We start from the raw sequence: 55,076 nt of genomic DNA on the forward strand, positions 1-55,076 counted from the left end.
GGCCCGGCGGTGATGCCGCGTGCCGTGGGCTGGGACGTGCTGCTCGGCGCGTCCGGCGGCCGGGTGGTCCGGGCGCTGCCCGCAGCGCTCACCGTCGCCGCGCACACCTGGACGGTGACCGCGCTGTCCCGCCGCGAGGTGACCGGCGCGGACCGGCGTCTGCCGGGCCTCACGCTGGCCGGCACCGCGCTGATCGCGTTCACCACCCCGGCCCGGCCCACCGTGTTAAGCGGGGCCCCCTCCTCTACCGGATGCGTTAAGAGGGGGCCCTTCCTTCGGCTCGGGGAGCTGGTGCCGGCGGTGCTCGCGGCCGGGTACGCCGTCCGGTACGGCCGGGCGCAGGCCCGGGTGCTCGCCGATCCGTCACCGGCCCGGGTGCGCGCCGCCGTCGGGGCCGGGATCACCGGGCTGCCCGCCTTGCAGGGTTCGCTCACCGCCCGCGCCGGGGCCCGGCTGCTCGGCCTCGCCGTGGCCGGCGCCGCCCCGCTCGGCCGCCGCCTGGCCCGACTGATCTCCCCGACATGACCGCCGCCGACCCGCTGCCCGGCCCGGGCGCGCTGCGTTTCGGGTACGGCACCAACGGCTTCGCCAACCACCGCCTCGGCGACGCGCTGGCGGTCCTCGCCGACCTCGGCTACCAGGGTGTCGCGCTCACCCTGGACCACGACCACCTGGACCCGTTCGCCCCCGGCCTGGCCCGCCGGGTCGCCGCCGTGCGCCGCCGGCTGGACGCGCTCGGGCTGGCGGTGGTGGTCGAGACCGGCGCCCGCTACCTGCTCGACCCCTGGCACAAGCACGCGCCGACGCTGCTGCACGACGACCCGTCCCGGCGGGTGGAGCTCCTGCGCCGGGCCGTGCGGATCGGCGCCGACCTGGGCGCGGAGGCGGTCTCCTTCTGGGCCGGCGTACGCCCGCCCGGCGTACCGCCCGACGTCGCCGCCGACCGCCTCGTAGCGGGCTGCGCGGTGGTCTGCGCCGAGGCGGCCGAGGCGGGCGTGCCGCTGGGCTTCGAACCGGAGCCGGGCATGTTCGTCGAGGACGTCGCCGGGTGGCGGCGGCTGCGCGAGGCGCTCGGCGCGCCGCCCGGCTTCGGCATCACGCTCGACATCGGGCACTGCCGGTGCCTGGAGCCGCTGCCGGTGCCGCGGTGCGTGTCCGAGGTCGCCGCGCACCTGGTCAACGTGCAGATCGACGACATGCGCCGGGGCGTGCACGAGCACCTGGAGTTCGGCGCCGGCGAGATCGACTTCCCGCCGGTGCTGCGTGCCCTGGCCGACGCCGGCTACCGCGGGCTGGTGGCGGTGGAGCTGCCCCGGCACTCGCACGCGGCACCGGCCGTCGCCGCCCGCTCACTGGACTTCCTGCGCGCCGCCGCCTCGCGCGGCGAGGGGCGGTGACCCACCACCTTCCACCCGGCAGAGGGGAGACGGCATGACACCCGACCGACTGCGCGCCGCGTTCGGGGCGTACCCGATTCGCAGTGGCTGGACGCGGCGCTGCGCCGCGTCGCGACCGAACCCACGGCGATCGAACGGTTCTTCGCCACCGCCGCCCGGCGGTGCGGTCGCGGGCCGCTGCCCGACCCGCCCGGCTGGACGGCCGACGAGGCGGCCCGCGCGCTGCTGCTGACCACGCTGCCGAACGGCCACGCCGCCGCGGCCGAGACGCTCTACCGGCAGGGCGACGCCGCCGAGAAACGCGCCGTGCTGCGCGCGCTGCCGCTGCTGCCCATCGGCGCGGAGTGCGTGCCGCTGCTGCACGACGCGATCCGCACAAACGACACCCGGCTGGTCGCCGCCGCGCTCGGCCCGTACGCCCGGCACCTGGAGCAGCCGGCCTGGCGGCAGGCGGTGCTCAAGTGCGTGTTCACCGGCGTGCCCCTGGCGGTCGTCGACGACCTGCCGGAGCGGGCCGACGGCGAGCTGGCCCGGATGCTCGCCGCGTACGCCGCCGAGCGGCACGCCGCCGGCCGGACCATGCCCGACGACGCGGCCGACCTGCTGCGCCGGCTGACCATCCCCACCCCGGAGGCGTGACATGCGCATCTTCGACCCGCACATCCACATGACGTCCCGCACCACCGACGACTACGAGCGGATGGCCGCCGCCGGGGTCCGCGCGCTGGTCGAGCCGGCGTTCTGGCTGGGCCAGCCGCGCACCAGCGTGGACAGCTTCGTGGACTACTTCGACTCGCTGATCGGCTGGGAGCCGTTCCGGGCCGGGCAGTTCGGCATCCGGCACCACGCCACAGTGGCGCTCAACCCGAAGGAGGCGAACGACCCGCGCTGCCGCCCGGTGCTCGACCTGCTGCCCCGCTACCTGGACAAGGACGGCGTGGTGGCCGTCGGTGAGATCGGCTACGACGCGATGACGCCGCCCGAGGACGCCGCGCTGGCCGGGCAGCTCGCCCTGGCCGTCGCGTACGACCTGCCCGCGCTGGTGCACACGCCGCACCGGGACAAGGCACGCGGCGTACGGCGCACGCTCGACGTGGTCGCCGAGTCGGACATCGCGCCGGAACGGGTGCTCGTCGACCACCTCAACGAGGTGACTGTGGGGCTGGTCCGGGACACCGGCTGCTGGCTGGGCTTCTCCATCTACCCGGAGACGAAGATGTCGCCGCCGCGCATGGTCGAGCTGCTGAAGCGGTACGGGACCGAGCGGATGCTGGTCAACTCGGCCGCCGACTGGGGGCGGTCGGACCCGCTGCTGACACGGGCCACCGGGGAGGCGATGCAGCTGGCCGGGTTCAGCGCCGACGACGTGGACCGGGTGCTGTGGCGCAACCCGGTCGAGTTCTACGGCCAGTCCGGCCGGCTCGACCTGACCGCCCTGGAGGCGAGCGACCCCACCTTCGCCGGCAACTCGATCCTGCGCGGAGGCGAATGATGCGGCTGCGCCACGCCGACGGCACGACCGTCCATCTCGGCTACTGCACGAACGTCCACCCGGCCGAGGACCTGCCCGGCATCGTCGCCCAGCTCGACACGTACGCGGTAGCGGTGCGCCGGGCGCTCGGCGCCGACCTGCTCGGGCTCGGGCTCTGGCTGGCCGCGCCGGTGGCCGCCGCGCTCGCCGCCGACCCGGCGGCCCGCCGCCGGCTGCGTCACGAGCTGACCGTGCGGGGCCTGGAGGTGGTCACGCTCAACGGCTTCCCGTACGCCGCGTTCCAGGCCCCGGTGGTCAAGGGCGCGGTGTACCACCCGGACTGGACCACGCCGCAGCGCTCGGCGTACACGTTGGACCTGGCCCGGGTGCTGGCCGACCTGCTGCCCGACGACGCGGTCCACGGGTCGGTCTCGACGCTGCCGCTGGCCTGGCGTACGCCGTGGGACACCGCGCGCGCCGCGACCGCCCGGCGCCGGCTCGACGCGCTGGCCGACGGGCTGGCCGCGGTGCAGCGGGAGACCGGCCGGGTGATCCGGGTCGGCTTCGAGCCGGAACCCGGCTGCCTGGTGGAGTCGACGGGACAAGCACGCGAGGTATTCTCAGCCATGGATACCGACCGGCTCGGGATCTGCCTGGACCTCGCACACCTGGCGTGCGCCTGGGAGCAGCCGGCGGATGCCCTGGCCGGGCTGCGTGCCGCCGGTCTCCCCGTGGTGAAGGTCCAGGTGTCCGCCGCCGTCGAGGCGCCCGATCCGGCCGGGGCGGCCGCGGCGTTGCGCCGCTTCGTCGAGCCGAGGTTCCTGCACCAGACCCGCGCGGCCGGTTGCGCCGGCGCCGCCGATCCGGCCGATCCGGCGTACGCGGCCGACGACCTCGACGCCGCGCTCGACGCGCGGCTGCCCGGTGCCTGGCGGGTGCACTACCACGTGCCGCTGCACGCCCCGCCCGAACCGCCGCTGCGCTCCACGGTGCCGGTGCTGCGGGAGGCGCTCGCCGCGCTGTTCGCCGGTCCGGCCGCCGGCTGCGACCACCTCGACGTCGAGACGTACACCTGGGGGGTGCTGCCGGAGGCGCGGCGGCCGCGCGGCGACGCGGAGCTGGCCGCCGGCATCGCCGCCGAGCTGGCCTTCGCCCGCGACGAGCTGACCGCGCTCGGGCTGGCGCCGACGGCGGTGATGTCCTCGTGAGCGCGAGGAGTGAGCCGGTCCTGCGAGCCCCGCAGTCGCGAACGAAGGCCGGCACCGCATGAGCCGGCGGCTGGTGGTGCTCGACGTGGTCGGGCTGACCCCGCGGCTGCTGGCGCACATGCCCCGGCTGCGCGCGGTGGCCGACGCCGGGTTCGCCGCCGAGCTGGGCACCGTGCTGCCGGCGGTGACCTGCTCGGCGCAGTCCACGTTCCTCACCGGCGAGCTGCCCGCCGGGCACGGCGTGGTGGGCAACGGCTGGTACTTCCGCGACCTGGGCGAGGTGCTGCTCTGGCGGCAGCACAACGCGCTGGTCGGCGGCGAGAAGGTGTGGCAGGCGGCCCGCCGCGTCGAGCCGGGCTACCGGGTCGCGAACGTCTGCTGGTGGTACGCGATGGGCGCGGACGTGGACTGGACGGTCACGCCGCGCCCGGTCTACCACGCCGACGGGCGCAAGGAGCCGGACTGCTGGACCGACCCGCCGCGGCTGCGGGACACGCTCACCGACGCGCTCGGCACGTTCCCGCTGTTCAGCTACTGGGGGCCGGGCGCGGGGCTGCCGTCCTCGGCGTGGATCAGCCGGGCGGCGCAGCGCATCCTCGCCGACCACGCCCCCGACCTGACCCTTGTCTACCTGCCGCATCTGGACTACGACCTGCAACGCTTCGGTCCGTCCGGGCCGGAGGCCGCCGCCGCGGCGGCGGAGCTGGACACCGTGCTCGGCCCGCTGCTGGACGCGGCCCGTGATCGGGACGCTACTGTGGTGGCATTGTCCGAGTACGGCATCACCGACGTGTCCCGCCCGGTGGACGTGAACCGGCTGCTGCGCGCCGAAGGATTGCTGCGGGTCTACACCCAGGCCGGGATGGAATACCTCGACCCGTGGACGTCACGGGCGTTCGCGGTGGCCGACCACCAGGTGGCGCACGTCTACGTCCGGGATCCGGCGGACGTGCCGGCGGTGGCGAAGCTCTGCGCGGCGCTGCCCGGCGTGGCCGAGGTGCTGGACGCCGCCGGGCAGGCCGGGTACGGCCTGGACCATCCCCGCTCGGGCGAGTTGGTGCTGGTGGCCGAGCCGGACTCCTGGTTCACCTACTACTACTGGCTGGACGACGCGCGGGCACCCGACTTCGCGCGGCTGGTGGAGATCCACCGTAAGCCGGGCTACGACCCGGCCGAGCTGTTCTTCGATCCGGCCGCTCCGGGCGCGGCGAAACGTCGTGCGGCGGTGGCGCTGGCGCGCAAGAAGCTCGGCCTGCGCTATCTGATGAACGTGGTCGGGCTGGACGCCGGGGCGCGCGCGGTGCGTGGTTCGCACGGGCGCCTGCCGGCCGATCCGGCGGACGGCCCGGTGCTGCTCTGCTCCGACCCGGCCGCGATCCGGCCCCGGGTGGAGGCGACCGATGTGAAGGCGTTGTTGCTGGAACTCGCCGGATTGGCCTGGGAGGCACCATGACCGTGACCGTCGCACCGACCGACCCGGCCCTGCTTCGGGGCCGTTTCGACGCCGAGCTCGCCGCGTTCCTGGACGCGAGAGGGCCGGGTCGGCCGGACGACGGTACGGGGACTGTTCACTCCGCTTTGCGCCGGTTCGTGCTGGCCGGCGGGAAGCGGCTGCGGCCGCTGTTCTGCTACTGGGGCTGGCGGGGCTTCGGCGGCCCGGACGAGCGGCCGATCGTGGTGGCCGCGGCGTCGCTGGAGCTGTTCCACGCGTTCGCGCTGATCCACGACGACATCGTGGACCGCAGTGACCGCCGCCGGGGCGCGCCCACTCTGCACCGCTTCTTCGCCGACCTGCACGAGCGGTCCGGCTGGCGCGGCGACCCGGCGGCGTACGGCCGGCAGGCGGCGGTGCTCTGCGGGGACCTCTGCGCCACCTGGTCGGCGCAGATGTTCCACGGCTGCGGGTTGCCGCCCGAGCGGCTGCGCGGCGGGCAGGTCCTGCTGGCCCGGATGCGCTCGGAGGTGATCGCGGGGGAGTACCTGGACGTGGTCGCGGCGGCCGGGGACGGTTCGGTGGCGAGCGCGCTCGCCGTGGTGCGGCTGAAGACGGCCCGTTACACGGTGACCCGTCCGGTGCAGATCGGGGCCGCGCTGGCCGGCGCGACGCCGGCGGAGGTGGCGGCGCTGGCCGGGTTCGGCGATCCGCTCGGGGACGCGTTCCAGCTCCGCGACGACGTCCTCGGCGTCTTCGGCGATCCGGCGGTGACCGGCAAGTCCAATCTGGACGACCTGCGCGAGGGCAAGCCGACGGTGCTGCTGGCGCTGGCCCGGGCGTCCGCCTCCCCGGCCGGGGTGGCCCGGCTGCGCGAGCTGGTCGGCGATCCGGCGCTGGATCAGGCGGGCGCCGCCGAGGTGCGGGGCATCGTCGAGGAGTCCGGCGCCCGGGAGGCGGTGGAGCGGATGATCCGTACCCGGGCCGACGCGGCAGTGGTCGCGCTGGACGCGGCGGGGCTCGCGGAGCCGGCCCGGCGGGTGCTCGCCGCGCTCGTGGAGCGGGCTGTCGACCGCCGCGAGTGACACCTACTTTTGTCGCGTGGCGGCGAAAGTGTAAGCCGATCGATCAGAAGCTATGGACAGGCTGATCGAAAGGTTTTAATGTCGTGCACAGTACCTAGCTGACCCGACGAGGCGATCCGCCCCCCCGTACCGCCCGCCTCGCCGAGGCGCAGCATCCCCCGCTCGGCATCCGGCGCGACGCGCGCCCGGTCCTGGCTGCGCGCGTCAGGAAGGGACAGCACAGCATGTCCAGCCACCACCACCCCCGTGCCCGACGACCGTTCGCCGCTGCCGCAGCGCTGCTGCTCGCGGCCACCGCCGGCACCGTCACAGCGGCCGCGGCGCCCGTCCCGGCGTCCGCCCACCCGATCACGGCGAGCGACTTCCAGCAGGTCGAACTCGCCCGCGGCGTCGCCGAGACCGGCGAACCGATGTCCCTGGCGGTGCTGCCCGACCGGTCGGTCCTGCACACCGCCCGCAACGGCACGCTGCGCCGCACCGACGCGGCCGGCGCCACCACAGTCATCGGCACCCTGCCGGTCTACACCCACGACGAGGAGGGGCTGCAGGGCGTCGGCGTCGACCCCGGCTTCGCCTCCAACCGGCACATCTACCTCTACTACGCGCCGCCGCTGTCCACCCCCGCCGGCGACGCGCCCGCCACCGGCACCGACTTCTCCGCCTGGCAGGGCGTCAACCGGCTGTCCCGGTTCACGCTCAACGCCGACTTCACGCTCAACCAGGCCAGCAAGGTCGACGTGCTCGACGTACCGGCCGACCGGGGGCTGTGCTGCCACGTCGGCGGTGACATCGACTTCGACGCCGCCGGCAACCTCTACCTGTCCACCGGCGACGACACCAACCCGTTCGACTCGGCCGGATACGCGCCGATCGACGAGCGCACCAACCGCAACCCCGGGTACGACGCGCAGCGCAGCGCCGGCAACACCAACGACCTGCGGGGCAAGATCCTGCGGATCAAGGTGAACGCCAACGGCACGTACTCGATCCCGGCCGGCAACCTCTTCGCGCCCGGCACCGCGCGGACCCGCCCGGAGATCTACGCGATGGGCTTCCGCAACCCGTTCCGGATCAGCGTCGACAAGGCCACCGGCATCGTCTACGTGGGCGACTACGGGCCGGACGCCGGCACCACCACCGCGCGCGGCCCGTCCGGGCAGGTCGAGTTCAACCGGGTCACCGGGCCCGGCAACTACGGCTGGCCGTACTGCACCGGCACCAACACGGCCGCCGAGACGTACGCCGAATGGGACTTCGCCACCGGCACCGCCGGACCGAAGTACAACTGCACGGGCGGGCCGACGAACAACTCGTTCCGCAACACCGGCCTTACCACGCTGCCGGCGGCGAAGCCGTCCTGGATCCGCTACGCCGGTGACGCGGGCAGCCCGCCCGAGTTCGGCGGCGGCTCCGAGTCGCCGATGGGCGGCCCGGTCTACCGGTACGACGCGGCGAACCCGTCCACCACCAAGTTCCCGCAGTCCTTCGACGGGCAGTTCTTCGCCACCGAGTTCGGCCGGGGCTGGATCAAGCCGATCCACGTCAACGCCGACGGCTCACCCGGCACCATCGACAGCTTCCCGTGGACCGGCAAGCAGGTGATGGACTCCGCGTTCGGCCCCGACGGCGCGTACTACGTGCTCGACTACGGCACCGGCTACTTCAACGGCGACGCCAACTCGGCGCTCTACCGCTTCGACTACCTGGGCGGCGCCAACCGCGCCCCGGTGGCCCGCGCCGCCGCCGACCGGACCTCCGGCGCCGCGCCGCTCGCGGTGGCCTTCTCCTCGGCCGGCTCGTCCGACCCGGAGGGCGGCGCGCTCACGTACGCCTGGACGTTCGGCGACGGCGGCACCTCCACCGCGGCGAACCCCTCGCACACCTACACCGCCAACGGCAGGTACACCGCCACGCTCACCGTGCGCGACCCGCAGGGCGCCACCGGCACCGCCAGCGTGACGATCACCGTCGGCAACACCGCCCCGACTGTGGTCATCGAGACACCCGGCAACGGCAAGCTGTTCTCCTTCGGCGACACCGTGCCGTTCCGGATCACCGTCACCGACCCGGAGGACGCGACCATCGACTGCACGAAAGTCAAGATGACCTACGTGCTCGGCCACGACCAGCACGGCCACCAGATCACCTCGGCGACCGGCTGCACCGGCTCGATCGCCGTACCCGTCGACGGTGAGCACGACGACGCGGCGAACATCTTCGCGGTCTTCGACGCCGAGTACACCGACTCCGGCGGCCTCACCACGCACACCCAGCACACACTCCAGCCCCGGCACCGGCAGGCCGAGCACTTCAAGACCTCGTCCGGGATCAACACGTTCGACAAGGCCACCGCCGAGGGCGGCAAGACCGTCGGCGACATCCACAACGGAGACTGGATCGCGTTCCAGCCGTACCTGCTCGCCGACGCCACCGGGTTCACCGCCCGGGTGTCGTCCGCCGGGGCCGGCGGCACGCTCCAGGTACGGGCCGGCTCGGCCACCGGCGCCGTGCTCGGCTCGGCCACCGTCCCGGTCACCGGCGCCTGGGACACGTTCACCACAGTCACCGGCACGATCGCCAATCCGCCGGCCGGCACCACCACGCTCTATCTGACGTTCGCCGGTGGCACCGGGGCGCTCTACGACCTGGACGCGTTCACGCTCACCACGTCGGCCGTGCGCACCGGCCCGGTGAAGGGCCTGGCCGGCAAGTGCCTGGACGTGCGCAACGCCGCCACCGCCGACGGCACCCAGATCCAGCTCTACACCTGCAACGGCACGACGGCGCAGTCGTGGACCGTGACGCCGAACGCCACGGTGAAGGCGCTCGGCAAGTGCCTGGACGTGTCCGGCGGGGCCAGCGCGGACGGCACGAAGATCCAGCTCTACGCGTGCAACGGCACCGGCGCGCAGAACTGGTCGGCGCAGGCCGACGGGACGCTGCGCAACCCGCAGTCGGGCAAGTGCCTGGACGTGTCCGGCAACAACTCGGCCGACGGCACGGCGGTGCACCTGTGGACCTGCACGGGTGCGGCCAACCAGAAGTGGACGCTGCCGTGAGGTGGGAAGGAAGAACGCCGATGAGACTCCTCCGTATCGCGCTGGTCGCGGTGACCGCCGTGGCCGCCACCAGCGCCGGCACCCCGGCGAGCGCCGCCGACGCCCCCTACGACGTGCTCGTCTTCTCCAAGACCGCCGGCTTCCGCCACGACTCCATCGCGGTCGGCACGCAGGCCGTACGGGAGCTTGGCGCGGCGAACAACTTCACGGTCACCGCGACCGAGGACGCTGCCCAGTTCACCACCGCCAACCTGGCCCGTTTCGAGGCGGTGATCTTCCTCAACACCACCGGGGACGTCCTGAACGCCACCCAGCAGTCGGCGTTCGAGGCGTACATCGGCGCCGGCGGCGGGTACGTCGGCGTGCACTCCGCCGCCGACACCGAGTACGACTGGCCGTTCTACGGCAACCTCGTCGGCGCGTGGTTCGCGTCCCACCCGGCCATCCAGCCGGCCACCGTCAAGGTGGAGGACCGGGCGCACGCGGCCACCGCGCACCTGCCGCAGCAGTGGAACCGCACCGACGAGTGGTACGACTACCGCTCCAACGCCCGCTCCACCGCGCACGTGCTGGCCAGTCTCGACGAGTCCTCGTACTCGGGAGGCTCGATGGGCGGCGACCACCCGCACGCCTGGTGCAAGACGTACAGCGGTGGCCGGTCCTTCTACACCGGCGGCGGCCACACCCAGGCCTCCTACGCCGACGCGGCGTTCCGCAACCACCTGCTCGGCGGCATCCGCTACGCGGCCGGGCGCACGAAGGCCGACTGCCGGCCGGAGACCGGCTACACCACGCTCTACAACGGCGGCACCACCGGCTGGTCGCAGGCCGGGCCGGGCAGCTTCACCAACACCGACGCCACGCTCACCTCGGTCGGCGGCATGGGCCTGTACTGGTACAGCGCGAAGCAGTTCACCAACTACTCGCTGAAGCTGGACTGGCGGCTGGCCGGTGACGACAACTCGGGCGTGTTCGTCGGCTTCCCGCCGTCGAGCGACCCGAACTCGGCGGTGGACAACGGCTACGAGATCCAGATCGACCCCACCGACGCCGCCGACCGGACCACCGGCGCGATCTACGGCTTCAAGTCCGCCGACCTGGCGGCCCGGGACGCGGCGCTGAACCCGGCGGGGGAGTGGAACACCTACGAGATCCTGGTCGAAGGGGAACGGCTGCAGGTGTTCCTCAACGGCGTACGCATCAACGACTTCACAAACACCGATCCGGTGCGGTCGCTCGCCGGGCACGTCGGCATTCAGAACCACGGCACCGGCGACGACGTGTCGTTCCGCAACATCCGGATCAAGGAACTGGGCGGGACGCCGCCGCCGACCGGCAACACCACGGTCCAGGCCGAGGCGTTCGGTTCGGCCAGCGGCGTCAGCGCGTACCCCAAGGCCGGCGCCAACGGCGGCCAGACCCTGGGGTACGTGGATCCGGGCGACTGGGCCGCGTACCCGGGGCTGGACCTGACCGGTGTGACGTCGCTGCGCGCCCGGGTGGTCTCCGGCGGGCCCGGCGGCACGCTCCAGGTGCGGACCGGCTCGCCGACCGGACCGCTGCTCGGCCAGGTGGCGGTGCCGAACACCGGCAGCTGGACCACGTTCGCCGACGTGTCCACCGCGCTCACCGGCGTGCCGTCCGGTACGCAGACCGTGCACCTGACGTTCGCCGGCAGCGGCACCGGCCTGTTCGACGTGGACGACTTCACGCTGGTCCGCGGCACCGCAAGCGGCGGCACCGGCCCGATCAAGGGGCTGGCCGGCAAGTGCCTGGACGTGCGGAACGCCTCGTCGGCCGACGGCACCCAGATCCAGCTCTACACCTGCAACGGCTCGACGGCGCAGACGTGGACGGTGACGCCGAACGGGCCGGTGAAGGCGCTGGGCAAGTGCCTGGACGTCTCCGGCGGCGGCAACGCGAACGGCACGAAGATCCAGTTGTGGTCGTGCAACGGCACCGGGGCGCAGACCTGGTCGGCGCAGGCGGACGGGACGCTGCGCAACCCGTCGTCGGGCAAGTGCCTGGACGTGTCCGGCAACAACTCGGCCGACGGCACGGCGGTGCACCTGTGGACGTGCACGGGCGCGGCGAACCAGCGCTGGACCCTGCCCTGAGGTAGGCCATAGAGTGGAGGCGGCGACCGCGAGGTGGCCGGTGACCCGGCGGGAGGCGCAACCCGCCCGGGAGGCAGACGCTCCGGCGTCCACCGGTGCCCTCAGGCCGCCGCCTCCGGTCGTCCTCGCCCCGGTCCGCGACGGAATCCCCCATCACCACAGGGGAGAAGGACAATGGCGCGACCCATCACGCTCTTCACCGGCCAGTGGGCCGACCTTCCGTTCGACGAGGTCTGCCGGCTCGCCGCCGAGTGGGGCTACGACGGACTGGAGATCGCCTGCTGGGGCGACCACTTCGAGGTGGACAAGGCGCTCGCCGACGACTCGTACGTCGAGCGCAAGCGGGCCACCCTGGCCAAGCACAACCTTCAGGTGTTCGCCATCTCCAACCACCTGGTCGGGCAGGCCGTCTGCGACCACCCGATCGACGAGCGGCACCAGGACATCCTGCCGGCCCGGATCTGGGGCGACGGCGAGCCGGAAGGGGTGCGGCAGCGGGCCGCCGAGGAGATCAAGGACACCGCGCGGGCGGCGGCGAAACTCGGCGTACGCACCGTCGTCGGCTTCACCGGCTCGTCCATCTGGCACACGGTGGCCATGTTCCCGCCGGTGCCACCGGCCATGATCGAGCGCGGCTACCAGGACTTCGCCGACAGGTGGAACCCGATCCTGGACGTGTTCGACGAGGTGGGCGTGCGGTTCGCGCACGAGGTGCACCCCAGCGAGATCGCGTACGACTACTGGACCACCAAGCGGACGCTGGAGGCGATCGGGCACCGGGAGGCGTTCGGGCTCAACTGGGACCCGTCGCACTTCGTCTGGCAGGAGCTGGACCCGGTGAACTTCATCTTCGACTTCGCCGACCGGATCTACCACGTCGACTGCAAGGACGCGAAGGTCCGTACCGGGGACGGGCGGCGTGGCCGGCTCTCCTCCCACCTGCCCTGGGCCGACCTGCGGCGCGGCTGGGACTTCGTCTCCACCGGCCACGGTGACGTGCCGTGGGAAGACTGCTTCCGGGCGCTGAACGCGATCGGCTACGACGGCCCGATCTCGGTCGAGTGGGAGGACGCCGGCATGGACCGCCTGGTCGGCGCGCCGGAGGCGCTCCAGTTCGTCCGCCGCCTGGCCTTCGACGCCCCGAGCGCCGCCTTCGACGCCGCCTTCAGCAGCCGCGACTGACCCTCCTCCTGCGCTCGCGATCTTGCACTTGCGGCCCACGTGATGCCGCTTATGCCCGTCTCGGGAGGGCCGCAAGTGCAAGATCGACGGGGTGAGGTGAGGGCGGGGGTCAGCGGGCGGCGTAGGTCTGGGTGCTGACCAGGTGGGCCGCGCCGATCAGGGCGGCGGTGTCGCCGAGGTCGGACAGGACGATCGGCAGGCTGCCGGTGGCCAGCGGCGTGGAGCGCCGGTAGACCACGCCCCGGATCTCGGCGAGCAGGACCGGCCCGATCCCGGCCGGCGCGCCCCCGATGATGACGATGGCCGGGTTGACGAAGCTGACCAGCCCGACCAGCACCTGCCCGAGCCGGCGGGCGGCGTCGCGGACGATGGTCTGCGCCGCCGGGTCGCCCTCGGTGGCCGCCGCCGCCACGTCGTCCACCGCCAGCGTCCCGGCCGCGGCCAGCCGGTCCGCGAGCACCGTCGAGCGCCCGGCCCGCGCGGCCGTCACCGCCTCCCGCACCAGCGCGGCATCCCCGCAGTACGCCTCGACGCACCCGTTGTTGCCGCAGCCGCAGAGCGGCCCGTCCTCGCTGAGCTGGAGGTGGCCGATGTCGCCGGCCCCGCTGGCCGCGCCCCGGTAGAGCGAACCGGCGAGCACCAGCCCGCAGCCGACCGCGTCGCCCAGCTTGACGGCGAGGAAGTCGTCGAACGGGCGGCCGGTGCCGGCGTGCCGTTCACCGAGGGCCATCGCGTTGGCGTCGTTGTCGACCTGCACCGGGCAGCCCAGCTCGGCGGCGAGCGTGTCGCGTACCGGGAAGCGGTGCCAGCCGGGCAGGGCCGGCGGGGAGACCAGCGTGCCGTCGCGGACCTCGACCGGCGCGGGCAGCGCGACACCGACGCCGGTCAGCGACGTCAGACCCGCCTCGACGCGAAGCTTGCCGAGCAGCTCGACCATGCGTCCGACCACCACGTCCGGGCCGAGCCGGACGTCCACCGGCTCGTCGTGCCGGGCCAGCGGGTTCAGCTCGCCGTCGGTGAGCGCGACCCGCAGCGTGCCGCCGCCGACGAGCACCGCGCCGAACCGGACCTGCGCGCCGATGCGCAGCAGCGACGACCGTCGCCCGCCCCGCGAGGCAGCCGGGCCGGCGCTCTCCACCAGGCCCAGCGCGGTCAACCGGTCCACCTCGGCGGCGAACCGGGCCCGCGGCAGGCCGAGGAGGTCGGTCAGCTCGACCCGGGACCGCGGGCCGTCGTCGCGCAGCAGGCGCAGCAGCCGCGCCTGATCCGCCGTTTCCGGTCCGACCATCGGCATGTGGTCACCTCCCCACGGAGAATGTGCCACATCGGCGCCCGAGCACACGGGAGCGGGCCGGTCACCCGGAGGTGACCGGCCCGCTGTCCGCTTGCGTCAGAGCGTGTTGCCGGTGGACGGCTTGGTGCTCGTGCCGGTCGTGGTCGAGCCGGACGCGCTGGTCGAACTGGTCGAGCCCGTGCCGTTGGCGCTGCGGCTGCCGACCGCGGCCGGCGTGCCCGCGAACGGCTTGTCGGCCTCGGTCATGCCCGGCTTGCCACCGTTGCCGGTGGCGAGCTTCTCACCCAGCTTGGTCTGCCCCAGCTTGTCCTTGCCCTCGGAGTAGAGCCGGGTCGCCTGGGCCTGCGCGACCCCGGCCGCCTCCTGGACGGTCGGGTGGTCGAGCACCTTGCGCCCCCGGACCACCAGCTCCTCGTACTTCTCCCGGCCGGCACGGGCGCCCAGGACGAATCCCGCAGCCAGCCCGCCAAGAAACATGATCTTTCCGCGCATGGCGGCTCCTTCCGTACCTGACGCTCTTGCCGATTTCCGCCGGCTCGGCGGAACGACCATCTTGCGCCTGCGTTCTCTGTCGACGGCTAACTACCCATCCTGCTCTCCGCTCATGCCTCCCTGTGCCGAGATGACGATTTGTCCGTAATCCTGGCGCGTCCGCCGGTCCGGTCCTCCTCCGGTAACCCCCTGGCGCACAACCCCCCGATGTCCTGTACTCTTGTCCCCGTCGCACGGAGCGGAGAGATCCGATCCGAGCGGTGCACGGTCCCCTGTAGCTCAATTGGCAGAGCAGCCGGCTGTTAACCGGCAGGTTATTGGTTCGAGTCCAATCGGGGGAGCTTCGCTCCACGTCACGCCCGTCGGCCCTGCCGGCGGGCGTTTCCCGTTCCGGCCCCTCGCGTGTCCCGGCTGCCCGGTTTCCGCCCGCGAGTCGTCACTCGCCCGGCAGGATGGTCGGCGTCGACCTAGACTCCCGCTGCGTCGATTGTTGCGTCGATTCGAGGACGGTGGAGATGGCCGCAGGACGCAGCCGCTGGACCGCGACGCTGATCGCGGTAGCCGTGGTGCTCGGCTGGCTGATCATCGGCGGCGTCGCCGGGCCGTACTCGGGCAAGCTCGGCGAGGTCTCCACCAACGACAACGCCTCCTTCCTGCCGGCCGACGCCGAGGCCACCCGCGCGCAGGACCTGGCCGCCGGATTCGTCGACCGGGAGACCACGCCGGCGCTCGTGGTCTACGAACGCGCCGGTGGCCTCACCCCGGCCGACCAGCAACGGATCCAGGCCGACGCGGCCCGCTTCGCCGACGTACCGGGCGTGGTCGGCCCGCTGCCGCCACCGGTCGTCAGCCAGGACCGGCAGGCCGCCCAGGTGATCGTGCCGATCGACAGCGGCGAGGGCGAACAGATCCGCGCGGTGGTGGAACGCCTGCGCGACATCGCCGGCCCGGACCGCGACGGGCTCACCGTCGACGTCGCCGGACCCGCCGGGCTGCTCGGCGACCTGATCGAGGTGTTCGGCGCGATCGATGGACCGCTGCTGCTCGTCACCCTCACCGTGGTCCTGGTCATCCTCCTCGTCGTCTACCGCAGCCCGGTGCTGTGGATCTTCCCGCTGCTGGCCGCCGGGATGTCGTACTCGCTGGCGGCCGTCTTCGTCTACCTGCTCGCCGACCACGACATCGTCAAGCTCAACGGGCAGGCACAGGGCATCCTCACCGTGCTCGTGTTCGGCGCCGGCACCGACTACGCGCTGCTGCTCATCGCCCGCTACCGGGAGGAACTGCACCGGCACGAGCGGCCCTGGGACGCGATGAAGACCGCCTGGAAGGGCGCCGCGCCGGCCATCGTCGCCTCCGGCGCCACAGTCATCGTCAGCCTGCTCTGCCTGCTGCTGTCCAGTCTCAACTCCAACCGGGCGCTCGGCCCGGTGAGCGCCGTCGGCATCGCCGCCACGCTGCTGGTGATGCTCACGTTCCTGCCCGCGCTGCTGGTCCTCGGCGGCAGGTGGGCGTTCTGGCCCCGGCGGCCCCGGCACGACGAGGCCGACCCGCGCGCCGAGCACGGCATCTGGGCGCGGATCGCCGGCTTCGTGGCGCGCCGCTCCCGTACCGTCTGGGTCGTCACCGCCGTGGCGCTCGCCGTGCTCGCGATCGGGGTGACCCAGCTCGGCGCCACCACGCTCGGCCAGTCCCAGCTGTTCACCCAGCGCACCGACTCGGTGGCCGGGCAGGAGGTCATCGACAGGCACTTCCCGGCCGGCACCGGCAGCCCCGCCACCATCTTCACCACCCAGGACACCGCGCGGCAGGTCGCCCAGGTGGCGCAGGGCGTCCCCGGGGTGGCCGCGGTCGCGCCGCTCGGCCAGCGCGGCGAGAGCGCGCCGCCCGACCCGGCCGCGGCGCCGAAGGTGGTCGACGGGCGGGTGCAGCTCAACGTCACGCTCGCCGACGCGCCGGACAGCAACGGCGCCGAACAGGCCATCCGCGACCTGCGCGAGGCGGTGCACCGGGTGCCCGGCGCGGACGCCGTCGTCGGCGGCTTCACCGCCATCAACGTGGACACCGCCGACGCCTCCGTCCGCGACCGCAACGTCATCATCCCGGTGGTGCTGCTGGTCATCGCGATCATCCTGGCCGTGCTGCTGCGCGCCCTGGTCGCCCCGGTGCTGCTGATCGCCACGGTGGTGCTGTCATTCCTGGCCACGCTCGGCCTCTGCGCGCTGCTGTTCCGGTACGTCTTCGACTTCCCCGGCGTCGACCAGTCGTTCCCGCTGTTCGCGTTCGTCTTCCTGGTCGCGCTCGGCATCGACTACAACATCTTCCTGATGAGCCGGGTCCGGGAGGAATCGGTACGCCGCGGCACCCGCGCCGGTGTGCTCGTCGGCCTGGCCGTCACCGGCGGCGTGATCACCTCCGCCGGCATCGTCCTCGCCGCCACGTTCTCCGCGCTCGCCGTGCTGCCGCTCGTGGTGCTCGTCGAGCTGGGCGTGGCCGTCGCCGTCGGCGTCCTGCTCGACACCATAGTGGTCCGCTCGCTGCTGGTGCCCGCGCTCGCGTACGACATCGGGCCGAAGGTCTGGTGGCCGGGCCGATTGTCGCGGTCGCACCGCGAGGGCGACCGGACCGGCGCGGGGGTGGACCGTGCCTGACACCGACGTCGTGGTCGTCGGCGGCGGCCTGGCCGGGCTCGCCGCCGCCCGGCGGCTGCACCGGGCCGGCGTGCCCTGGCGACTGCTGGAGGCCGGCGACCGGCTCGGCGGGCGGGTCGCCACCGACCGCGTCGACGGGTTCCTGCTGGACCGCGGCTTCCAGGTGCTGAACACCGCGTACCCACGGCTGGCCGGCCTGGTCGACGTCGGCGCCCTCGGAATAGGCTGGTTCACACCCGGCGTCCTGGTGCGCCGCGGCGACCGGCTGGAACGACTCGTCAACCCGCTGCGCGAGCCCGCCGGCGCGCCCGCCACGCTCACCGCCGGCATCGGGACACTGACCGACCGGCTGCGCTTCGGCGCGCTCGCCGCCGGCTACGCGACGCTGCCGGTCGGGCGGCTGCTCAACACACCCGAGACCAGCGCCGAGAAGGCGCTGCGCCGGGCCGGGCTCTCCGACGCGATCATCGAGGAACTGCTCCGGCCGTTCCTGTCCGGCGTGCTGCTCGACCGCGAGCTGGCCACCTCCAGCCACGTCCTCGCGGTCATCATGCGCTCCTTCGCCCGGGGCCGCATCGGCCTGCCCGCCGACGGCATGGCGGCGCTGCCCCGGGCGCTCGCCGCGCCGCTGCCCGCCGAGCTGATCGACCTGAACACCCCGGTCACCGAGGTCGCGCCCGGCCGCGTCCGCACCCCGTCCGGCGAGATCACCTGCCGCGCCGTCGTGGTCGCGGCCGACCCGCCGGCGGCGGCCACGCTGCTGCCCGGGCTGCCGAGGGTACGCATGCACGCCTACACCACCTATTACCACCGCACCGAGACGGCGCCACTGGACGAGCCGATCCTGCTGCTTGACGGCGACCGGCGGGAAACGATCGCCAACACGGTGGTGGTGAGCCGGGCCGCGCCCACGTACGCCCCGGATGGCCAGCACCTGGTCGCCACCTCGGTGGTCGGCCCGCAGACCCCACCCGAACCGGTGATCCGCCGCGAACTGGACCGCCTCTACGGCCGCTCCACCGCCGACTGGACCCACCTCACCACCGTCACCGTGCCGGACGCGCTGCCCGCCGCCCCGCCGCCGCAGGGCCGCCTGCGCAAGCCGGTCGCGCTCGGCGGCGGCCTGTACGTGGCCGGGGACCACCGGGACAGCCCGTCCATCCAGGGCGCGCTCGCCAGCGGCTGGCGCACGGTCGGCGCCGTCCTCGCCGATCTGCGGCGCGCGTAGAGCCGTTGGCCGGTGGGTTGCGCGTTGTTATCCTCGCGTAGCCCATCGTGCTGTCGCGGTAGTCTTTCCGCCCGGCCGGTGGTGGTCCGCGAAACGATCGGCGGGTTACGATCCGGCGCGGTGACGGGGCGGTAGCTCAGCCGGTTAGAGCAGGGGACTCATAATCCCTCGGTCGCGGGTTCGAACCCCGCCCGCCCCACCAAGCCGTTTCTCCAGCTCAGCCATGGTGCCGACGGCTCGGGTGCACTGCGTCGAGGTCATGGCTGCCTTCACATTGGCCCCTCCGCCACCGCGACACTGGCCGCCGTTGTGCCGCAGCTCGTGCGGCGTCCGGTTCGCAAGCTCGATCGACGCCGAAGCCCGGTCGAAGACCCGGCGACGGAAGTTGTTGTTACGCAACACCTCGCCCGTTGGGGATGTGAACACCAGCTCGTCACCGGGGCACATCAGTGGGCGTCGGGACGTGCGGTCTGCCGATGGGTGGTTGGTTCGGAATCCTTGGTGTCAGGGGACCGACGGTGGCCAGCGATGCCTGCGCCAGTCCTCCCACGTCGCGAATTCTTCCGGCGGGCAGTCGACGGGTTCACTGCCGTCGAGTTCCCCTTCGGTCGGGATGCTGATGAGGGCAGCCCACCTGTCGAGTTCCTCGTCGGACATGTGCCACGTCGTGTGCGGCTCTTCGGCTTGGCGTTGGTCGAGTCGTCTCCGTTGCTCGGCCGGTGGGAGTTCGAAGTAGCGCATCTCCACCGCCGCGCCGAGGTCGGCAGCTGCCTGCCGTAGCGCGGAGCGCTCATCTCGACCCCAGAGGCCGAAGTCGATGACGACGTTGATGCCGAGATTGAGGGCGCGCAGCCCAATCTCGATGAGCCGTCCTTCGATCACGTCCGAGGCCGACGGCGGGTTCGCGAGGCCGTACAGGGCCTTTACCCACTCGTCCTTCGTGAGGCGAAGAGCCTGCTCCTCGACTTCTATGCGCCGCGCTTCTGTGGTCTTCCCGGTGCCTGGCAGTCCTACCGTCAGGAACAGAGTCGGTCGTGTCGTCATCGTTTCCCCATCTGAACGGTCGCGCCATCATCGCTGACGCTCGCTCATGCCGCGACCAGCGCGTAGGTGTCGCCGATCAGTTGGCGGACGGGTGTCGCGCATCAGCCGACGGAAGACAAGAGTTCTACACCGCGAACTGCCGAATTGGCCTCTTTAGGATCAAGGCGGCCTGCTGGCGGCGCAAGCGCCGGCATCGGCCGGGCCGGCCGGCCACGCTGACGGGGCCTACCAAGGGCTTGAAGGGCTGTGAGGCGGGACGATCGGCGTAGGCGTCGCTCCCAGTTGAGGTTGGGGCGATCGGCTGCCGCGCAGCGGAACTGCTTGCCCCCGGCCTCTCGTAGGTCGCCGAATGCGGTTTGACGACGATGAGGGCCAGGGCGTGAACCGTCCCCGGGTGCCCGATCCTCTACGCCACCCGCCCGGCGTCAAGGGCGCTGCGCGTCGGTATGCCGATGGCCTACAGCCATCCTTGACCCCCACCGGGCACCGCAGTTCTTGGCACCTATCCGGGGGACGGGGGCAGACTGGCGGCTATCCGTCGAGGATCTGGACGGTCTGCGACGGCATCTTGATCCAGAGGGGCAGCCTTGGATGTCAACCGCGACGAATCAACGGTGACCGTCCCACTTGACCGGGCGATCGAGGTAGCTCGCTTCCTTGAGTGCCTCACCCGCTCGATTGACCGGATCGGTTCAAGGATGGCAGGCGGCCATGCAGACGCCGGGACCGTCGACCGCTTCATCGACGAGTGGCTGATCGGCCCTCAAGCGTCTCGGGCGCGAAGGGTCCTATGGGATGCCATCAGTCAGGTGATCGGTGAGGAGGCGGTGGAGGGAATCGCTGAAGCAGTGCCCAGATTCCCGGACGCCCCACCTGATGAGGTGGGACGGCTTCGACAGGAGCTGTCGGCGTGGCAGAAGGCGCTCGATGGGTAGCCGCCTCTTGCGGGACGAGAGGCTTGCGGGCAGTTCGCACCCAGTCCGCAAGAGGCCGACCGCCGCTGGGGGAGTGGTGAGAGATATCGAAAGGTGTTTCCGCTGGTGAGAGCCCATTCAGGCAGGTCGCTGGGTCGCCCATCTTGATCTCATGATTCCTCGGTGGCGAGGGCGAACCCCGCCCGACCCACCAGCCGTTTTCCCAGCTCAACCACGATCAGGACGTCATCGCGGTGCGACGCCGGGGCGCGACCACTGCGCGGTGGGGCGGCCGTCGAGACGCCACGGGTGCCCGGCGACCCGCGGCCAGCCTTCAGGCGAGTTCTCCCAGTTCTCCTGCCGGCCGTACACCGTGAGATCCAGGGCGTGGTAGGTGGTCATCAACGCCTCCACGCCCCGCCCGGTGGTCCAGTAGGTCTCGTAGACCTTGTCGCCGTCGCGCAGGTAGCACGCGATGAACCCGAAGTGACGACCGTCGGCCAGAGCCGGGTCGGAGTCCTTCGCCGAATACCAGGGGAACCTGTAGCCCATGAACTCCGCGAACGGGGCGCTTTCGTCGTAGGGACCCTCGCAGAAGACGGCGTAGGTGACGTCCCGAGCATGCAGGTAGTCCAGCGTCTGCATGTGACAGGTCGAGAAGGTGCACCCCTCACACTGATGCTCGTACGGATTGCCGTCGTGCCACATATGGAAGTAGGCGATGAGCATCCGGCGGCCCTCGAACACCTCCACCAGCGGGGTGTCGCCGCCAGGGCCCCGCACCGTCACCGTCGGCATCAAGGTCATCGGTAGCTGACGACGAGCGGCGGCGATCGCGTCTCCTTCGCGGGTGTGGGCCTTCTCCCGTACGAGCAGTTCGTCGCGCTTGCGCAGCCAGGTCTCCCGGTCGACGACCGGGGGCGCGGCGGCGCTGGACGCGGGGGTTGCCGTCATGGCTGTCTCCTTCGTGGAGTGGGGATCGGTCACAGGTACAGACGACCGAGTCGGCGAGTGTCATCGGTGACCGATGACGGATGCGGTCCGCGGTCGTCAGTACGGTTGTGAGCACCACTCAGCCCCGGGGAAATCACATGCCCGACTCGTCTGACGAGCAGGCGATCTGGCTGCGGCGCGCCTTCGACGAGCACCGGCGTGAGCTACACGTCCACTGCTACCGCCTCGCCGGGAACGTCACCGACGCGGACGACCTGGTGCAGGAGACCTTCCTGCGTGCCTGGCGGGCTCGCGACCGCTTCGAGGGCCGGGCGTCGGCGCGTACCTGGTTGTACCGGATCGCCACGAACGTCTTCCTCGACAGCCGCAAGGCGGCCGGTCGACGGGCGGTGCCGTACGGTGATCCGCTGGAGTGGTCCACCGAGCTCGGTCCCTATCCCGATGCCCTGCTTGCCGACGATCCGCAGGCCGGTCTCGCCGCTCGGGAGACCGTCGAGCTGGCCGTGATCGCGGCGCTCATGTACCTGCCGCCGCGGCAGCGGGCGGCCTTCGTGCTGCGCGACGTCCACGGCTGGACGCCGCAGGAGATCGCCGTCGCGCTCGACACCGCCGTAGCGGCCGTCAACAGCCTCCTCCAGCGGGCCCGCCACACCCTTCGGGGACGCGCTCCGTCGGACCCGAAGGACTGGCGCCGCCCGCAGCTCACCAGTGAGGACGAAGAGATCCTGCGCCGCTACGCCGACGCGAAGGACCCGGAGACGATACGGGAACTGCTCGCCGAGGACGTACGGATCACGATGCCGCCCGAGCCGCCGGTCGTCGGGATCGACGCGGCCGCGGAGTTCCTCGGCCGACCGCTCGACTGGCGTACCTTCCCCACCTCGGCCAACGGGCGCCCGGCACTGATCAACTATCTCCGCCGGCCCGGCAGCCGGCACTACGAGGCGTTGGTCGTCGACGTACTCCGGATCGAGAACGGGAAGATCGCAGAGAGCAACGCCTTCATCGGTGCCCGTCACGTCGCCGCCTTCGGCATGCCCACCACGCTCGAGCCCTAGACAAGTAAGCCTCAAGCTCAGGATTCCTACGAACTCGGCGGCGTGGTTCCGTCGCAGGGGACACCGACACCTAGTTGTACGTGCGCCGTCTGCCCCCGCGACGTGATGGTGAGCGGTAGGCAGGCCGGCCGCGCAACCCAGGTGCCGCCGACGAAGGCCAGCCACTGAGGTCGGTCATCGACAGGTGCGCAGGCGCGCACGTGGGCGCTCACGGCCGGCACCACTGACGAGCCCCATCCGAGACGCGCCTTGTCCTCCCAGCCGGATGCCACCCGAAGATCGACCACTGCGCCGCCGCGTACGACCAGGCCCCATTTGGCGAACAGCCGGGCTGCCGGGTCCGGTTGCCCCGATTCCGCTACTTGAAGCACCGGCCGGGCAGGTACCGCGACGTCCTCTCCCACGAGCCGATAACCCGCCGGCGGTTCCGTGATCGTATCGACCGATTTGGTGCACGACTCCTGCCCGGTGCTCACGTCAGTTGACGGGGACGCGCTGGCGTCAGCACCCGGAGACGCAGTTGGCGCGGGTGGTGTGGCCTCACCCTGGCTGGAACCGCTTGAGGACGTACAGGCTGCCGGCGCCGCCACCAGGCAGACGCTGAGCGGCCAGCACAACATGCGGCTGGTCCTACGCACGCGCGTTACCTCCTGAACGGCGAGGCCATCGACGGTAGGGACGCGACTCGTGAAGCGTCACCGTACCCGAAGGCGGGTGCGTTCGATGCGCCCATCTTGACCTGAGCGTGCAGCAGCACGACCAGGTGGAAGCGGGCCAGTTCCGCGGTGTGCGGACCACCGCGGAGATGGGCTGAGGCGAGAACGGTTGGCGGCGTCACCGCCTACTCTGCCGGGATGAAGGCGGAAGCGGTGCCGACCATGCCGACGGCGGACATCGACAGGAGACGGGCATGAGCAGACGAAAGGTCTCGCTTGTGGCCGCCGGCCTACTGATCGCGCTGCTGCCATGTGCCCTGGCCTGGGGATCACTGTGGCCGGTTCGCATCGATGCTCTGTGCGGCGTTTTCCAGTCTCGGCAGGGTGGGGTCGTCAAGATCGAGTCTCGGCAGGGTGGGGTCGTCAAGATCGAGTCAGATCGATCATTCACGGTCTCTGCGGCCATGTTCGGCCCCAACGACACGGTCTCGGGAAGCGGCGAGTTGCGCCAAGATGACCTGGCAGCGGACGGTCATCTGGTCCTGACGATGAAGGATGCCAAAGCAAGCCTTGAGTTGAACACGCGGCGCAGCTGGCGGGGGAATGTGAGCCTGTGGCAGTGGGCCAAAGACCCGGACACCGGGGAACGCGAGACCTTCGTCCAGAAGTCTGCGTGCAGTCCGAGCGCCTCCAGCAGCGCCAGCACCACCGCGTAGGTGCGCCCGGCGTCGAACCCGAGACTCCGGTACGACGAGTGCAGCAGCAGGACGTCACCCGTAAGTCGGAGCCCCGAGCAGGATTCTCGCCGATTCGGGATAGCGGCGGCGTCCCCGCGCGTCTGTCACTGGTGAACGAGGAGACGAGGGTGGTGCGGTGGAAGAGGACGAGCGGGCGGTGCTGGCCGAGTTCGTGGCGAGCCGGGCGCCGGCGCTGATTCGGGTCGCCTACCTGCTCACCGGTGACCGCAGCAGTGCCGAGGACCTGTTCCAGTCGGCGCTGTCGAAGATCATTCCGAAGTGGCGGACCATCCGGCACGCCGACCCGGAGGGCTACCTCCGCGCCGTCATGTACCGGGAGCAGGTGAGCTGGTGGCGACGGTTGCGCCGCCGCCGCGAGTCACCGGTCGGCGGGCACGAGCCGGTGGTGGCCGACCCGGCCGGCGGTACGGATCTCCGGCTGGCCCTGCGGGCGGCGCTGTGGCAACTGCCACCGGCGCAGCGCACCGTCGTGGTCCTGCGCTACTACGAGGACCTGCCGGAGGCACAGGTCGCCGAACTGCTGGGCTGCTCGGTCGGGACGGTGCGCAGCCGCACCCACCGGGCGGTCACCCGACTGCGTCAGATCCTGCCGGACAGCGAGCTTCTGGAGATGCAGCGATGAGCGATCCGTTCGAAGGTTTGCTCCGCTCCACCCTCACCGACATCGCCGAGGAGGCACCGACTGTGCGGGACTCATTGACCAGGGCGGAACGGCGCGCGCGTAGCCGTCGACGCAACACGGTGGCGGCAGGGGCTGCGGGCGTCCTCGCGGTGCTCGTGATCAGCGCGCCGTTCGCCTACGCCGGTCGGGGTGACGACGCCGTGATCTCGCCGCAACCGGGAACGAGCGTTCCGCAGCCGAGCCGGAGCGAGCCCGTCGACCCGAGCGATCCGGTCGCGCCGTCGCCCGTCCCGGTCAGCCCGGAGGACCCGAGCAATCCGGTCGCGCCGTCGCCGGTCCCGATCGACCCCGATGACCCGAGCAATCCGGTCGCGCCGTCGCCCGTCCCGATCGGTCCGCGGGACCCGAGCAATCCGGCGGTACGGCCCGACGACGCCGTCGTCCCGTCGCCGAGCCCGACCCGGCGCTGATCGACGCGCACCGGCGTCCCTCCCGGCCGGTGCGAGGCTGGGCCCGGGCCGACGACGGCGGGCCCAGCCTGTCCGTGCGCGCCGCGGGCAGCCGGCCACATCCGGTACGCGGTGCCGCGCCGGCCCGGGCCGACCGGATTCCAGACGACGTCACGCCCACGGCGGGGGATGCCGGTTCACGTAGTCGCGGGCGCGGGGGAGCGGATCACCCCAGTACTGGTGCGGCATGCGGTGATGCTGGGCCCGGCAGAACGTGGCGAGGTCGCCGGTGATCCCGATCCGGTCCAGTGAGCGCCGCTCGAACTCCCGGTTGGCGGCGAGCAGGTCCGCCTCCCGGTTCCATCCGGCGTGGTCGAACGCCCAGTCCGCCCAGGTCGCGTACACGTGGAAGACCTGGCGCTCGCCCGCGAACCGCAACCCCGCGAGGCCGATCGGCCGGTCCGGGTAGGTGTCCCGGCACACCCAGGCCAGGATGTGGCAGGCCCCGGCCGCGAAGAACGCCTGGTCGGCGCGCTCCCAGGCGAGTCGTTGGTCGGCCCGTTCCCGCGGCGTACGCCGGAAGACGCCCGCTGCCGTCACTGCCACCAGCGCACCCTAGCCGAGCGGCCACGTGGCGCGTGGACCCTCGCACGTGCCGATCTGAACCCGATTGACATGTGGGGTGGTCGGCGGGGGAGAGTCGGGCATGCGCTTTCAGGTGTCCACACCGCCCGCCGTTCCCGCCGGTACGTTGGCCGCCGGCCCGCAACCGACGTTGCCCGCCGAGGGCGGACTGGTCCTGCGCCCCTGGGCGGACGGGGACGCGCCGACCGTCCTGGCCGCGTACCAGGATCCGGAGATCCGCCGCTGGCACACCCGCCGGCCCGCGTCGCCGGAGCAGGTCCTCCAGTGGTTCGCCCACTCCCGTCGATCGTGGCAGGAGGAGACGGGCGCGAGCTGGGCGGTGACCCGGGGCGACGAGGTGGTGGGGCGCATGACGTTGGGCGGCGTCAACCTCGACGACGGCGAGGCCGCGTGCGCGTACTGGGTGGTTCCGGCCGCCCGCGGCACCGGCGTGGCCTCCGGCGCGCTGCGGGCGCTGAGCGCGTGGGCGCTCGCGGACGGCCGGCTGCACCGGCTCTGGCTGGACCACTCCACCGGCAACGTCGCGTCGTGCCGGGTGGCGGTCAAGGCCGGGTTCCGGCTGGAGGGCACCAAGCGCAGCGCGGCCGTGCACGACGACGGACGGCACGACATGCACCTGCACGCCCGCGTACGCGGGGACGACTGACCGGGTCACGACTGCGCGGCGGCCACCTCCCGGATGCGCCGCAGCGCCTCCTCCCGCTCCATCCCGGTCGCCTGGAGGATGTCGCTCGCGGCGGTCCGGACCTGCCCCACGATCACCGTGCCGGACAGCCCGGTCCCGGCCAGCTCCGCGCGCGTCGCCGCCGCCACCGCGCTCAGCGCGTGCCGGCGGGCGTCCTCCGGACCCTGGTCCGCGAGAACCTCCTCCTGTACGGCGTGCACCGCCGCGCCGAGCGCCTCCACGGCGTCCGGCAGGCTCTCCGGGATCGGCTCCCCGTCCTCGATCAGCACCACGGCCCGCCGCGCCAGCACCCGGGTGTTCCAGACCGCCTGGTCCACGTCCGGCGCGCCGAGCTGGTAATGCTGAACGGATTGCCGCCTCGGCCACCGGGCCGGGGCGAGGTCGACGGTTTCCTTCGCGCCGCCGAAGACGTCCCAGAACCGGCCCAGGTCCGTGCCGATCGCCTGCGACCGGCTCAGCGCCCGGTCGGCCAGTTCGTGGTCGCGTCGCCGCAGCGCGGTGGCGGTCGCCGCGAGCTGGTCGGCGAGCTGCCGCAACGTCGGCGCGGCCACCCGCCGCATGACCCGCAGCGGGTTGATCGGCACCAGCAGCAGCGTCACCACCAGGCCCACGCCGCCGCCGATCAGCGCGTCCACGAAGCGGGGGAACTCCAGCGTGTGCCGGGAGGAGGAGAGCGCGCCGAGCAGCACCGCCGTACCGCTGGCGTTGCCCACGATCCCGCCCCGCGTACTCAATGCCAGCGCGACCAGGACGGACGCCGCGACGATCACGCCGGTCTGCCACACCCCGGCGCCGACGGCACCGATCAGCAGGTCCGACACGATGATGCCGAGCGTCACCCCGGCGAGCAGCTCGACGGTGTTGGAGAGGCGGCGTCCGAACGACGAGGTGATCACCGCGACCGCGGCCGCCGGGGCGAAGATCGGGCTCGGCATGCCGGTGACCCAGCGCGCGACGGCCCAGGCCAGCGCCGCCGCCAGACCGGCCTGCACGGCGAGTACGGACTTGACCCGCAGCTGCTGCATCCGGTCCCGCCCGGCGGCCCGGCCGCGCTCGTTCACGCGCTCCCACGCCTCGTCGAACCGTTCCGCGTCCAGGCCGGCGCGCCGCGACGACCCCCGTCGGCCGTCGCGCCCCTCCCGCTGCCCGGTCACCGCGGGCGGCTACCCGCAAAAACCGCCGCCAATCCCGGCGTCCGCCGAGGTCAGCCGCCCGGTTCGAGGTACGCGGCCAGGTGCGCCAGCGAGGACGCGATGCCCTCCTCGTGCACCGCCTGGTCGATGCCCGGTGGTACGCCGGTGGCCGTGACCGTCACCTCGGTGCCGTCGCCGGCCGCTGCGAGGTGCCAGGTCATGGTCATGGTGCCCGCGTACGCGGGGTCGTCGGCCTGGAACACGGCGGTCTGCACGACCCGGCGCGCCGGTACGAGTTCGGCGAACCCGACGTCGACCACGTCGGTGGCGTCCGACGTCTTGCCCGGGCTGCCGGCCGGGTCGAGGTAGGTGAGCACCATCCGGAACCCGCCCCCGGGCCGGGGATCCCACCGCTCGATCCGCCCGCGCATCCCGTCCGGCGGCAACCACGCCTCCAGGGCCGCCCGATCCACGAGCGCCCCGTACACCGCTGCCGGCGCGGCCCCGATCGTCCTGCTACCCCGATCGACCCTGCTCACCCCCCAACCCTAGGCCCCGCACCCTGCCCGCCCGTGGGCGCTCTCGTCGATCTTGAAGTTGTGGCGGTTGACGAATGCCACGGAGTAGGGCGATTCAGGCGCCACAACTCCAAGATCGGCGGGGAAGCGGGGGCGGGGCGCGCCGGGTACGCTGCCGCGAATGCCGGTACTACCGCACCCCGACGCCCCTGACGACTCGCTGCTGTTCGATGCCGACGACGTGCCGCTGGCCCGGATGCGGCTGCGGGACGACGACGGCACGCGGGTCGCGGCCGGCGTGAGGCCGCTGGCCGGGGCGCCGTTCACCCGGCTCGTCGCGCAGGTGCGGCGTGACCTCGCCGGGCATCGGCTGGAGACGCCGGACGAGGCGCTGGCGGCGGCGCTGGTGGCCGACGGGCTGAAGCTGCACCGGGCCGCCACTGACATGCGGCACGACCTGACCGACGTACCGGAACCGGTGGCGCTGCCGGACGGCTGGTCGCTCGGCGCACCCGGCTGGGACGACGACCTCGCCGCAGGGCTGGACGCGGCGTACGGCCCGGACCACCCGGACGGCCGCTGGCAGCCCAGCGACACCGAACAGGTGCGGGCGATGTTCGACACCGGTGAGCCGGTGCCGCCCCTGGTGCCCGCCTCGGCCCGGCTGATCGACCCGGACGGCCGCAGCGCCGGGCACGTGCTGTGCGCCGGGCCGGTGCCGTGGACCGACGACGACTGCGTCTGGATCCTCAACCTCGGCGTCGCGCCCCGGGCACAGCGGCGCGGGTTCGGGCGGGCGCTGCTCGTCCACGCGCTGCGCGGCGCGCGGGAGGCGGGACTGCCGTCCGTCGGCCTGTCGGTGGTCGACGGCAACCCGGCCCGCCGCATGTACGACGCGGCCGGTTTCCGCGTCCTCACCCGGGTGCTCACCGTCCGGATCCCCGACGCGTAGCCCGCCGGGGAACCTTCAGGCGCCGGTGAGCAGAGGGTGGTGCGCGGACCAGAGCCAGCGCAGGTAGTCGCGTAGCCGTTCCGGGGTGGCGATCCACCCCTGGCCGGGATAGCGGAGCAACCGGCTGACCTCGCCGGCCACCAGGTCGTACCCGGCCGCGCCGGTCTCCGGCACCGGGGCGTCCGGTGCGACAGCCACTGGTAGCGGGACCATCGGGATCCGCAGGTCGGCGTCGTCGCAGGCCCGCAGCACGGTGAGGTAGACCCGGACCAGGTGGTACGGCGAGACGACGAGCGCGACGCTGCCGATGCCCAGCGCCCGTACCTGCTCCACGACCCAGGTGGCCTGCCGGCCGGTGCCGGTGACCGGCTCGGCCTGGAGCACGACCCCGTCGACCCGGCGCAGACCGAGTCCGCGCAGCCGGTCCAGTGTGAGCGGGCGGTACGTCCGCTCGGCCGAGTCGGTGTTCGCCACCAGCAGGTGCCGCAGCGCCGGGCCGGTCTCCCAAGCGCGGATCGCGTCGGTGAGACGCCAGTCCTCGCCCTGGCCGGTGGCCACCACCAGCGCGTCCACCCGCTCGGCGGCGCGGTGGGGGAGCGTGAGGACCATCGTGACCGCCTCCAGCACCGCCAGGAGCCGGTCGGCGGGGACGTCCGCGAACGCCTCCGGCCCCACGAGCCGTGGCAGCGGGCGGGACACACTCGTCACGCCCGCGATCTTGCCACCATCGGTTCGCCGGCGGGTGAGAGAGTGACATGGTGCGGGTGGGGATCCTCGGGCCGCTTGAGGTCCGCGACGGCGACCGGCCGCTCGACGTCGCCGGGGCGCGGCTGCGGGCGCTGCTGATCCGCCTCGCCCTGGACCCGGGCCGGCCGGTGAGCGTACCGGCGCTGGCCGAGGCGCTCTGGGGCGATGAGCCGCCGACCGACACCGCCAACGCGGTGCAGACGCTCGTGTCGCGGCTGCGCCGGGCGGTGCCCGGGCTCGGGGTACGCAGCAGCCCGGCGGGCTACCGGCTCGACCTGGACCCGGACGACGTGGACGCCGGGCGGTTCGAGCGGCTGACCCGGCAGGGGCGGGCGGCGCTTCGCGACGGGGACGCGACGACGGCGCGGACGATGTTGCGCGACGCGCTCGCGCTGTGGCGGGGGCCGGCGCTGGCCGAGGTCGCCGACGCGCCGTACGCGGCGGCAGCGGTGGCGCGGCTGGCGGAGCTGCGGCTCACCGCGCAGGAGGACCGGATCGAGGCGGAGCTGCGCACCGGGCGGCCGGAGCTGCTGGTCGCCGAGCTGGAGGAGCTGACCGCCGCGCATCCGCTGCGGGAGCGGCTGGCCGAGCTGCACCTGCGTACGCTCGCCGCCGCCGGGCGGCCCGCCGAGGCGCTCGCCGCGTACGAGCGGATCCGGCAGCGGCTCGCCGACGAGCTGGGCGTCGACCCGTCACCGCAGTTGCGGGCCGCGCACCTGGAACTGCTGCGCGGCGAGGCGGCCCCGCCGCAGCCGACGGCCGTGACGCGGGGCAACCTGCGGGCCGCGCTCACCACGTTCGTCGGGCGCGACGAGGACCTGCGCCGGCTCACCGGGCTGCTCGCCGGCAACCGGCTGGTCACCCTGCTCGGGCCGGGCGGAGCCGGCAAGACGCGGCTGGCGAGCGTGGCGGCGGGCCGGCTCGCCGACGGCGTACCCGGCGGGGCGTGGCTGGTCGAGCTGGCGCCGATCACCGACCCGGCGGACGTGCCACGGGCCGTGCTCGACACGCTCGGGCGGCGGGACCGGAAGCTGGAACCGGTACGCCAGCCGGCCCGCGACACGCTCGGCCGCCTGGTGGACACGATCGCCACCGACGAGACGCTGATCGTGCTGGACAACTGCGAACACGTCGTCGAGGCCGCCGCCCGGCTCGCCGAGGACCTGCTCGGCCACTGTCCGGGGCTGCGCGTGCTGGCCACCTCCCGGGAGCCGCTCGGCATCGTCGGCGAGGTGCTGGAACCCGTACCCCCGTTGCGGCTGCCACCGGCGGACGCCACGCCGGGCGACGCGCTCGCGTACCCGTCGGTGCAGTTGCTGCGCGACCGGGCCGCCGCCGTGCGGCCCGGGTTCGCGGTGACCGGCGAGAACGTGGCGGCAGTGGTGGAGATCTGCCGGCGGCTCGACGGCCTGCCGCTGGCCATCGAACTCGCGGCGGCGCGCCTGCGGACGCTGTCGCCGCGGCAGGTCGCGGCCGGTCTGGACGACCGGTTCCGGCTGCTGACCGGCGGCAGCCGCACCGCGCTGCCCCGGCACCGCACGCTGCGGGCGGTGGTGGACTGGAGCTGGGGGCTGCTCACCGACGACGAGCGGCAGCTCGCCGAACGGCTCGCGGTCTTCCCGGCGTCGGTCACCGCCGACTCGGCGGCCGGCGTCGCCGGCCCGGCCGCCGCCGCGCTGCTCGACGCGCTCGTGGACAAGTCGCTGCTCCAGGTGGTCGGCGACGGGCGGTTCCGGATGCTGGAGACCATCCGGGAGTACGGGCTGGAACGGCTCGCCGCCGCCGGGGCGTCGGCCGGGGCGCGCGCCGCGCACGCGGCGTACTTCCGGGAGCTGGTCCGGACCGCGGAGCCGCACCTGCGCACGGCCGGTCAGCTGCCGTGGCTGCGGCTGCTGGAGGCGGAACGGGAGAACATAGTCGGCGCGCTGCACTACGCCTGTGACGCCGGTGACGCCGACACCGCGCTGCGCATCGGCGCGGGGCTGGCGTTGCCGCTGGTGATCTGGGGCGACGGCGGCATCGGCGGTGACGTGCTGGCCCGCGCGCTGGCGCTGCCCGGCCCGGCCCCGGCGGAGGAGCGGGCGGTGGTGCTCGCCATCCGCATCGGTTCGGAGCTGGCAGGCGGCGAGCGGGGGCCGACGCCGGAGCAGATCGCCGAGCTGACCACGACCCTGCGGGCGGTGGAGGGGACCAAGCATCCGATCGTGGGGCTGCTCGCGCCGATGCTGTCGATCTTCGACGACGACACGGCGGCCGGGATCGCGGCGATCGACCGTGCGCGCGGGCATCCCGACCCGTGGACCGACGGCACGCTGCTGGGGGTACGCGGCAAGTTCAAGGAGAACGACGGCGACGCCGACGGCATGCTGCGTGACCTGACCGACGCCGCCGCGGAGCTGCGCGCGGTCGGCGAGCGGATGAGCCTGTCGCACGTGCTCAGCGAGTACGCCGACGCGCTCACCAAACGCGGCGACTTCGAGGCGGCGACCGCGGCGCTGGAGGAGTCGGTGCGGCTGGCCCGGGAACTCAACCCGGCCTCCGAGCCCGGCTTCCAGCTGATCTGGCTCGCCGCCATCCGGGCCCGCTCCGGCGACGTGGCCGGCGCCAAGGCCGAACTGCGCCGGTTCGTGACCGACCGGGACGGCCGGGACGGCGCGTTCGGGCTGATGATGCTCGGCAGCATCGCCCGCTCCGAGGGGTCGCTGGACGAGGCGCAGGAGTGCCTCGCCGAGGCGACGCGCCGCCAGGACGAGACGCCGTTGGCCGCCCCGCAGTTCCGTGCCCTGCTGCTGACCGAGACGGGCCATCTGGCGCTGGCCCGCGGTGACCTTCCGGGTGCGCGTCGCTGTCTCGACGATGCGACCACGCGCAGCCTCGCCGCCCGGGACATGCCGGTGGTCGCGATCGTCACGGTCGGCTGGGTCGCGTTGGCGGTGGCCGAGGGCCGGTACGAGCGGGCCGCCGAACTGCTCGGCGTCTCCGACTCGCTGCGCGGGCGGCCGGACCGCTCCAATCCCGACGCGCAGCGGCTCGCCGAGCGGCTGCGCGCCGAGCTGGGCGAGGACGGATACGCCGCCGCGTACGCCCGGGGTCACGGCCGCAGCCGGGCCGACGCCCTCGCGTTCGTGGGCGGCGACCCGGCTGGATGAGGCGCCCTCAGGCGCGGCGGCGGTAGGCGCGGACGGCGAGCGGCGCGAACACCGCGATGATCGCCACGGTCCAGAGCAGCGACCGGGTCACCGGCCCGGCCACCGGGCCGCCGATCATCAGACCCCGGGCCGCCTCCATCACGTCGGCCACCGGGTTGACCCCGACCCACCACTGCAACCAGCCGGGCAGCGTGTCCGTCGGCACCATCATGTTGGTGCCGAAGGTCAGCGGGAACAGCAGCAGGAACGCAGTGCCCTGCACCGCGCCCGGGCTGCGCATCAGCACCCCGAGCAGCACGCCGATCCAGCTGACCGCGAACGCGAACGCGATGGTCAGCAGGCAGGCGGCGAGCGCGGACAGCGGGTCGGTGCCGATCCGGAAGCCGAGCGCGTAGCCGAACCCCAGCAGCACCGCGATGGAGACCACGAACCGGACCAGGTCGCCGACCACCGAGCCGACGAGCGGCGCGGACCGGGCGATCGGCAGGCTGCGGAACCTGTCGAAGACGCCCTTCTCGACGTCGGTGTTGAGGCTGACGCCGGTGGCGATGGACGCGAACAGCACGGTCTGCACCATGATCGCGGGCAGCAGGAACTGCAGGTACTCGTGCTGCGAGCCGGCGACCGCGCCGCCGAGCAGGTAGACGAAGATCAGCACGAAGACGACCGGCTGGAGCGTGACGTCGAGCAGTTGTTCCGGGGTCCGGATCGTCTTGATCAGGCTACGGCCGGCCAGCGCGAGACTGTGCCGGACCAGCCCGAACGGACGGGCGGAGGCGCGGGGCGTGCCGGTCCGGGGCGGCGGCGTCGCCGTACGGGTCGTCGTGGTCATGCCGCCACCTCCGCCTGCTCCTCGGCGCCGTGGCCGGTCAACGTGAAGAACACCTCGTCGAGGCTGGGCAGCCGCAGCGCCAGCTCGACCACTCCGATGCCGGCGTCGTCGAGCCGGCGGACCACAGCGGTGAACGGGGTGTCGTCGTCCACCGGCACGGTGAGCACGCCCGGCCGGGGCAGCTCGGGATCGGTCCCGGTGGCGGCGCGCAGGATCTCGGCGACCGCGCCGATCCGGCCCGGGTCGGTCGGCCGGACCACGATCGTCTGGCTGCCGGCGATCCGCTTCAGCTCGCCCGGCGTGCCGTGCGCGATCACGCGCCCGTGGTCGATCACCGAGATCTCGTCGGCGAGCGCGTCGGCCTCGTCCAGGTACTGCGTGGTCAGCAGCACCGTCGACCCGTCGTCGACGAGCGAGCGGACCACACCCCACATCTCCTCCCGCTTGGCCGGGTCCAGCCCGGTCGTCGGCTCGTCCAGGTAGATCACCTCCGGCCGGCCGACCAGGCTCGCGGCCAGGTCCAGGCGGCGGCGCATGCCACCGGAGTACGTCTTGGCCGGGCGTCCGGCCGCGTCGGTCAGGCCGAACCAGGCGAGCAGTTCCGCCGCCCGCGCCCGCGCCTCGTGGCGGCTCAGGTCGAGCAGCCGGCCGATCAGCACCAGGTTCTGGGTGCCGGTCAGGTCCTCGTCCACCGAGGCGTACTGGCCGGTCAGCCCGATCAGCCGCCGTACCCGGGCGGCGTCGGTGACCACGTCGTAGCCGCCGACAGTCGCGCGCCCCCCGTCCGGGCGCAACAGCGTGGCGAGGATCCGTACCGCAGTGGTCTTGCCGGCGCCGTTGGGCCCCAGCACCCCCAGCACGGTCCCCCGGCGTGCGGCGAGGTCGATCCCGGCCAGCGCGGTGGTCGTACCGAACCGCTTGACCAGGCCCTCCGCTTCGAATGCGTAACTCATGACGCCGACGATGGCCGGGGCCGCTGGCACCGGGCGCACACGCCGCGCACACCGCCGTGTGCGCGGCGGCGAAATCGAGTACGCGTGCTCATTCGCCAGCCCCGCCGGCCGGGCAGGATCGAAGGCGTGACGACGAGACGTACGCTGCTCGGCGGTCTGTTCCTGGCGCTGGCCACGGCCGGCGCCTGGGTGGCCTGGCTGAGCTGGGAGTCCGGCTGGACCGTGGACCCGCAGACCGGCGACATGAGCGGGCCGTACGCGGTCTGGCAGGTCGCCGCCGCGGTGCTGACCCTGGGCGCGCTGGCCGCCGTCGCCGGCTGGTGGCTGAACATCTGGCTGGTGGCGACCGTGATGACAGTGGCGTTCACAGTTCCGTGGGCGGTGCACGCCGCCTCGACCGACGACACCGGCCTGTGGGCGGTCGGGGCGGCGCTGGTGGCGATCGGCACCACCATCGGAACGACGCTTGTCGGCGGCGCCGCCGGGTGGCTGCGCCGCCGGACCGGGTGACCGCAGTCGTCAGTCGCGGTTCAGGCGTTCGGCGTACGCGTCGCGCAGGTCCGCCCAGCCGAAGTCCTTCGCCTCCGCGCCCCGGATCGGGCCGACCGGGTCGCCGTCGAGCAGATGCGCGGCGACGTCGAGGCAGATGTGCCAGCCGGCGGCAGTCATCGCGGCGAGGTCGGGACCGCCGACCCGGTGCCGCAGCGTGAGCGTGGTGCCGTCGCCGTTGGCGGTCAGCTCCCAGCGCAGCAGGTCGTCGCCCCAGGTGTACTCCAGCAGGTGCGGCCGGTCGGCGCGCAGCACCCGGGCCGGCGCCGGGTAGCTCTGGTCGCCGTCGACGGCGCTGAGTACGGCGTCGCCGGGGCGGCCCAGGTCACGGTCGGCCAGGAACGGCGCCCACTCGGCGAGCCGATCCGGGTCGGTGAGCGCGGCCCACACGGTTTCCGGCGGGTGCCGCAGGTCGCGGACGAAGACCAGTTCGTTTTCGGGTGTCAGCTTGACCCGGGCGAGTGGGCCGGGGCGGAACGAGTCGCGGTCCATCTGTCACTCCTGACTGTCGAGATGGCGTTCCAGGGCGTCGAGATGCGTGGTCCACGACCGGTAGGGCTCGAGCCAGTCGTCGACTGCTCGTAGCGGCGCGGTGTCGACCCGGTAGATCCGCCGCTGCGCGGCAGTACGGCAGGTGACCAGGCCGGCGTCACGGAGCACGCGCAGGTGCTTGGAGACGGCCGGCTGGCTCATGCCCAGCGCGTCCACCAGCTCGCCGACGCTGCTCTCGGTCCGGCGCAGCCGGTCCAGGATGCGGCGCCGGGAGGGCTCGGCCAGCACGGCGAAGGCGTCGACTGTCACGCCTTCAATATGCCTCATCGGTTATATGCCTGGCAAGGAATGACAGGTCGCGCTGCCCCGCGCCGGCCGGCTCCATATGCTCGGGGCATGGAACTGCGGATCTTCACCGAACCCCAGCAGGGCGCCACGTACGACCAGCTCCTCGCCGTGGCCCGGCGTGCGGAGGAGACCGGCTTCGCCGCGTTCTTCCGCTCCGACCACTACCTGAAGATGGGCTCGGTGAGCGGTGACCCCGGCCCGACCGACGCCTGGACCACGCTCGCCGGGCTGGCCCGCGACACCACCCGGATCCGGCTCGGCACGCTGATGACCGCCGCCACGTTCCGGCTGCCCGGCCCGCTGGCGATCACGGTGGCGCAGGTCGACCAGATGAGCGGCGGCCGGGTCGAGCTGGGCATCGGCACCGGCTGGTACGCCGAGGAACACACCGCGTACGGCATCCCGTTCCCGCCGCTGGGGGAGCGGTTCGACCGGCTGGAGGAGCAGCTCGCGGTGATCACCGGTCTCTGGTCCACCCCGGCGGGCTCCACGTTCGACTTCCCCGGCACGTACTACCCGGTCAGCGACTCGCCGGCGCTGCCCAAGCCGGTGCAGAGCCCCCGCCCGCCGATCCTGCTCGGCGGCATGGGACCGAAGCGCACGCCCCGCCTGGCCGCCCGGTACGCCGACGAGTTCAACCTGCCGTTCGTCTCGGTCGAGGACACCGTCACGCAGTTCCAGCGGGTACGCGACGCCTGCGCCGAGATCGACCGCGACCCGTCCACGATGGCCTGGTCCAACGCGCTCGTGCTGTGCTGCGGCCGCAACGAGGCCGAGGTGAAGCGGCGCGCCGAGGCGATCGGGCGCGACCCGGACGAGTTGCGTGCCAACGGCGCCGCCGGCACGCCCGCCGAGGTGGTCGAGACGCTCAGCCGGTACGCCGAGGCGGGCAGCTCCCGGGCCTACCTCCAGGTGCTGGACCTGACCGACCTGGACCACCTGGAGCTGGTAGCCGCCGAGGTCATGCCCCACGTCTGACCCGGCCCTGTCCGCCGCCCGTCCCGCCTCCCGCCTCCCGCCTCCCGTCGAGATCTTGGTACGGAACGGCCCCTATAGGGGCCCTTCCGTACCAAGATCTCCAGCGGTCCCACCTTGCGGAACAACAATCTCGCGTTACGGGAGGCACTCCCGCGCCGCCCCCCACAAACCCGCGATCTTGCGGTTGCGGCCCTTCCGGTGCCGGATTTACGGCTCTTGTCGGGGCGGCAACCGCATGATCAACGGCGGTCTGGACGCCAGCACTCCAAGATCGTCGCCGAGACGCGTGGGCGGCGGGTGGGTCAGCTTGTTGTGGCGCGGCGGACCGTGTCGAGGCGGCCGTCGCGGTCGCTGTCCAGGTACGTCACGTCGGGTACGCCGTCGCCGTCCAGGTCGATCTGCACCACGTCGGCCACACCGTCGCCGTCCAGATCCGTGACCACCTCGACGGAACCGTCCAGGTGCCGGGTCACGATCGACCGGCCCGCCCCCTGGCGCGGCGGCGGCCCCGGGTGGGGCACCGGGTCCGGCTCGGGCTCCGGCGTGGGCCCCGGAACCGGGGCGGTCGCGGCGGGCGTCACACCCACACCGGCGGGTCCCACACCGGCGGGCGGCATCTCCGCAGCGTCGGGGTCCACGCCGGTCGGGTCGATCTCCTCCTCCGACGGGTACACGTCGCCGCGGAGGCTCGGGTCGCGGTAGCTGCTCATCCCGCCAGGATTCCCGCCGAGTGGCCGGGGCAACCCTGCCGGCGCATGATGGCGGATGATGCAGCGCATGACGGACACGAACTGGGCCGGAAACGTCAGCTGGTCGGCGCGTACCCGATCGCGGCCGACCTCGACCGACGAACTGCGGCGGCTGGTCGCGGAGGCCGACCTGGTCCGGGCCGTCGGCACCGGCCACTCGTTCAACCGGCTCGGCGACACCACCGGCACCCAGATCGCGCTGGACGGCCTGCCACCCGCCGTCGCGCTCGACCCCGACCGCGGCGCCGTCACCGTCGCGGCGGGCGTCCGCTACGGCGACCTGGCCACCGCGATCCAGGCTCAGGGGTACGCGCTGGCGAACCTCGCGTCGCTGCCGCACATCTCGGTGGCCGGCTCGGTCGCCACCGCCACCCACGGCTCCGGCGCGCGGAACCGCAACCTGGCCGCCGCCGTCGCCGCGCTGGAACTCGTCACCGCCGACGGCGATCTGATCACCGTCGACCGGACCGACCCACGGTTCGCCGGGCTGGTGGTCAACCTGGGCGCGCTGGGCGTGGTCACCCGGCTCACGCTCGACGTGGTGCCCACGTACGAGATCCGGCAGCACGTCCGTCTGGGCCTGCCCCGCGCCGCCCTGGACGAGGCGCTCGACGCCGCGTACAGCGTCAGCGTCTTCACCTCGTGGCGCTCGGAGCGCTTCGACCAGGTGTGGGTGAAGCAGTACGCCGACGAGGCCCCGCCGCCCGCCGACTGGCTGGACACGGTGGCCGCCGACTCGCCCCGGCACCCGGTGCCCGGCATGTCGCCGGAGCACTGCACCGCTCAGCTCGGCGAGCCGGGGCCGTGGCACGAGCGGCTGCCGCACTTCCGGCTCGGCTTCACCCCCAGTAGCGGCGACGAGCTGCAGTCGGAGTGGCACGTGGCCCGGGCCGACGCGTCGGCGGCGCTCGCCGCGCTCGACCCGGTCGCCGACCGCATCGCCGCCGTGCTCCAGATCTGCGAGCTGCGTACGGTCGCCGCCGACGAGCTGTGGCTGAGCCCGAACTTCCGGCGCGACTCGCTGGCGCTGCACTTCACCTGGATCGGCGATCCGGTCGCTGTCGCGCCGGTGCTGGCCGAGGTGGAGGAACGGCTCGCTCCGTTCGCGCCGCGCCCGCACTGGGGCAAGCTGTTCGAGCGCGATCCCGCCGCCGCGTACCCCCGGCACGCCGACTTCGCCGCGCTGCTGCGCGAGTTCGACCCGAAGGGGAAGTTCCGCACCGCCGAGATGGACCGCTACTTCCCCCGGGACTGACTCAGCGTCCGGCCGGCATCTGCTGGCGCAGGCTGCCGCGCTGCACCGCGCGGCTGATGTCGCTGGGCGAGACGATGCCGACAAGCTGGTTGTCGACCACCACGAGAGCGCGGCCGTCGGTGCACTCGTTGAGCCGGGGCAGCAGGTCGGTGAGCTGCTCGTCCGGGCGGGCGAGCACCAGCTCGTCGGCCCGGCAGGACACCTCGGCCAGCGTGGTCGACGCACGGCGGTCCGCCGCGATGCCGCGTACCCGATCGAGCGTGACCAGACCGACCGGCCTGCCGTCGACGGTCAGTGGGAGCGCGGAGTGCCGGTACGCGAAAAGGTAGTGGTCGACGAAGTCGGCCACTGTGAGGTCGCCGGACGCGGTCTGCGGCTGCGGCGTCATCACGTCGCCGACCCGGATGCCGCGCAGCGCGTCGCCCATCCGGGCGGCGCGTTCCTCCTGGCCGGCGGCGCCGAGCAGGAACCAGCCGATCAGCGCCAGCCACAACCCGCCGAACCCCGCGCCGGTGAAGAACCGCCACAGCCCCAGCCCGATCAGCACGACGCCGAGCACCCAGCCCGCGCGGGCCGCCACCACCGACGCCTTGGTTCGGTCGCCGGTGAACTTCCACACCGCCGCGCGCAGCAGCCGCCCGCCGTCCAGCGGGGCGGCCGGCAGCACGTTGAAGATCGCCAGCAGTACGTTGATGCCCGCCAGCCAGGCCAGCGCGCCGAGCAGCAGCCCGTGCCCGCCCGCGGCGGCCACCGCCACCGCGATCGCCGCGAAGAACACGCCGATGATCAGGCTGACCAGCGGCCCGACCCCGGCGATCCGCAGCTCGGCGCCCGGGTCCTTCGCCTCGCCCTTCAGCTCGGCGACACCGCCGAACAGCCAGAGCGTGATGCCCTCGACCTCGATGCCGTTGCGCTTGGCGACCACCGCGTGCGCCACCTCGTGGGCGAGCAGACCGACGAAGAAGACCACGGCGGCGGCCAGGCCGGCCGCGAAGTAGGCGACGGGGGAGTGACCGGGGTACGAGGCCGGGAACAGGCTCGCCGACAGCGCCCACGCGATCAGCACGAAGATGACCAGGACACTCCAGTTGACGCCGACCGGTACGCCCGCGATCCGACCCAGACGGAAACTCGCCCTCATGTTTCCGTCATACCCGGCGGACCCACCCGCACACCAGAACCTGCCGCACGGCGTGCCGGTTCTGCGGTGGGTGCAGAGCCAGGAGGATCGGGGTGCCAGGTGGCGGCGCGTTCGATTGATCAACTTTGATGGGAGAACTAGCCTTGCGTAGATGAGGAGTGTTCGCGGCGTAGCCGTCTGGGCGTTGTTGGTCTTCTTGGGAGGGCTTGCGCTGCTGCTCTCCCCGCCCCTGATCGACTACGCCTTCGATCCGAGTACCGACTGGGAGCGCTTGGCGAATATCGGCCAAGCCTACGGCTCGGTCTCTATGCTTCTGTCCGCGCTGGCTCTCGTGGGTGTGGTCGCCACCACCATCAGTCAAAACAGGCAGGCCCGCATCGCATTGGAATACGCGCAACGTGACCAGCACGCCTTGTTGCTCAAGATGGCCATAGATGATGCCGTGCTGATGGAGTGCTGGGGGTCGCTGACCCAGGACCCTGCGCCTGAACGGCGGAGGCAGCGGGCCTACATCAATCTGATCCTCAACTTCTGGGCCACGACCTGGCAACTGGGCGGGATGCCTGAGAGCCAGTTGCGAGGACTGCTGGCGGCTGACATCTTCGCCACCGAGATCGGCTTGAGGTTCTGGGAGCAGGCGCGGCTTACGCGGAAGGTCGTGCACGCGGGGGCGCAGCCAGCAGCGTTCGACCGGATTGTAGAGGACGAGTACCTGCGTGCCCTGGCGAAGCTACGAAGCACGGAGGCTTCGGGCATTGGATCGTAGGGTCAGGGTGCGCAGGCGATGCCTGCCGCGTTCAGTTCCGGAACGTCTCGTGCTTGACGCCCGCGACGAAGGTCGACCAGGCTGCCGGGTCGAAGGCGAGGATAGGACCTCGCGGGTCCTTGCTGTCGCGTAGCCCGACCACGCCGGGCAGGTTGTCGGCGACCTCGACGCAGTCGCCGGAACCGTTGCTACGGGTGCTCTTGCGCCAGGTCATCGTCGCCTGGTTGGCCTCTTCCACCCGCGCCGTCCTCTCATAGCTCGTCGATCGCCCCCAGGATGAGGTCGCGCGACTCCCGGGCGCCGGCCGCCGTGGCGACCAGGTGCTCGAAGACGCGGCTGTACTCCCTCACCTGTTGGCCTTCGAGATAGAGGCTACCCGCGCGGGTCTCGACGTAGACGATCCCCGGATCGGCCGGCTCGGGGAAGGTCAGCACGCTGAAGGCGCTGCCCATCGACCCGTACTCGCCCGCGCCGAAGGTCAGGATCTGGATGGTGCGGCCGGGCCGGTCCGCCTCCTCGGCCAGTCGCCGCAACTGCGCCGCGAACAGCTCCGCGCCGCCGACCGGGCGCCGTAGTGCGGCTTCGTCCAGCACCACCCAGAGCTTCGGCGGAGTTTCGGTGTCCTGACGGCGCATGCGCAACTCGACCCGCCGGTCCACCTCGTCGGTCGGGGCGTCCGGGTGCTCGGCGCGGATGACCGCGCGGGCGTAGTCGGCGGTCTGGAGTAGACCCGGAATCAGTTGCGGCTGGAAGGTGCGGATCTCGGCCGCCTCGGCCTCCAGCCCGACGTAGACCTCGAACCAGTCCGGCAGCACGTCGTCGTACGCCTGCCACCAGCCGCGCTTGCGGGCATCGCGGGCGACCTGGACGAGTGCGTCCACCTCGTCGCCTTCCACCCCGTACAGCTCAAGAAGTCCACGGGCGACCGGCGGCATGACGGACACCTGGGCGTTCTCGATGCGGCTGATCGCCGACTTCGAGATCCCCACCTCCTTGGCGGCCTGGTCGGCGGTCATGCCGGTCTGCTCACGGAGGCGACGGAGGGCAGCGGCCAGGCGTCGACGTCGGACGGTCGGGCTTCCAGTCATGCCGGTCAGTGTGGCGGAAGCGGACGAGCTTCGCAATGACATCATCCCGAATCGGGAGTTGCGCAAAGGGTGCGGTCCACTGCACGATGAGTGAGTGGCCGGATCGGCTGGGTCATCGGGTGTCGACCTGGGCCACGCGCTGTGCCCTGCTGACGTACTGCTGGTCGAAGGCTGCGGTGGCAGGTGCCGGGGTGGGTCCGCCGGTGCGCGGCGGGCCGGTGGGCCTGCCCTTCCACGGTTCGATCTCGACGGTGAGAGGCAGGTCCTGTCATGCGCGTCTTCCTCCGGCGTGTCCGGCGTCGCCGGCGGTCGGTCCTCGGATCGACCTGCTACCGCTCGTCCACCTACCAGCCCCTGCGTCCGTGGCAGGTCCGTGAGCGGAGCTTCCGGACGACCCAGCTGGGCCGGCGCGGGCTCGACCCGCAGGAGGTGCGGGAGTTCCTCGACCGCGTCGCCGGTGACCTGGCCGTCGTCTACGACGCGCTGGCGCAGAGCCGCCGGGAGACCGACCGGATCAAGAACGCGCTGCGTCGCTGGCAGTCGGAGCAGGCCCGGGCCCGCAACGAACGGGGGTACGACAGGTGACCGAGCGCTGGGTGATCCACCTGCCGGTCGTCGTCAACGACCTGCTCTCCGCTCAGCGGCTGGCCCGGGTGGTGGCGCACTGGTCGCACGTCCTGCCGCAGACCGAGCCCGGCGGCACCACGGTCTCGGCGGAGGACGACCAGAACGTCCGCCACTGGGTGTTCTGCGACCTGTTGCTGTCCGGCGGGCAGCGGTGTCTGCTCCGGCCCGGACACGACGGTGAGTGCTCCCGGCGGTTCCGGCCGCGATGAGCACCCGCTCGACCGGCACCGCGTGCCGCACCGAAAGCGGAGTATGCATGAGCTATGGTGAGAGTATGACGCGGCGCATCACGATCAGCCTGCCCGACGACGTGGCCGAGTACGTCGAGCGGTCGCAGGGCACGACGTCCGGCTTCATCGCCGACGTGCTCCGGCGGAAGATGCGAGCGGACGGTCTGCGTGCCCGATGGGCTGAGCACGGCTATGTGGTGACCGACGAGGACGTCGAGCGGGCTCGCCGGAGGCTGGCACAACAGCCGCCGATCACCGACGAGCAACACGATCGGAACATGGAGTGGCTACGCCAGTTCGGGGACGGTGACGGGGCGGCTGCCGCGTGAACGGGCTCGTCCTGGACACGTCCGCACTGCTCGCGTACGCCGCTGGGGACAGCGTCGAGCCGGGTGCGCTGCTGACCCTCGCGCAGGAGGATCCCGAGCAGGAGGTGTGGATCCCGGCGCTCTGCCTGGGGCAGGCGCAGCTTCAGGTAGCGGGTACTCCGGCCGCCGATCTGCTCGACCTGCTCCTCGACACGGACCGGGACATCCGGATCGCGGTATACGACGGTCCGACCAGCCGGCGGGTGGCCCGGATCGCGGCGAGCCGCAAGGTGCCGCTCGACGTGGCCCACGCGATCGCCACCGCCGTGCTCTACCGGTGCTACCTGGTCACACGGGACGTCGGGACGGTAGCGGCGGCGGCCCCGCCCGACCTCGAGGTCCTCGACATCTCCGACTCCTGGGAATGAGGACCGTAGTCGGTCAGTCGGCCTTTCCGGCCGGGACGACCCACGTCGTCGGCTGGCCGGTGATCGCGGTGATCAGGTCGAAGTCGCCGTCGTAGTGCAGAACGGTCACGCCATGCCGTTCGGCCGTCGCGGCGATCAGCAGATCGGCCATCGAAAGCGAGCGGTGGTTGCCCTTGTGCAGCGCCTGCACCTGGACGTCGATCGCACGATCCCAGATGTCGTCCGGCATGGCGAGCCAGTCAAAGCCGCGAAGCAGCCATCGAGCGCGCTGCGCGTCCTTGGCCGAGCGGGCGCTGTGCACCACCTCGATCTCGACCGCCCCGCAGACCGCCAGCAGACCGCGCTCGGACAACTCGTCCAGGACGGGTGCCACGGCGGGCTTCGGCCACCTGGCGAGCGCCGACTTGTCGAGAAGGTAGCGCTCCCGCGTCATGCCGCTTCGGGCTTCGACGCCTGCTGCGGGTCGGTGAGGTCCGGCAGGCCGCCGCTCTTGAGCCAGTCGGCGAACTCCCGGCGCTTCTCCCGGTTGACCACTTCCTGCAGCGCGGCGTTGACGGTGGCCTTCTTGGTGCCGGTACCGAGGATCTCGGCGGCCTCGGCCAGGAGGTCGTCGTCGACGTCAAGGATGGTCCGGGACACGTGCGCCTCCTCGTCCGAGCACTCGAAACGAGGTGATGATATCAATTTTTGCTGATCTTGATATCTCCGTGGGTCAACGCCGTCGAGGGGCCTCGGCGACCACTGTCGGGGAATACTCGTTCGCCGCCTCGACCGCCCACTCCAGCGCGTAGTCCGCCTCCTCCTCCCAGCCCGGTTCGCCGCCGACGAAGTGCGACCGGCCGGGGAACTCCCGGTAGCCGGTGAGCGCCGTCGAACTCCGGTAGAGGTTGGCGATCGAGCTGGCCAAGGTCGCGGGCACCACGTGGTCCTCGCCGCCCGCGGTGATCAGCAGCGGGGCGCGGTCGCTGCGCTTCTTGTCGATCTCGGTGGCGGAGTTCGGGTCCAGGTTGGCGAACGCGGCCTCGAACAGCACGTGCCCGGCGCCCGGTACGGCGTACCGCTCCCAGGCGGCGTCGGACTCCTGCTGGCTGATGGTGTTGCCGAAGGCGTACCGGAAGTCCTCCGGGGTGAACGGCACGGCGCGGTGCCGGTTGGCCGGGTTGTGCAGGATCGAATACCCGGAGCGAAGCGTGCTGGGCGGCAGCTTGAGCACACCCCGTACCGGCGCGGGGTGCACGGCGACCACCGCGGCGCCGAGGCGGCGGTCCGCCAGCAACTGGGCGATCAGGCCGCCGAACGAGTGGCCCATGATGATCGGCGGGCGCGGCAGGCCCTTGACGATCGCCGCGTAGTGGTCGGTGATGTCGGCGATGCGCTGCGCGGCGATCGGGGCCGGGTCGGCCCGCAGCTCCTGCACCTCGCGGTCCATCCCGGGCCAGGCGGGCGTGAGCACCTGGAAGCCGCGCGCTGAGTACCGCTGCGCCCAGTGCTCCCAGCTCCGCGAGGTCATCCAGAGCCCGTGGATGAGCACGATCGTGTCGACCCGTCCCGTCGGTGCGCTCATGTCCGCCTCCCCGTTTCGCCGCTGGACGGCCCGCGCGTACCCGGACTGGGCGCCGGCAATCCTGCCTGACCGGCCGGACAGGAATTGACGGCTGACCCGGATGATCAGCGTCCTGAGTCGACTGTCAGGATGACGACATGACGGTCAGACTTGCCGACAGGGTCGCCCTGGTGACGGGCGGGAGCCGGGGTATCGGCGCCGCCGTCGCGCGCCGGCTGGCCGAGGACGGCATCCACGTCGCGTTCACCTACCGCACCGCGCAGGACAGCGCGAAGTCCGTGGTGGCCGAGATCGAGGCGTACGGGCGGACCGGCCTGGCGATCAACGCGGACAGCGCCGACGCGACGGCCGTGATCGGCGCAGTGGACCGGACCGTCGCCGAGTTGGGGCGGCTGGACATCCTGGTCAACAACGCCGGCGTGTTCGCGGGTGGGCCGATCGAGTCGGTCAGCCTCGACGCCCTGGACCGGGCGATCGCGGTGAACGTGCGCGGGGTCTACCTCGCCACCCAGGCGGCGGTACGCCACATGGGCGCGGGCGGGCGGATCGTCAACATCGGCAGCAGCTTCGCCAGCCGCGTCCCGGCACCGGGGGTGAGCGCGTACGCGATGACCAAGAGCGCCGTGAACGGGCTGACCCGGGCGCTCGCCCGCGAACTCGGTCCGCGTGGGATCACCGTCAACCTGATCCTGCCCGGCTCGACCGACACCGACATGAACCCGGCGGACAGCGCGGGCGCGGACGGGCAGCGGTCGCACATCGCCCTCGGCCGGTACGCGACCCCGGACGACGTGGCGGCGACTGTCAGTCACCTGGTAGGCCCCGGCGGACGGCACGTCACCGGCGCGTCGATCGCGATCGACGGCGGCGCGACGGCCTGATCGGCCCCAGAGCGTCCGGCGTCGGCGGCGTGACCGCCTGACAAATGTCACGGCCGGAAGGTGACTGCCGCTCCGGGGAACCGGACACCGCACGCCGGAGCATCGGGACATGACCGATTCCGCACCGGCCGTGGACCTGGCCGGACTCACCAAGACCTTCGGCCCGGTGACCGCCGTCGACGGGCTCGACCTGCGGATCGCCGCCGGTGAGGTGGTGGCGTTCCTCGGCCCCAACGGCGCCGGCAAGACCACCACCGTCGACATGCTGCTCGGGCTGGCCCGCCCGGACGCCGGCACGGTCCGCCTCTTCGGCGGCGAGCCGGCCGACGCCGTCCGGCACGGCCGGGTCGCCGCCGTGATGCAGACCGGCGGCCTGCTCAAGGACCTCACCGTCGCCGAGACGGTACGGATGACCGCGCACTTCTACGGCCACACCCGGCCGGTGGCGGAGGTGCTGGAGCGCGCCGGCATCGCCGGGATCGCCGACCGGGCGGTGGGCAAGTGCTCGGGCGGTCAGCAGCAGCGCCTGCGGTTCGCGCTCGCGCTGCTGCCCGACCCGGACCTGATGGTGCTGGACGAGCCGACCACCGGCATGGACGTCGAGGGCCGGCGCGACTTCTGGCAGGCGATCCGGGCCGACGCCCGCTCCGGCCGGACCGTCCTGTTCGCCACCCACTACCTGGACGAAGCCGACGCGTACGCGGACCGGATCGTGCTGATCCGCCAGGGCCGCGTGGTCGCCGACGGCACCACCGCCGAGATCAAGAACCTTGCCGCCGGGCGGGTGGTGCGGGCGACGCTGCCCGGCGCCGACCAGGCCGCGCTCGCCGCGCTGCCGGGCGTCCGCTCGGTCGAGGTACGCGGCGACGCGGTCCTCGTGCACACCGGGGACTCCGATGTGGTCGCCCGGCACCTGCTGACCCGCACGGACGCCCGGGACCTGGAGATCACCTCACGCAACCTCGAGGACGCCTTCCTCACCCTGACCGCCTGAACCGGGGAGCCTCGCCATGACCGCCACGACCTCGTCCACCACCGCCCGCGCCGTCGACCGCCGGCCGCCCATGCTCGGCGGGTTCTGCGCGCCGGTGCTCGCCATCGAGATACGCCGGGTGCTGCGCAACCGCCGTACGCTGCTGTTCATCCTCGTCATGCCGGCCGTGTTCTTCCTGCTGTTCGGGCTGCCCACGCGCGGGGAGAAGCTGGACAACGGGCTGCCGGTCACCGGCTGGATCATGATCAGCCTGGCCGTGTACGCGGCGATGGTCGCCACCACCAGCGCCGGCGCGGCCGTCGCCACCGAACGCGCGCTGGGCTGGAGCCGGCAACTGCGGCTCACTCCGCTGCGCCCCGCCGCGTACGTGGCGACGAAGGTGGCCACCGCGATGGTGCTCGGCCTGCTCGGCGTACTCGTGGAGTTCGCCGTCGGCGCGGCCTCCGGAGTGCGGCTGCCGGCCCACGTCTGGGTCGAGTCCGGCCTGACCGCCTGGGTCGGCGCGCTCGTGTTCGCCGCGTTCGGGCTGTTCGTCGGCTACCTCGCCCCGGCCGAGAACGTCATGCAGTTCATGGGCCCGGCGCTGGCCATCCTGGCCATGCTGGGCGGCCTGTTCGTCCCGCTGGAGCTGCTGCCCGACGTGATGCAGCAGATCGCCAAGTTCACCCCGGTGTACGGGGTCGGTCAGCTCGCCCGCGCGCCGCTGACCGGCACCGGGGTGGACTGGGCGGCGGTGGCGAACGTGACCGCCTGGACCGTGTTCTTCGGCCTCGGCGCGGCCCGGCTGTTCCGCCGGGACACCACCCGTGTCTGAGCGGGGTCTAGCGTGGTCGGCGTGACGTCGCCGCCCGGTCCGGCCCGGCCGGTGAACCGCCACTGGCGGTTCACCGGCTGGCTGCTGGCGGCGGTCTGGCTGTTCTTCCTCAACATCCCGCTCGGCACCGCACTGCACCAGCCCCAACTGTGGCGGCGGCTGGTCGGGATCGGCGCGCTCGTCGCGTTCGCCGTGGCGTACGTGCTGATCTTCGAGTGGGCCCGCGCCCGGCGGCAGCGCAACCTGTCGGTCCCGCCCGGCCGGGCCCGGCTGCTGATCGCCGTGCTGCTCGCGCTCGGGCTGGCCGGGATCCCCGGCACCGGCGGCGACTGGCTGACCACACTGGTCTTCGTCGGGGCAGCCGCGGTGTTCCTGCTGCCGTCGGCAGAGGCGCTGGTCGTGGTGGTGCTGGCCGCGGCGGCGCCGCCGGTGACCGCGCGTCTGGTGCCCGGCTGGGAGCACGAGAGCACACTCGTCTTCGCGGTGCTGCTCGCCTCGTTCGCGATGTTCGGGGTGAGCCGGCTGGCCCAGCGCAACGGCGAACTCCAGGCCGCGCAGCAGGAGATCCGCCGGCTGGCGGTGGCCGAGGAACGCGCCCGCGCCGCCCGGGACCTGCACGACATCCTCGGGCACTCGCTCACCGTGGTGGCGGTCAAGGCCGAACTGGCCGGCCGGTTGCTGGAGCTGGACCCGGCCCGCGCCGCCACCGAGGTCGCCGACATCGAGCGGCTGGCCCGGGAGGCGCTGGCGGACGTGCGGAGCACCGTCGGGGCGTACCGCGGGGTGGATCTGGCCTCCGAACTGGCCGGCGCGCGGTCGGCGCTGACCGCCGCGGGCGTCGTCGCGGAGCTGCCGGAGTCGGTGCCGCCGCTGCCGGCGGACCGCGACGAGCTGTTCGGCTGGGCGGTCCGCGAGGGGGTGACGAACGTGGTGCGGCACAGCGGCGCCCGCCACTGCGTCATCCGGGTGGAACCGTCGGCGGTGGAGGTACGCGACGACGGCCGGGGCCCGGCGGACCAGCATGGCCCGGCCGGGCACGGGCTGGCCGGGCTGCGGGAGCGGGCCCGGCGGCTGGACGCGACGGTGACGGTGACGGTGGCGCGGCCGGACGACGGGCGTGGCTTCCTGCTCCGGGTGACGGTGCCCGCGGCGGATCCGGACGGAGGGACGCGCCCGTGACCGAGCCGATCAGGCTGCTGCTCGCCGACGACCAGGCGCTGGTCCGGGGCGCGCTCGCAGCGCTGCTGTCGTTGGAGCCGGACCTGACTGTGGTGGCCGAGGTGAGCCGCGGCGACGAGGTGGTGCCGGAGGCGCTGCGCACCGGCCCGGACGTGGCGCTGCTCGACGTGGAGATGCCGGGTCTGGACGGGGTGGCCGCGACCGCCGCGCTGCGGGCCGCGCTGCCGTCCTGCCGGGTGCTCGTGGTGACCACGTTCGGGCGGCCCGGCTACCTGCGCCGGGCGATGGAGGCGGGCGCGAACGGCTTCGTGGTGAAGGACACCCCGGCCCGGCAGCTCGCCGACGCGGTCCGCCGGGTGCACGCCGGGCTGCGGGTGGTCGACCCGGCGCTCGCCGCCGAGACGCTCGCCACCGGGCCGAGCCCGCTCACCGAGCGGGAGACCGAGGTGCTGCGTACGGCGCGCGGCGGCGGCACGGTGGCCGAGCTGGCGGCGACGTTGCACCTGTCCGAGGGGACCGTACGCAATCATCTTTCCGCAGCCATCGGCAAGACCGGCGCCCGCAACCGGGCCGACGCGGTGCGGGTGGCCGAGGCCAACGGCTGGCTGCTGGGCTGAGCCCGGTCAGGGCAGGCGGTCCACCACGACGAAGGCGGTGCCCGGCTCGACCTCGGTCAGCAGCAGGCGCTGGGCGCTGCGGGTCAGCCGGATGCAGCCGTTCGTGACGTTCTTGCCGAGCGTGTCGTCGTTGTACCAGCTGTGCAGTCCGATGTGGGCGCCGCGCAGCCCGGTCGGCACCGCACCCGGGTCGTCCGGGATCGCGCCGAGGGCGAAGATGTCGACGCCGCCGTAGACGGCCTCCGGGGGCGGGGTGCGGCCCAGCACGAACGTGCGGCCCAGCGGCGTGAGCTGCCCGGACATGCCGAGGCTGACCGGCCAGGTGCGCATCGCGCGCCCGTCCCGGCTCCAGGTGAGGCGGTGGGTGCGCCGTTCCACCACGATCTGGTCGCGCAGCGCCACCGTGGTCCAGCCGCCCGAGGGCAGCCAGGCGATGGTGCGGTTGGCCGACGGGAGCAGCACGGCGGTCCAGCCGGAGCGGCGTTCGACGATCGGCACGGTGAGCCGTACGCCGTTGATGGTCGGCGCGAGGAAGGCCAGCGGACGGCCGCCCGGCGCGTCGTACGCGGCCACGTTGCGGTTCGGGCGCAGCCCTTCGCCGAGCTGGCGGGTGTCGGCCGGGTCCGGGTCGGGCGGGAAGCCGCGCGGCGCCGGGTCGTAGGTGATCACCGGCAGGTCGTCCGGCGGGCGCGCGGCGGGCGGCACCGACTCGTACGGCGACGGGCTCGGCGCGGCGGTCGTGCTCGTGGGCGCGGCGACGACCGGCGTTGACGGGCGCGCGGGCGTGACGGTGAGCGCGCGGCCGACCAGCAGCGCGGTGACGAGCAGCAGCGGTACGGCGAGCGCGGCGATCAGCCAGCCGGGAGGTCGGCGCGCGGCAAACCGGTCGAACAGCACGAAACTGACTGTAACCGACCGGAAGCCCCCGTACCCGGTACTACGGGTACGGGGGCTTCGCGGCCCGGGTGGCTCAGCTGAGCTTCGCGCCGATGTGGATGGCGATCGCGTCGTGCGCGGGGACGTTCGCGGCGAACCAGCCGGACGAGTCCACCGTGATCACCGGACCGCTGCACGAGCCGTTGCCGAACGTGCCGTGGACGACGTCGCAGTAGCGGCCGGCCGGCAGCCCGGTGTAGTACGAGCGGCCGTTCACCGCGCTGCCCTCGTCGTTGATCGTCAGGTAGCCCTTGCCGGTACGGCTGAACGCGATGTGCTGGTAGCCGTTGTCGTACCAGTTGGAGACCCCGGCGCCCTCGGTGGCGTTGCGGAAGCCGACCATGTTGGCGATGACCGGCCAGCGGTGCTCGCACTCCCAGCCCGAGTAGCAGGTGACGTTGGTGATCCGGTTGCTGCCGTCGGCGGGCGGGCCCTGGTCCCGGCCGCTGTAGGTGAAGCTCGACATCACCGCCGGGGTGCCGTACGGCCAGGCCAGCATGAACGCGTTGGCCAGCGCGTACGTGCCGCGGTCGCGGTAGGTGAGCACGCCGCCCTCGCGCTGGGTGTCGTGGTTGTCGGTGAAGACCACCGCCTTCGCGCTCGACAGGTAGCCCCAGGACTCGCCGAAGTTCTTCAGGTACGCCAGCCGCTCGTTGTTGAACATCCGGGCCAGGTCCTTGCCGTACCGGAACTCGTGCACGTCACCGTTGCCGGTGTACTCGGTCGGCTGGATCGGCTCGCCCGCGCCGTAGATGACCTCCTGCACCAGGTACGCGCTGCGGTTCAGCTTGGCCTTGATCGCGGCGATGTCGGCGGCCGGCATGTGCTTGCTGCCGTCCAGGCGGAACCCGTCGACGCCGAGGGAGAGCAGGTCGTTGAGGTACGCGGCGAGCCGGCCGCGCACGTACTCCGACTCGGTCTTGAGGTCGGCGAGGTTGACCAGCTCGCAGTTCTGCACCTCGTACCGGTCGTTGTAGTTGGCGATGTCGTTGTTGCCGTTGCGCCCGCAGTAGTGGAAGTCCTGCGCCGAGTAGATGCCGGGATAGTTGTAGTGGCCGTACGACGAGCCGGCCCACCCGGTGCCGCCGTTCTCCTGCCCGGACATGTGGTTGACCACGGCGTCGACGATCACCTTCACGCCCGCCGCGTGGCACGTGTTCACCATGGACTGGAACTGCGCGCGGGTGCCCTTGCGGGACTCGATCCGGTAGCTGACCGGCTGGTACGACACCCACCACGGGCTGCTGTTGACGTGCTCCTGGGGCGGGGACACCTGCACGTAGCCGTAGCCCTTCGGGCCCAGCGTGCTGGTGCACTCGGTGGCCACCGACGTCCAGTTCCACTCGAAGAGCTGGACGATGACCTTCTTGGCGCCCGGGGTGGCGGCGGTGGCCGGGGGAGCCGCCGCCGTGATCGGGACGAGCAGGCTGGCGGCCAGGCCCAGGGCGAGCGCCGCGGCGCGGAATCGGCGTCGATGCATCAGGACTCCTGCGGGGGTGCGGGGGATGCGGGGGAGTGGAGCCTGTCTCAGTGCTGGCTTCTTGCAGCCCGCGCTGAAATTTTGCGGCAAGGTTACGAGAATGTTGCAAGGACTGTCAACGTATGGGCATTCGTCGTTGCGTCAGGCGCTACACGCGCGTCCGGACCGGACGGTTCGAAAAACCGGCCGAGAAATTCGCCACCGGAGGTGATCCGTCCGCGCCGTCGCTCCGTACCTGAGTGGGGAGCAGGGTCGGCCGGTGGGGGCGCCGCCGCGAGACGATCGAGGAGCAGATGGCCCGGGCACAGCAGAACGAGAAGACGACGACCGTCCGGACCACCACCAGCAGCCGTGGTGCCCGGACCATGTCGAAGTCCGCGATCGCGGCGCTGACCGCTTCCGCACTCGGCCTCGCGTGGGCCGGAGTGGAGCTGGCCGGCGCCGGCGGGCTCATGTACTCGTACGGATTCTTCTTCACCGAGTTCTTCGCCGGGGTGGTCGCCCTGGTCGCGCTCAGCATCACCGTCATGCTGGGCCTGCTCGCCACCGACCGCCTCGTGCTGCTCATCCGGCACCGCGTGCTGCTCCAGTCCGCGCACCGCGCCACCGGCGTGCTCGGCGTGGCCGGACTGGTCTTCCACGTCATCACCAAGGTGGCCATCGGCCGGGCCGGCCCCACCGACGCGGTGGTGCCGTTCATCGGCGGCGCCGGCCTCTACGTCGGACTCGGCACCGTCGCCGCGCTGCTGATGGTGGGCGTGCTCTGGACCGGAATCGTCCGGGTCCGGTTCGCCGGCGTCGGCCCCAAGTGGTTCTGGCGGGCGCTGCACTCGATGGCCTACGTGTCCTGGCCGTTCGCGCTGGTGCACGGCCTCAACGCCGGCCGTCCCGCGGCGACCTGGGTGCTGCTCAGCTACCTCGCCTGCGTGCTGGCCGTGGTGCTGGCGCTGATGGTGCGGCTCTCCGTCCACCTGGGCAAGCGCAGCCGGGAACAGCACCAGGCCGCCGCGCTCAACAAGGCCATGGCCGGCAAGGCCGAGGAGCGGACCGGCGTGTTCGCCGTGCTCACCCGCAAGAAGGACAGCGCCAAGGAGGACAGCGGCGCCGGCCGGGGCCGCTGGGCCGAGGCCACCGCCACCTGGACCGCGCCGGCCGGCACCGCCCGGCGGCGCGACCCCGAGCGGTTCGCCGTACCCGTGGTGCCGGAACCCGGCTCGCTGCGCGAACCGGTCCGTGCGGCCGCCCGCCGCCGCGACGAGGAGCGGGTCGCCACCCGGGTACGCGAGGAGGAGCGCGAGCCGGTCCTCTTCGACCGGGACGAGGAACTGGTGCCGGCACGCCGGTCCGACAGTGAACGCTCCCGCCGTCGTCGCCGGTCCGAGGAGGAGCCGGCGGGCCGCCGGTCCCACACCGACGAGGAGCGGGTGAGCCGCCGGTCCCGGACCGACGAGGAACGGGTCGGTCGCCGCTCCCGGGCCGACGAGGACGTCGCCGCCCGCTACTCGGCCCCGCCGGAGAGCGGTGGCCGCCACTCCGCGCCCCCGGACACCGGTGGCCGCCACTCCGCCCCGCCGGACAGCAGCCGGTACGCCACCCCGGCCGAGGTGGCCCGCTACTCCGCGCCGCCGCGTGCCGGCAACGAGCCGGAGGAGCCGTGGGACAGCCCGCGCCGCTGGGAGACCCGCCCGGTCTCCGGTGAGCCGATCTCGGCCGGGCCGATCTCCGGCAGCCCGATGTCGGCGCAGCCGCTCAGCGGATCCGGCCGGCGCTACCGGGACGAGGAGGACGTGCCGGAGGAGCCGGACTACTGGCGCCCGCCGGCCCGCTACGACGCCGACGAGGCGTTCGTGGACGACACCCCGACGCTCGTCGACCTCGCCTCCCGTCGCGCCATGCGGGCCGGCAAGGACAGCCGGTCCGGCCGGCGCAAGCGGGCCGACGCGGACGCGGTCGACGGGGCGTACTGGGCCGGGCTGCGGGGTGAGGCCCGGTGACGCGGCAGACCACGGTCCCACCGGTCGCCTGCGTCGGCGAGCCCCGCCTGACCGCCGGGTTCGCCGAGTTCGGCCGGCTCGACCTGCTCGCCCACGAGGAGGTGCACGGCCCGATCGGCCCGATGGAACCGGCGGCGCTGCTGCGGCTCGCCGAAGCCATCGACCTCAAGGGCAAGGGCGGCGCGGGCTTCCCGTTCGCCCGCAAGCTGCGCGCGGTGCTGGAGTCCTGCGAGCGGCAGGACCTCTCCGCCGTGGTCGTCGTCAACGCCACCGAGGGGGAACCGGCGAGCTGGAAGGACAAGGTGCTGCTCACCCGCGCCCCGCACCTGATCCTGGACGGCGCCGCGCTGGCCGCGTTCGCGCTCGACGCGGAGGAGATCGTCATCGGCGTCGCCGACGACGACGTGGGCCGGCCCTCGCTGGCCGAGGCGCTGCAGGAACGCCGGATGCCGGTGCCCACCACGATCGTCACGGTGCCGCACCGGTTCATCTCCGGCGAGGGCGGCGCGCTCGTCAACGGCATCAACGGCCTGCCGCACATCCCGCCCGGCACCAAGAAGCGCTCCAGCGACTCCGGCGTCGGCGGGCTGCCCACCCTGCTGTCGAACGCCGAGACGTACTCCCAGCTCGCCGTCGCCGCCCGGATCGGCCCGTACGAGTACGCCGCGCTCGGCACCGACGACGAGCCCGGCACCGTGCTGCTCACCGTCACCGGGTCGGCGAAGCGGCCCGCCGTGGTGGAGTGCGCCGCGGGCACCCCGCTGCGCGAGATCCTCGACCTGTGCGAGGTGCCGCCCGGCCCGGGCATCCTGATGGGCGGCTACCACGGCAAGTGGATCACCGCGGCGGCGGCGGACCGGGCCGAGGTGTCCCGCAAGGGGCTCACCGCCGTCGGCGGCACGCTCGGCGCCGGCATCATCGTGCCGCTCGGCGCCGACACCTGCCCGCTCGGCGAGGCCGCCCAGGTCGTGCG

The 55,076-nt window shown here is 72.8% G+C and carries 54 protein-coding genes, 2 tRNA genes and 2 pseudogenes (1 of these 58 cut by a window edge); 37 read left to right on the forward strand and 21 right to left on the reverse strand.

From position 1 onward, the window contains the following. From MCBG_RS27110 to MCBG_RS27155, 10 genes and pseudogenes are all read left to right on the forward strand, one after another. Window positions 1–525 (forward strand): annotated as a pseudogene (locus MCBG_RS27110) (4-hydroxybenzoate polyprenyltransferase); the annotation flags it as partial. Next, window positions 522–1,397 carry a sugar phosphate isomerase/epimerase family protein gene (locus tag MCBG_RS27115; RefSeq protein ID WP_043329098.1) on the forward strand — a complete coding sequence of 292 codons (876 nt, stop codon included), beginning with the start codon at window positions 522–524 and terminating at the stop codon, window positions 1,395–1,397. The pseudogene MCBG_RS27110 and the gene MCBG_RS27115, both read left to right, overlap by 4 nt. A gap of 34 nt (window positions 1,398–1,431) precedes the next feature. Continuing rightward, a pseudogene (locus tag MCBG_RS27120) lies at window positions 1,432–2,036 on the forward strand (EboA domain-containing protein). A 1-nt stretch (window position 2,037) separates the two neighbouring features. After that, window positions 2,038–2,889, forward strand: a complete 852-nt coding sequence (locus tag MCBG_RS27125) for a TatD family hydrolase (protein ID WP_043329100.1) — start codon at window positions 2,038–2,040, stop codon at window positions 2,887–2,889. Then, window positions 2,889–4,076: a metabolite traffic protein EboE gene (gene eboE, locus MCBG_RS27130; protein WP_043329101.1), complete on the forward strand. Its 1,188-nt coding sequence runs from the start codon at window positions 2,889–2,891 to the stop codon at window positions 4,074–4,076. The genes MCBG_RS27125 and eboE overlap by 1 nt, the downstream gene beginning before the upstream one ends. Window positions 4,077–4,134: 58 nt before the next feature. Beyond that, window positions 4,135–5,529 (forward strand): alkaline phosphatase family protein, encoded by a 1,395-nt coding sequence (locus MCBG_RS27135; RefSeq protein ID WP_043329103.1) that lies wholly within the window; start codon window positions 4,135–4,137, stop codon window positions 5,527–5,529. Then, window positions 5,526–6,593, forward strand: coding sequence for a polyprenyl synthetase family protein (locus MCBG_RS27140; RefSeq protein ID WP_043329105.1), 1,068 nt, complete (start codon window positions 5,526–5,528; stop codon window positions 6,591–6,593). The genes MCBG_RS27135 and MCBG_RS27140 overlap by 4 nt, the downstream gene beginning before the upstream one ends. A 224-nt stretch (window positions 6,594–6,817) precedes the next feature. Continuing rightward, window positions 6,818–9,652: an RICIN domain-containing protein gene (locus MCBG_RS27145; protein WP_043329107.1), complete on the forward strand. Its 2,835-nt coding sequence runs from the start codon at window positions 6,818–6,820 to the stop codon at window positions 9,650–9,652. A 20-nt stretch (window positions 9,653–9,672) separates the two neighbouring features. Continuing rightward, entirely contained in the window at window positions 9,673–11,769 is a 2,097-nt protein-coding gene (locus tag MCBG_RS27150) for a ThuA domain-containing protein (RefSeq protein ID WP_043329108.1), read from the forward strand. Between the two features lie 174 nt (window positions 11,770–11,943). Continuing rightward, on the forward strand, window positions 11,944–12,951 hold the full coding sequence (locus MCBG_RS27155) for a sugar phosphate isomerase/epimerase family protein (protein WP_043329109.1): 1,008 nt from the start codon (window positions 11,944–11,946) through the stop codon (window positions 12,949–12,951). Between the two features lie 109 nt (window positions 12,952–13,060). On the opposite strand, the gene MCBG_RS27160 is transcribed toward MCBG_RS27155, so the two are convergent. Together MCBG_RS27160 and MCBG_RS27165 are read right to left on the reverse strand one after the other, a co-directional pair. Beyond that, entirely contained in the window at window positions 13,061–14,245 is a 1,185-nt protein-coding gene (locus tag MCBG_RS27160; protein WP_043329110.1) for an ROK family transcriptional regulator, read from the reverse strand. A gap of 96 nt (window positions 14,246–14,341) precedes the next feature. Then, window positions 14,342–14,737, reverse strand: coding sequence for a hypothetical protein (locus MCBG_RS27165; RefSeq protein WP_030503967.1), 396 nt, complete (start codon window positions 14,735–14,737; stop codon window positions 14,342–14,344). Window positions 14,738–15,005: 268 nt separating this feature from the next. Between MCBG_RS27165 and MCBG_RS27170 the strand changes: the two genes are divergently transcribed. From MCBG_RS27170 to MCBG_RS27185, 4 genes are all read left to right on the forward strand, one after another. Then, window positions 15,006–15,078: transfer RNA gene (locus MCBG_RS27170), tRNA-Asn, on the forward strand. Window positions 15,079–15,252: 174 nt separating this feature from the next. After that, on the forward strand, window positions 15,253–17,388 hold the full coding sequence (locus MCBG_RS27175; protein ID WP_043331026.1) for an MMPL family transporter: 2,136 nt from the start codon (window positions 15,253–15,255) through the stop codon (window positions 17,386–17,388). Further along, complete coding sequence (locus tag MCBG_RS27180) at window positions 17,381–18,616, forward strand: FAD-dependent oxidoreductase (RefSeq protein ID WP_043329111.1); 1,236 nt, start codon at window positions 17,381–17,383, stop codon at window positions 18,614–18,616. The genes MCBG_RS27175 and MCBG_RS27180 overlap by 8 nt, the downstream gene beginning before the upstream one ends. A gap of 125 nt (window positions 18,617–18,741) precedes the next feature. After that, window positions 18,742–18,818: transfer RNA gene (locus MCBG_RS27185), tRNA-Ile, on the forward strand. A gap of 302 nt (window positions 18,819–19,120) precedes the next feature. Here MCBG_RS27185 and MCBG_RS27190 read toward each other — a convergent pair. Beyond that, the gene (locus tag MCBG_RS27190) at window positions 19,121–19,660 is read right to left on the reverse strand and encodes an ATP-binding protein (RefSeq protein ID WP_043329112.1); all 540 of its coding nucleotides are present in this window, start codon (window positions 19,658–19,660) and stop codon (window positions 19,121–19,123) included. Window positions 19,661–20,247: 587 nt separating this feature from the next. On the opposite strand from MCBG_RS27190, the gene MCBG_RS27195 reads away from it, so the two are divergent. Further along, on the forward strand, window positions 20,248–20,595 hold the full coding sequence (locus MCBG_RS27195; protein WP_043329113.1) for a hypothetical protein: 348 nt from the start codon (window positions 20,248–20,250) through the stop codon (window positions 20,593–20,595). Window positions 20,596–20,820: 225 nt separating this feature from the next. Here MCBG_RS27195 and MCBG_RS27200 read toward each other — a convergent pair whose 3' ends face one another. Further along, complete coding sequence (locus MCBG_RS27200) at window positions 20,821–21,528, reverse strand: DUF899 family protein (RefSeq protein WP_043331028.1); 708 nt, start codon at window positions 21,526–21,528, stop codon at window positions 20,821–20,823. 137 nt (window positions 21,529–21,665) lie between these two features. On the opposite strand from MCBG_RS27200, the gene MCBG_RS27205 reads away from it, so the two are divergent. From MCBG_RS27205 to MCBG_RS27220, 4 genes are all read left to right on the forward strand, one after another. Then, the gene (locus tag MCBG_RS27205) at window positions 21,666–22,586 is read left to right on the forward strand and encodes an RNA polymerase subunit sigma-70 (protein WP_043329114.1); all 921 of its coding nucleotides are present in this window, start codon (window positions 21,666–21,668) and stop codon (window positions 22,584–22,586) included. Between the two features lie 910 nt (window positions 22,587–23,496). Continuing rightward, on the forward strand, window positions 23,497–23,958 hold the full coding sequence (locus MCBG_RS32680) for a hypothetical protein (RefSeq protein ID WP_140946243.1): 462 nt from the start codon (window positions 23,497–23,499) through the stop codon (window positions 23,956–23,958). Between the two features lie 157 nt (window positions 23,959–24,115). Continuing rightward, window positions 24,116–24,622, forward strand: a complete 507-nt coding sequence (locus MCBG_RS27215) for a SigE family RNA polymerase sigma factor (RefSeq protein ID WP_030503591.1) — start codon at window positions 24,116–24,118, stop codon at window positions 24,620–24,622. Continuing rightward, complete coding sequence (locus MCBG_RS27220) at window positions 24,619–25,092, forward strand: hypothetical protein (RefSeq protein WP_043329116.1); 474 nt, start codon at window positions 24,619–24,621, stop codon at window positions 25,090–25,092. Before MCBG_RS27215 ends, MCBG_RS27220 begins: the two co-directional genes overlap by 4 nt. A gap of 150 nt (window positions 25,093–25,242) precedes the next feature. Here MCBG_RS27220 and MCBG_RS27225 read toward each other — a convergent pair whose 3' ends face one another. Next, entirely contained in the window at window positions 25,243–25,677 is a 435-nt protein-coding gene (locus MCBG_RS27225; RefSeq protein ID WP_043329117.1) for a hypothetical protein, read from the reverse strand. A 100-nt stretch (window positions 25,678–25,777) separates the two neighbouring features. On the opposite strand from MCBG_RS27225, the gene MCBG_RS27230 reads away from it, so the two are divergent. Continuing rightward, on the forward strand, window positions 25,778–26,362 hold the full coding sequence (locus MCBG_RS27230; protein WP_043329118.1) for a GNAT family N-acetyltransferase: 585 nt from the start codon (window positions 25,778–25,780) through the stop codon (window positions 26,360–26,362). A 5-nt stretch (window positions 26,363–26,367) separates the two neighbouring features. On the opposite strand, the gene MCBG_RS27235 is transcribed toward MCBG_RS27230, so the two are convergent. Together MCBG_RS27235 and MCBG_RS27240 are read right to left on the reverse strand one after the other, a co-directional pair. Next, window positions 26,368–27,555, reverse strand: coding sequence for an FUSC family protein (locus MCBG_RS27235; RefSeq protein ID WP_084789633.1), 1,188 nt, complete (start codon window positions 27,553–27,555; stop codon window positions 26,368–26,370). Window positions 27,556–27,605: 50 nt separating this feature from the next. Continuing rightward, window positions 27,606–28,073, reverse strand: a complete 468-nt coding sequence (locus MCBG_RS27240; protein WP_043329119.1) for an SRPBCC family protein — start codon at window positions 28,071–28,073, stop codon at window positions 27,606–27,608. A 160-nt stretch (window positions 28,074–28,233) separates the two neighbouring features. Between MCBG_RS27240 and MCBG_RS27245 the strand changes: the two genes are divergently transcribed. Next, the gene (locus MCBG_RS27245) at window positions 28,234–29,004 is read left to right on the forward strand and encodes a GNAT family N-acetyltransferase (RefSeq protein ID WP_043329120.1); all 771 of its coding nucleotides are present in this window, start codon (window positions 28,234–28,236) and stop codon (window positions 29,002–29,004) included. Between the two features lie 15 nt (window positions 29,005–29,019). Here MCBG_RS27245 and MCBG_RS27250 read toward each other — a convergent pair whose 3' ends face one another. Beyond that, window positions 29,020–29,712 carry a hypothetical protein gene (locus MCBG_RS27250; RefSeq protein ID WP_369799333.1) on the reverse strand — a complete coding sequence of 231 codons (693 nt, stop codon included), beginning with the start codon at window positions 29,710–29,712 and terminating at the stop codon, window positions 29,020–29,022. Window positions 29,713–29,768: 56 nt separating this feature from the next. Here MCBG_RS27250 and MCBG_RS27255 point away from each other — a divergent pair, with 56 nt between their 5' ends. After that, window positions 29,769–32,900 (forward strand): AfsR/SARP family transcriptional regulator, encoded by a 3,132-nt coding sequence (locus MCBG_RS27255; RefSeq protein WP_223201347.1) that lies wholly within the window; start codon window positions 29,769–29,771, stop codon window positions 32,898–32,900. A gap of 7 nt (window positions 32,901–32,907) precedes the next feature. Here the strand turns inward: MCBG_RS27255 and MCBG_RS27260 are convergent, their stop codons facing one another. Together MCBG_RS27260 and MCBG_RS27265 are read right to left on the reverse strand one after the other, a co-directional pair. Then, window positions 32,908–33,732, reverse strand: a complete 825-nt coding sequence (locus MCBG_RS27260) for an ABC transporter permease (RefSeq protein WP_043329121.1) — start codon at window positions 33,730–33,732, stop codon at window positions 32,908–32,910. After that, window positions 33,729–34,685: a daunorubicin resistance protein DrrA family ABC transporter ATP-binding protein gene (locus MCBG_RS27265; protein WP_043331034.1), complete on the reverse strand. Its 957-nt coding sequence runs from the start codon at window positions 34,683–34,685 to the stop codon at window positions 33,729–33,731. Before MCBG_RS27265 ends, MCBG_RS27260 begins: the two co-directional genes overlap by 4 nt. 126 nt (window positions 34,686–34,811) lie before the next feature. Between MCBG_RS27265 and MCBG_RS27270 the strand changes: the two genes are divergently transcribed. Continuing rightward, the gene (locus tag MCBG_RS27270) at window positions 34,812–35,195 is read left to right on the forward strand and encodes a hypothetical protein (protein ID WP_043329122.1); all 384 of its coding nucleotides are present in this window, start codon (window positions 34,812–34,814) and stop codon (window positions 35,193–35,195) included. A gap of 9 nt (window positions 35,196–35,204) precedes the next feature. On the opposite strand, the gene MCBG_RS27275 is transcribed toward MCBG_RS27270, so the two are convergent. Together MCBG_RS27275 and MCBG_RS27280 are read right to left on the reverse strand one after the other, a co-directional pair. After that, entirely contained in the window at window positions 35,205–35,726 is a 522-nt protein-coding gene (locus tag MCBG_RS27275) for an SRPBCC family protein (protein WP_043329123.1), read from the reverse strand. A 3-nt stretch (window positions 35,727–35,729) separates the two neighbouring features. Further along, window positions 35,730–36,035 carry an ArsR/SmtB family transcription factor gene (locus MCBG_RS27280; RefSeq protein ID WP_223201348.1) on the reverse strand — a complete coding sequence of 102 codons (306 nt, stop codon included), beginning with the start codon at window positions 36,033–36,035 and terminating at the stop codon, window positions 35,730–35,732. An 87-nt stretch (window positions 36,036–36,122) separates the two neighbouring features. Here MCBG_RS27280 and MCBG_RS27285 point away from each other — a divergent pair, with 87 nt between their 5' ends. Then, entirely contained in the window at window positions 36,123–37,052 is a 930-nt protein-coding gene (locus tag MCBG_RS27285) for an LLM class F420-dependent oxidoreductase (protein WP_043329126.1), read from the forward strand. A 302-nt stretch (window positions 37,053–37,354) separates the two neighbouring features. Here the strand turns inward: MCBG_RS27285 and MCBG_RS27290 are convergent, their stop codons facing one another. After that, a complete protein-coding gene (locus MCBG_RS27290; RefSeq protein ID WP_043329127.1) occupies window positions 37,355–37,762 on the reverse strand; it encodes a hypothetical protein in 408 nt (135 codons plus the stop codon). A 67-nt stretch (window positions 37,763–37,829) separates the two neighbouring features. On the opposite strand from MCBG_RS27290, the gene MCBG_RS27295 reads away from it, so the two are divergent. After that, a complete protein-coding gene (locus MCBG_RS27295; protein ID WP_043331036.1) occupies window positions 37,830–39,056 on the forward strand; it encodes an FAD-binding protein in 1,227 nt (408 codons plus the stop codon). Between the two features lies 1 nt (window position 39,057). On the opposite strand, the gene MCBG_RS27300 is transcribed toward MCBG_RS27295, so the two are convergent. Then, complete coding sequence (locus MCBG_RS27300; RefSeq protein WP_043329128.1) at window positions 39,058–40,197, reverse strand: site-2 protease family protein; 1,140 nt, start codon at window positions 40,195–40,197, stop codon at window positions 39,058–39,060. A 151-nt stretch (window positions 40,198–40,348) separates the two neighbouring features. Between MCBG_RS27300 and MCBG_RS27305 the strand changes: the two genes are divergently transcribed. Beyond that, entirely contained in the window at window positions 40,349–40,963 is a 615-nt protein-coding gene (locus tag MCBG_RS27305) for a DUF6082 family protein (RefSeq protein ID WP_043329129.1), read from the forward strand. 31 nt (window positions 40,964–40,994) lie between these two features. On the opposite strand, the gene MCBG_RS27310 is transcribed toward MCBG_RS27305, so the two are convergent. Continuing rightward, the gene (locus MCBG_RS27310; RefSeq protein ID WP_104113057.1) at window positions 40,995–41,177 is read right to left on the reverse strand and encodes a DUF397 domain-containing protein; all 183 of its coding nucleotides are present in this window, start codon (window positions 41,175–41,177) and stop codon (window positions 40,995–40,997) included. Between the two features lie 37 nt (window positions 41,178–41,214). Then, complete coding sequence (locus tag MCBG_RS27315; protein WP_043329133.1) at window positions 41,215–42,051, reverse strand: helix-turn-helix domain-containing protein; 837 nt, start codon at window positions 42,049–42,051, stop codon at window positions 41,215–41,217. Between the two features lie 270 nt (window positions 42,052–42,321). Between MCBG_RS27315 and MCBG_RS27320 the strand changes: the two genes are divergently transcribed. The 4 genes from MCBG_RS27320 to MCBG_RS27335 all read left to right on the forward strand — a co-directional run bounded on the left by MCBG_RS27320 (window position 42,322) and on the right by MCBG_RS27335 (window position 43,644). Next, window positions 42,322–42,636: a DivIVA domain-containing protein gene (locus MCBG_RS27320; RefSeq protein WP_043329134.1), complete on the forward strand. Its 315-nt coding sequence runs from the start codon at window positions 42,322–42,324 to the stop codon at window positions 42,634–42,636. Next, a complete protein-coding gene (locus MCBG_RS27325; RefSeq protein ID WP_043329135.1) occupies window positions 42,633–42,887 on the forward strand; it encodes a hypothetical protein in 255 nt (84 codons plus the stop codon). The genes MCBG_RS27320 and MCBG_RS27325 overlap by 4 nt, the downstream gene beginning before the upstream one ends. Before the next feature lie 65 nt (window positions 42,888–42,952). After that, entirely contained in the window at window positions 42,953–43,237 is a 285-nt protein-coding gene (locus MCBG_RS27330; RefSeq protein WP_121685563.1) for a hypothetical protein, read from the forward strand. Further along, window positions 43,234–43,644: a type II toxin-antitoxin system VapC family toxin gene (locus MCBG_RS27335; protein WP_043329139.1), complete on the forward strand. Its 411-nt coding sequence runs from the start codon at window positions 43,234–43,236 to the stop codon at window positions 43,642–43,644. Before MCBG_RS27330 ends, MCBG_RS27335 begins: the two co-directional genes overlap by 4 nt. 13 nt (window positions 43,645–43,657) lie before the next feature. On the opposite strand, the gene MCBG_RS27340 is transcribed toward MCBG_RS27335, so the two are convergent. From MCBG_RS27340 to MCBG_RS27350, 3 genes are all read right to left on the reverse strand, one after another. Next, window positions 43,658–44,077, reverse strand: coding sequence for a PIN domain nuclease (locus tag MCBG_RS27340; RefSeq protein ID WP_043329140.1), 420 nt, complete (start codon window positions 44,075–44,077; stop codon window positions 43,658–43,660). Continuing rightward, window positions 44,074–44,283: a type II toxin-antitoxin system VapB family antitoxin gene (locus MCBG_RS27345; protein ID WP_043329142.1), complete on the reverse strand. Its 210-nt coding sequence runs from the start codon at window positions 44,281–44,283 to the stop codon at window positions 44,074–44,076. Before MCBG_RS27345 ends, MCBG_RS27340 begins: the two co-directional genes overlap by 4 nt. Before the next feature lie 73 nt (window positions 44,284–44,356). Beyond that, a complete protein-coding gene (locus MCBG_RS27350) occupies window positions 44,357–45,208 on the reverse strand; it encodes an alpha/beta hydrolase (RefSeq protein ID WP_043329144.1) in 852 nt (283 codons plus the stop codon). A 137-nt stretch (window positions 45,209–45,345) separates the two neighbouring features. Here MCBG_RS27350 and MCBG_RS27355 point away from each other — a divergent pair, with 137 nt between their 5' ends. The 5 genes from MCBG_RS27355 (at window position 45,346) to MCBG_RS27375 (ending at window position 49,693) form a co-directional block, all read left to right on the forward strand. Then, on the forward strand, window positions 45,346–46,089 hold the full coding sequence (locus MCBG_RS27355; RefSeq protein ID WP_043329146.1) for an SDR family NAD(P)-dependent oxidoreductase: 744 nt from the start codon (window positions 45,346–45,348) through the stop codon (window positions 46,087–46,089). A 109-nt stretch (window positions 46,090–46,198) separates the two neighbouring features. After that, complete coding sequence (locus MCBG_RS27360) at window positions 46,199–47,083, forward strand: ABC transporter ATP-binding protein (RefSeq protein ID WP_043329147.1); 885 nt, start codon at window positions 46,199–46,201, stop codon at window positions 47,081–47,083. Between the two features lie 16 nt (window positions 47,084–47,099). Then, complete coding sequence (locus tag MCBG_RS27365) at window positions 47,100–47,897, forward strand: ABC transporter permease (protein ID WP_043329148.1); 798 nt, start codon at window positions 47,100–47,102, stop codon at window positions 47,895–47,897. Window positions 47,898–47,918: 21 nt separating this feature from the next. Then, entirely contained in the window at window positions 47,919–49,076 is a 1,158-nt protein-coding gene (locus tag MCBG_RS27370) for a sensor histidine kinase (protein ID WP_043331038.1), read from the forward strand. Next, on the forward strand, window positions 49,073–49,693 hold the full coding sequence (locus MCBG_RS27375; RefSeq protein ID WP_043329150.1) for a response regulator transcription factor: 621 nt from the start codon (window positions 49,073–49,075) through the stop codon (window positions 49,691–49,693). Before MCBG_RS27370 ends, MCBG_RS27375 begins: the two co-directional genes overlap by 4 nt. A 6-nt stretch (window positions 49,694–49,699) precedes the next feature. Here the strand turns inward: MCBG_RS27375 and MCBG_RS27380 are convergent, their stop codons facing one another. Together MCBG_RS27380 and MCBG_RS27385 are read right to left on the reverse strand one after the other, a co-directional pair. Beyond that, window positions 49,700–50,590 carry a L,D-transpeptidase family protein gene (locus MCBG_RS27380; RefSeq protein ID WP_043329151.1) on the reverse strand — a complete coding sequence of 297 codons (891 nt, stop codon included), beginning with the start codon at window positions 50,588–50,590 and terminating at the stop codon, window positions 49,700–49,702. Window positions 50,591–50,663: 73 nt separating this feature from the next. Continuing rightward, window positions 50,664–52,109, reverse strand: coding sequence for an alpha-amylase (locus MCBG_RS27385; RefSeq protein ID WP_043329153.1), 1,446 nt, complete (start codon window positions 52,107–52,109; stop codon window positions 50,664–50,666). Between the two features lie 239 nt (window positions 52,110–52,348). Between MCBG_RS27385 and MCBG_RS27390 the strand changes: the two genes are divergently transcribed. Together MCBG_RS27390 and MCBG_RS27395 are read left to right on the forward strand one after the other, a co-directional pair. Continuing rightward, complete coding sequence (locus MCBG_RS27390) at window positions 52,349–54,103, forward strand: hypothetical protein (protein WP_223201349.1); 1,755 nt, start codon at window positions 52,349–52,351, stop codon at window positions 54,101–54,103. Next, on the forward strand, window positions 54,100–55,076 hold the 5' portion of the coding sequence (locus tag MCBG_RS27395) for an NADH-quinone oxidoreductase subunit NuoF family protein (protein WP_043329155.1). It continues 493 nt past the right edge of the window; 977 of the gene's 1,470 nt are visible here — the first part of the coding sequence; the start codon lies at window positions 54,100–54,102; its stop codon lies beyond the right edge, outside the window. Before MCBG_RS27390 ends, MCBG_RS27395 begins: the two co-directional genes overlap by 4 nt.

Origin of the sequence: Micromonospora sp. M42, assembly GCF_000568915.1 — a bacterium.
GTDB lineage: Bacteria > Actinomycetota > Actinomycetes > Mycobacteriales > Micromonosporaceae > Micromonospora > Micromonospora chalcea.

What these genes read in the sequence shown, in the direction of transcription:
- MCBG_RS27165 (WP_030503967.1), bottom strand. Translation starts at nt 14,737, where the DNA reads ATGCGCGGAAAGATCATGTTTCTTGGCGGGCTGGCTGCGGGATTCGTC.
- MCBG_RS27190 (WP_043329112.1), bottom strand. Translation starts at nt 19,660, where the DNA reads ATGACGACACGACCGACTCTGTTCCTGACGGTAGGACTGCCAGGCACC.
- MCBG_RS27340 (WP_043329140.1), bottom strand. Translation starts at nt 44,077, where the DNA reads ATGACGCGGGAGCGCTACCTTCTCGACAAGTCGGCGCTCGCCAGGTGG.
- MCBG_RS27175 (WP_043331026.1), top strand. Translation starts at nt 15,253, where the DNA reads ATGGCCGCAGGACGCAGCCGCTGGACCGCGACGCTGATCGCGGTAGCC.
- MCBG_RS27385 (WP_043329153.1), bottom strand. Translation starts at nt 52,109, where the DNA reads ATGCATCGACGCCGATTCCGCGCCGCGGCGCTCGCCCTGGGCCTGGCC.
- MCBG_RS27260 (WP_043329121.1), bottom strand. Translation starts at nt 33,732, where the DNA reads ATGACCACGACGACCCGTACGGCGACGCCGCCGCCCCGGACCGGCACG.
- MCBG_RS27140 (WP_043329105.1), top strand. Translation starts at nt 5,526, where the DNA reads ATGACCGTGACCGTCGCACCGACCGACCCGGCCCTGCTTCGGGGCCGT.
- MCBG_RS27350 (WP_043329144.1), bottom strand. Translation starts at nt 45,208, where the DNA reads ATGAGCGCACCGACGGGACGGGTCGACACGATCGTGCTCATCCACGGG.
- MCBG_RS27150 (WP_043329108.1), top strand. Translation starts at nt 9,673, where the DNA reads ATGAGACTCCTCCGTATCGCGCTGGTCGCGGTGACCGCCGTGGCCGCC.
- MCBG_RS27315 (WP_043329133.1), bottom strand. Translation starts at nt 42,051, where the DNA reads ATGACTGGAAGCCCGACCGTCCGACGTCGACGCCTGGCCGCTGCCCTC.
- MCBG_RS27135 (WP_043329103.1), top strand. Translation starts at nt 4,135, where the DNA reads ATGAGCCGGCGGCTGGTGGTGCTCGACGTGGTCGGGCTGACCCCGCGG.
- MCBG_RS27320 (WP_043329134.1), top strand. Translation starts at nt 42,322, where the DNA reads ATGCGCGTCTTCCTCCGGCGTGTCCGGCGTCGCCGGCGGTCGGTCCTC.
- MCBG_RS27220 (WP_043329116.1), top strand. Translation starts at nt 24,619, where the DNA reads ATGAGCGATCCGTTCGAAGGTTTGCTCCGCTCCACCCTCACCGACATC.
- MCBG_RS27275 (WP_043329123.1), bottom strand. Translation starts at nt 35,726, where the DNA reads ATGGACCGCGACTCGTTCCGCCCCGGCCCACTCGCCCGGGTCAAGCTG.
- MCBG_RS27295 (WP_043331036.1), top strand. Translation starts at nt 37,830, where the DNA reads ATGACGGACACGAACTGGGCCGGAAACGTCAGCTGGTCGGCGCGTACC.
- MCBG_RS27200 (WP_043331028.1), bottom strand. Translation starts at nt 21,528, where the DNA reads ATGACGGCAACCCCCGCGTCCAGCGCCGCCGCGCCCCCGGTCGTCGAC.
- MCBG_RS27265 (WP_043331034.1), bottom strand. Translation starts at nt 34,685, where the DNA reads ATGAGTTACGCATTCGAAGCGGAGGGCCTGGTCAAGCGGTTCGGTACG.
- MCBG_RS27205 (WP_043329114.1), top strand. Translation starts at nt 21,666, where the DNA reads ATGCCCGACTCGTCTGACGAGCAGGCGATCTGGCTGCGGCGCGCCTTC.
- MCBG_RS27360 (WP_043329147.1), top strand. Translation starts at nt 46,199, where the DNA reads ATGACCGATTCCGCACCGGCCGTGGACCTGGCCGGACTCACCAAGACC.
- MCBG_RS27125 (WP_043329100.1), top strand. Translation starts at nt 2,038, where the DNA reads ATGCGCATCTTCGACCCGCACATCCACATGACGTCCCGCACCACCGAC.
- MCBG_RS32680 (WP_140946243.1), top strand. Translation starts at nt 23,497, where the DNA reads ATGAGCAGACGAAAGGTCTCGCTTGTGGCCGCCGGCCTACTGATCGCG.
- eboE (WP_043329101.1), top strand. Translation starts at nt 2,889, where the DNA reads ATGCGGCTGCGCCACGCCGACGGCACGACCGTCCATCTCGGCTACTGC.
- MCBG_RS27160 (WP_043329110.1), bottom strand. Translation starts at nt 14,245, where the DNA reads ATGCCGATGGTCGGACCGGAAACGGCGGATCAGGCGCGGCTGCTGCGC.
- MCBG_RS27230 (WP_043329118.1), top strand. Translation starts at nt 25,778, where the DNA reads ATGCGCTTTCAGGTGTCCACACCGCCCGCCGTTCCCGCCGGTACGTTG.
- MCBG_RS27115 (WP_043329098.1), top strand. Translation starts at nt 522, where the DNA reads ATGACCGCCGCCGACCCGCTGCCCGGCCCGGGCGCGCTGCGTTTCGGG.
- MCBG_RS27305 (WP_043329129.1), top strand. Translation starts at nt 40,349, where the DNA reads ATGAGGAGTGTTCGCGGCGTAGCCGTCTGGGCGTTGTTGGTCTTCTTG.
- MCBG_RS27365 (WP_043329148.1), top strand. Translation starts at nt 47,100, where the DNA reads ATGACCGCCACGACCTCGTCCACCACCGCCCGCGCCGTCGACCGCCGG.
- MCBG_RS27310 (WP_104113057.1), bottom strand. Translation starts at nt 41,177, where the DNA reads ATGACCTGGCGCAAGAGCACCCGTAGCAACGGTTCCGGCGACTGCGTC.
- MCBG_RS27300 (WP_043329128.1), bottom strand. Translation starts at nt 40,197, where the DNA reads ATGAGGGCGAGTTTCCGTCTGGGTCGGATCGCGGGCGTACCGGTCGGC.
- MCBG_RS27290 (WP_043329127.1), bottom strand. Translation starts at nt 37,762, where the DNA reads ATGAGCAGCTACCGCGACCCGAGCCTCCGCGGCGACGTGTACCCGTCG.
- MCBG_RS27330 (WP_121685563.1), top strand. Translation starts at nt 42,953, where the DNA reads ATGACGCGGCGCATCACGATCAGCCTGCCCGACGACGTGGCCGAGTAC.
- MCBG_RS27145 (WP_043329107.1), top strand. Translation starts at nt 6,818, where the DNA reads ATGTCCAGCCACCACCACCCCCGTGCCCGACGACCGTTCGCCGCTGCC.
- MCBG_RS27355 (WP_043329146.1), top strand. Translation starts at nt 45,346, where the DNA reads ATGACGGTCAGACTTGCCGACAGGGTCGCCCTGGTGACGGGCGGGAGC.
- MCBG_RS27285 (WP_043329126.1), top strand. Translation starts at nt 36,123, where the DNA reads ATGGAACTGCGGATCTTCACCGAACCCCAGCAGGGCGCCACGTACGAC.
- MCBG_RS27155 (WP_043329109.1), top strand. Translation starts at nt 11,944, where the DNA reads ATGGCGCGACCCATCACGCTCTTCACCGGCCAGTGGGCCGACCTTCCG.
- MCBG_RS27245 (WP_043329120.1), top strand. Translation starts at nt 28,234, where the DNA reads ATGCCGGTACTACCGCACCCCGACGCCCCTGACGACTCGCTGCTGTTC.